Source organism: Cupriavidus sp. Agwp_2 (assembly GCF_040784895.1).
GTDB lineage: Bacteria > Pseudomonadota > Gammaproteobacteria > Burkholderiales > Burkholderiaceae > Cupriavidus.
On the sequence record NZ_CP088083.1, the window covers coordinates 1,863,498 to 1,919,436 of the forward strand.

At 67.5% G+C, this 55,939-nt stretch carries 55 protein-coding genes (1 of these 55 running past the window's edge); 31 read left to right on the top strand and 24 right to left on the bottom strand.

Annotated elements, in window-relative coordinates; translation table 11 throughout:
• The 6 genes from LPA45_RS08595 to LPA45_RS08620 all read left to right on the top strand — a co-directional run.
• Positions 1-219 carry the 3' end of a thiolase family protein gene (locus LPA45_RS08595; RefSeq protein WP_116320724.1) on the top strand. It extends 960 nt beyond the left edge of the window, so 219 of the gene's 1,179 nt are visible here — the last part of the coding sequence; its start codon lies off the left edge, out of view; it ends in the stop codon at positions 217-219.
• 72 nt (positions 220-291) lie between these two features.
• On the top strand, positions 292-1,056 hold the full coding sequence (locus LPA45_RS08600; protein WP_116320723.1) for an SDR family NAD(P)-dependent oxidoreductase: 765 nt from the start codon (positions 292-294) through the stop codon (positions 1,054-1,056).
• A 57-nt stretch (positions 1,057-1,113) separates the two neighbouring features.
• On the top strand, positions 1,114-1,878 hold the full coding sequence (locus LPA45_RS08605) for a crotonase/enoyl-CoA hydratase family protein (protein WP_317920926.1): 765 nt from the start codon (positions 1,114-1,116) through the stop codon (positions 1,876-1,878).
• Positions 1,879-1,973: 95 nt separating this feature from the next.
• Positions 1,974-2,990 (top strand): tripartite tricarboxylate transporter substrate binding protein, encoded by a 1,017-nt coding sequence (locus LPA45_RS08610; protein ID WP_317920925.1) that lies wholly within the window; start codon positions 1,974-1,976, stop codon positions 2,988-2,990.
• A gap of 175 nt (positions 2,991-3,165) precedes the next feature.
• Positions 3,166-4,410 (top strand): MFS transporter, encoded by a 1,245-nt coding sequence (locus tag LPA45_RS08615; RefSeq protein WP_116320720.1) that lies wholly within the window; start codon positions 3,166-3,168, stop codon positions 4,408-4,410.
• 70 nt (positions 4,411-4,480) lie between these two features.
• Positions 4,481-4,813, top strand: coding sequence for a YnfA family protein (locus tag LPA45_RS08620; protein ID WP_317920924.1), 333 nt, complete (start codon positions 4,481-4,483; stop codon positions 4,811-4,813).
• A 10-nt stretch (positions 4,814-4,823) separates the two neighbouring features.
• On the opposite strand, the gene LPA45_RS08625 is transcribed toward LPA45_RS08620, so the two are convergent.
• Complete coding sequence (locus tag LPA45_RS08625) at positions 4,824-5,846, bottom strand: BamA/TamA family outer membrane protein (protein WP_317920923.1); 1,023 nt, start codon at positions 5,844-5,846, stop codon at positions 4,824-4,826.
• A gap of 55 nt (positions 5,847-5,901) precedes the next feature.
• On the opposite strand from LPA45_RS08625, the gene LPA45_RS08630 reads away from it, so the two are divergent.
• Entirely contained in the window at positions 5,902-6,132 is a 231-nt protein-coding gene (locus LPA45_RS08630; RefSeq protein ID WP_147316219.1) for a hypothetical protein, read from the top strand.
• A gap of 142 nt (positions 6,133-6,274) precedes the next feature.
• On the opposite strand, the gene LPA45_RS08635 is transcribed toward LPA45_RS08630, so the two are convergent.
• Entirely contained in the window at positions 6,275-7,255 is a 981-nt protein-coding gene (locus tag LPA45_RS08635; protein ID WP_317920920.1) for an SDR family oxidoreductase, read from the bottom strand.
• Between the two features lie 158 nt (positions 7,256-7,413).
• On the opposite strand from LPA45_RS08635, the gene LPA45_RS08640 reads away from it, so the two are divergent.
• A complete protein-coding gene (locus LPA45_RS08640; RefSeq protein ID WP_317920918.1) occupies positions 7,414-7,893 on the top strand; it encodes a hypothetical protein in 480 nt (159 codons plus the stop codon).
• 72 nt (positions 7,894-7,965) lie between these two features.
• Entirely contained in the window at positions 7,966-9,171 is a 1,206-nt protein-coding gene (gene purT, locus LPA45_RS08645; RefSeq protein WP_116320716.1) for a formate-dependent phosphoribosylglycinamide formyltransferase, read from the top strand.
• Positions 9,172-9,192: 21 nt separating this feature from the next.
• On the opposite strand, the gene LPA45_RS08650 is transcribed toward purT, so the two are convergent.
• Together LPA45_RS08650 and LPA45_RS08655 are read right to left on the bottom strand one after the other, a co-directional pair.
• Entirely contained in the window at positions 9,193-10,518 is a 1,326-nt protein-coding gene (locus LPA45_RS08650; RefSeq protein WP_116320715.1) for a mechanosensitive ion channel family protein, read from the bottom strand.
• Positions 10,519-10,625: 107 nt separating this feature from the next.
• Positions 10,626-10,943: a multidrug efflux SMR transporter gene (locus LPA45_RS08655; protein ID WP_029045934.1), complete on the bottom strand. Its 318-nt coding sequence runs from the start codon at positions 10,941-10,943 to the stop codon at positions 10,626-10,628.
• A 115-nt stretch (positions 10,944-11,058) separates the two neighbouring features.
• Here LPA45_RS08655 and LPA45_RS08660 point away from each other — a divergent pair, with 115 nt between their 5' ends.
• On the top strand, positions 11,059-11,976 hold the full coding sequence (locus tag LPA45_RS08660; protein WP_317920916.1) for a LysR family transcriptional regulator: 918 nt from the start codon (positions 11,059-11,061) through the stop codon (positions 11,974-11,976).
• Here the strand turns inward: LPA45_RS08660 and LPA45_RS08665 are convergent.
• Positions 11,971-13,194, bottom strand: a complete 1,224-nt coding sequence (locus LPA45_RS08665) for an HD-GYP domain-containing protein (protein WP_317920914.1) — start codon at positions 13,192-13,194, stop codon at positions 11,971-11,973. The genes LPA45_RS08660 and LPA45_RS08665 overlap by 6 nt on opposite strands.
• Before the next feature lie 225 nt (positions 13,195-13,419).
• Here LPA45_RS08665 and LPA45_RS08670 point away from each other — a divergent pair, with 225 nt between their 5' ends.
• Both LPA45_RS08670 and LPA45_RS08675 read left to right on the top strand, forming a co-directional pair.
• Positions 13,420-13,713, top strand: coding sequence for a putative quinol monooxygenase (locus LPA45_RS08670; RefSeq protein ID WP_029045932.1), 294 nt, complete (start codon positions 13,420-13,422; stop codon positions 13,711-13,713).
• Between the two features lie 188 nt (positions 13,714-13,901).
• Positions 13,902-14,903, top strand: a complete 1,002-nt coding sequence (locus LPA45_RS08675) for a cysteine synthase A (protein WP_317920910.1) — start codon at positions 13,902-13,904, stop codon at positions 14,901-14,903.
• A 13-nt stretch (positions 14,904-14,916) separates the two neighbouring features.
• On the opposite strand, the gene prpR is transcribed toward LPA45_RS08675, so the two are convergent.
• Positions 14,917-16,902 carry a propionate catabolism operon regulatory protein PrpR gene (gene prpR / locus LPA45_RS08680; RefSeq protein ID WP_317920908.1) on the bottom strand — a complete coding sequence of 662 codons (1,986 nt, stop codon included), beginning with the start codon at positions 16,900-16,902 and terminating at the stop codon, positions 14,917-14,919.
• Between the two features lie 291 nt (positions 16,903-17,193).
• Between prpR and prpB the strand changes: the two genes are divergently transcribed.
• From prpB to LPA45_RS08705, 5 genes are all read left to right on the top strand, one after another.
• Entirely contained in the window at positions 17,194-18,102 is a 909-nt protein-coding gene (gene prpB / locus LPA45_RS08685; RefSeq protein WP_317920907.1) for a methylisocitrate lyase, read from the top strand.
• Between the two features lie 101 nt (positions 18,103-18,203).
• Positions 18,204-19,361: a 2-methylcitrate synthase gene (gene prpC / locus LPA45_RS08690; protein ID WP_116320709.1), complete on the top strand. Its 1,158-nt coding sequence runs from the start codon at positions 18,204-18,206 to the stop codon at positions 19,359-19,361.
• A 119-nt stretch (positions 19,362-19,480) separates the two neighbouring features.
• Entirely contained in the window at positions 19,481-22,093 is a 2,613-nt protein-coding gene (gene acnD, locus LPA45_RS08695) for a Fe/S-dependent 2-methylisocitrate dehydratase AcnD (RefSeq protein WP_317920906.1), read from the top strand.
• Positions 22,094-22,219: 126 nt separating this feature from the next.
• Positions 22,220-23,410: a 2-methylaconitate cis-trans isomerase PrpF gene (prpF, locus tag LPA45_RS08700; RefSeq protein ID WP_116320707.1), complete on the top strand. Its 1,191-nt coding sequence runs from the start codon at positions 22,220-22,222 to the stop codon at positions 23,408-23,410.
• Positions 23,411-23,695: 285 nt separating this feature from the next.
• On the top strand, positions 23,696-24,829 hold the full coding sequence (locus LPA45_RS08705) for an asparaginase (protein WP_116320706.1): 1,134 nt from the start codon (positions 23,696-23,698) through the stop codon (positions 24,827-24,829).
• A gap of 22 nt (positions 24,830-24,851) precedes the next feature.
• Here LPA45_RS08705 and LPA45_RS08710 read toward each other — a convergent pair whose 3' ends face one another.
• Positions 24,852-25,826: an AraC family transcriptional regulator gene (locus LPA45_RS08710; protein ID WP_317920905.1), complete on the bottom strand. Its 975-nt coding sequence runs from the start codon at positions 25,824-25,826 to the stop codon at positions 24,852-24,854.
• A 127-nt stretch (positions 25,827-25,953) separates the two neighbouring features.
• On the opposite strand from LPA45_RS08710, the gene LPA45_RS08715 reads away from it, so the two are divergent.
• Positions 25,954-26,499: a carboxymuconolactone decarboxylase family protein gene (locus LPA45_RS08715; protein WP_116320704.1), complete on the top strand. Its 546-nt coding sequence runs from the start codon at positions 25,954-25,956 to the stop codon at positions 26,497-26,499.
• 6 nt (positions 26,500-26,505) lie between these two features.
• Here LPA45_RS08715 and LPA45_RS08720 read toward each other — a convergent pair whose 3' ends face one another.
• The gene (locus LPA45_RS08720) at positions 26,506-26,802 is read right to left on the bottom strand and encodes a hypothetical protein (RefSeq protein WP_317920904.1); all 297 of its coding nucleotides are present in this window, start codon (positions 26,800-26,802) and stop codon (positions 26,506-26,508) included.
• 147 nt (positions 26,803-26,949) lie between these two features.
• Between LPA45_RS08720 and LPA45_RS08725 the strand changes: the two genes are divergently transcribed.
• Positions 26,950-27,876: a transcriptional regulator GcvA gene (locus tag LPA45_RS08725; RefSeq protein ID WP_116320703.1), complete on the top strand. Its 927-nt coding sequence runs from the start codon at positions 26,950-26,952 to the stop codon at positions 27,874-27,876.
• Between the two features lie 69 nt (positions 27,877-27,945).
• On the opposite strand, the gene LPA45_RS08730 is transcribed toward LPA45_RS08725, so the two are convergent.
• The 5 genes from LPA45_RS08730 to LPA45_RS08750 all read right to left on the bottom strand — a co-directional run bounded on the left by LPA45_RS08730 (position 27,946) and on the right by LPA45_RS08750 (position 32,483).
• Positions 27,946-28,356: a thioesterase family protein gene (locus tag LPA45_RS08730; protein WP_317920903.1), complete on the bottom strand. Its 411-nt coding sequence runs from the start codon at positions 28,354-28,356 to the stop codon at positions 27,946-27,948.
• Positions 28,357-28,442: 86 nt separating this feature from the next.
• Positions 28,443-29,369: an amidohydrolase gene (locus tag LPA45_RS08735; protein ID WP_317920902.1), complete on the bottom strand. Its 927-nt coding sequence runs from the start codon at positions 29,367-29,369 to the stop codon at positions 28,443-28,445.
• Between the two features lie 4 nt (positions 29,370-29,373).
• Positions 29,374-30,354 (bottom strand): tripartite tricarboxylate transporter substrate binding protein, encoded by a 981-nt coding sequence (locus LPA45_RS08740; protein ID WP_317920901.1) that lies wholly within the window; start codon positions 30,352-30,354, stop codon positions 29,374-29,376.
• Positions 30,355-30,400: 46 nt separating this feature from the next.
• Positions 30,401-31,633 (bottom strand): CaiB/BaiF CoA-transferase family protein, encoded by a 1,233-nt coding sequence (locus LPA45_RS08745; RefSeq protein WP_317920900.1) that lies wholly within the window; start codon positions 31,631-31,633, stop codon positions 30,401-30,403.
• Positions 31,634-31,703: 70 nt separating this feature from the next.
• The gene (locus tag LPA45_RS08750) at positions 31,704-32,483 is read right to left on the bottom strand and encodes an enoyl-CoA hydratase-related protein (RefSeq protein WP_317920899.1); all 780 of its coding nucleotides are present in this window, start codon (positions 32,481-32,483) and stop codon (positions 31,704-31,706) included.
• A gap of 279 nt (positions 32,484-32,762) precedes the next feature.
• On the opposite strand from LPA45_RS08750, the gene LPA45_RS08755 reads away from it, so the two are divergent.
• The 10 genes from LPA45_RS08755 to LPA45_RS08800 all read left to right on the top strand — a co-directional run bounded on the left by LPA45_RS08755 (position 32,763) and on the right by LPA45_RS08800 (position 42,161).
• Positions 32,763-33,902 carry an iron-containing alcohol dehydrogenase gene (locus LPA45_RS08755; RefSeq protein WP_116320698.1) on the top strand — a complete coding sequence of 380 codons (1,140 nt, stop codon included), beginning with the start codon at positions 32,763-32,765 and terminating at the stop codon, positions 33,900-33,902.
• A 45-nt stretch (positions 33,903-33,947) separates the two neighbouring features.
• The gene (locus LPA45_RS08760) at positions 33,948-34,913 is read left to right on the top strand and encodes a tripartite tricarboxylate transporter substrate binding protein (protein WP_317920897.1); all 966 of its coding nucleotides are present in this window, start codon (positions 33,948-33,950) and stop codon (positions 34,911-34,913) included.
• Between the two features lies 1 nt (position 34,914).
• Entirely contained in the window at positions 34,915-36,105 is a 1,191-nt protein-coding gene (locus LPA45_RS08765; protein ID WP_367394998.1) for a fumarylacetoacetate hydrolase family protein, read from the top strand.
• Between the two features lie 87 nt (positions 36,106-36,192).
• Complete coding sequence (locus tag LPA45_RS08770; RefSeq protein ID WP_317925128.1) at positions 36,193-37,185, top strand: DctP family TRAP transporter solute-binding subunit; 993 nt, start codon at positions 36,193-36,195, stop codon at positions 37,183-37,185.
• A gap of 11 nt (positions 37,186-37,196) precedes the next feature.
• On the top strand, positions 37,197-38,138 hold the full coding sequence (locus tag LPA45_RS08775) for an amidohydrolase (RefSeq protein WP_317925127.1): 942 nt from the start codon (positions 37,197-37,199) through the stop codon (positions 38,136-38,138).
• A gap of 27 nt (positions 38,139-38,165) precedes the next feature.
• Positions 38,166-38,666: a TRAP transporter small permease gene (locus LPA45_RS08780; RefSeq protein WP_367394999.1), complete on the top strand. Its 501-nt coding sequence runs from the start codon at positions 38,166-38,168 to the stop codon at positions 38,664-38,666.
• 16 nt (positions 38,667-38,682) lie between these two features.
• Positions 38,683-39,960, top strand: a complete 1,278-nt coding sequence (locus tag LPA45_RS08785) for a TRAP transporter large permease subunit (RefSeq protein ID WP_317924661.1) — start codon at positions 38,683-38,685, stop codon at positions 39,958-39,960.
• 40 nt (positions 39,961-40,000) lie between these two features.
• A complete protein-coding gene (locus LPA45_RS08790; protein ID WP_376790643.1) occupies positions 40,001-41,158 on the top strand; it encodes an L-lactate dehydrogenase in 1,158 nt (385 codons plus the stop codon).
• A gap of 55 nt (positions 41,159-41,213) precedes the next feature.
• Complete coding sequence (locus LPA45_RS08795; protein ID WP_317924665.1) at positions 41,214-41,822, top strand: PPC domain-containing DNA-binding protein; 609 nt, start codon at positions 41,214-41,216, stop codon at positions 41,820-41,822.
• A gap of 87 nt (positions 41,823-41,909) precedes the next feature.
• A complete protein-coding gene (locus LPA45_RS08800) occupies positions 41,910-42,161 on the top strand; it encodes a DUF1289 domain-containing protein (protein WP_317924667.1) in 252 nt (83 codons plus the stop codon).
• A 35-nt stretch (positions 42,162-42,196) separates the two neighbouring features.
• Here LPA45_RS08800 and LPA45_RS08805 read toward each other — a convergent pair whose 3' ends face one another.
• From LPA45_RS08805 to LPA45_RS08820, 4 genes are all read right to left on the bottom strand, one after another.
• Positions 42,197-42,925, bottom strand: coding sequence for an MOSC domain-containing protein (locus LPA45_RS08805; RefSeq protein ID WP_317924669.1), 729 nt, complete (start codon positions 42,923-42,925; stop codon positions 42,197-42,199).
• The gene (locus LPA45_RS08810) at positions 42,922-43,629 is read right to left on the bottom strand and encodes a glutamine amidotransferase (protein ID WP_317924671.1); all 708 of its coding nucleotides are present in this window, start codon (positions 43,627-43,629) and stop codon (positions 42,922-42,924) included. The genes LPA45_RS08805 and LPA45_RS08810 overlap by 4 nt, the downstream gene beginning before the upstream one ends.
• Positions 43,630-43,751: 122 nt before the next feature.
• The gene (locus tag LPA45_RS08815) at positions 43,752-46,199 is read right to left on the bottom strand and encodes a penicillin acylase family protein (RefSeq protein ID WP_317924673.1); all 2,448 of its coding nucleotides are present in this window, start codon (positions 46,197-46,199) and stop codon (positions 43,752-43,754) included.
• A gap of 137 nt (positions 46,200-46,336) precedes the next feature.
• Positions 46,337-47,767 carry an aldehyde dehydrogenase family protein gene (locus LPA45_RS08820; protein ID WP_317924675.1) on the bottom strand — a complete coding sequence of 477 codons (1,431 nt, stop codon included), beginning with the start codon at positions 47,765-47,767 and terminating at the stop codon, positions 46,337-46,339.
• A 213-nt stretch (positions 47,768-47,980) separates the two neighbouring features.
• On the opposite strand from LPA45_RS08820, the gene LPA45_RS08825 reads away from it, so the two are divergent.
• Positions 47,981-48,601, top strand: a complete 621-nt coding sequence (locus LPA45_RS08825) for a hypothetical protein (RefSeq protein WP_317924677.1) — start codon at positions 47,981-47,983, stop codon at positions 48,599-48,601.
• 72 nt (positions 48,602-48,673) lie between these two features.
• Here the strand turns inward: LPA45_RS08825 and LPA45_RS08830 are convergent, their stop codons facing one another.
• From LPA45_RS08830 to LPA45_RS08855, 6 genes are all read right to left on the bottom strand, one after another.
• Positions 48,674-50,296: an ABC-F family ATPase gene (locus LPA45_RS08830; RefSeq protein ID WP_367394497.1), complete on the bottom strand. Its 1,623-nt coding sequence runs from the start codon at positions 50,294-50,296 to the stop codon at positions 48,674-48,676.
• Between the two features lie 292 nt (positions 50,297-50,588).
• Entirely contained in the window at positions 50,589-51,548 is a 960-nt protein-coding gene (ldcA, locus tag LPA45_RS08835; protein WP_317919634.1) for a muramoyltetrapeptide carboxypeptidase, read from the bottom strand.
• A complete protein-coding gene (tadA, locus tag LPA45_RS08840) occupies positions 51,545-52,159 on the bottom strand; it encodes a tRNA adenosine(34) deaminase TadA (protein ID WP_317919632.1) in 615 nt (204 codons plus the stop codon). Before tadA ends, ldcA begins: the two co-directional genes overlap by 4 nt.
• A gap of 8 nt (positions 52,160-52,167) precedes the next feature.
• On the bottom strand, positions 52,168-52,644 hold the full coding sequence (locus LPA45_RS08845) for a 6-carboxytetrahydropterin synthase (protein WP_010809539.1): 477 nt from the start codon (positions 52,642-52,644) through the stop codon (positions 52,168-52,170).
• Positions 52,645-52,769: 125 nt separating this feature from the next.
• Positions 52,770-53,417, bottom strand: coding sequence for a 7-carboxy-7-deazaguanine synthase (queE, locus tag LPA45_RS08850; protein WP_317919627.1), 648 nt, complete (start codon positions 53,415-53,417; stop codon positions 52,770-52,772).
• A 386-nt stretch (positions 53,418-53,803) separates the two neighbouring features.
• A complete protein-coding gene (locus LPA45_RS08855; RefSeq protein WP_116320679.1) occupies positions 53,804-54,310 on the bottom strand; it encodes a DUF1993 family protein in 507 nt (168 codons plus the stop codon).
• A 240-nt stretch (positions 54,311-54,550) separates the two neighbouring features.
• Between LPA45_RS08855 and LPA45_RS08860 the strand changes: the two genes are divergently transcribed.
• A complete protein-coding gene (locus LPA45_RS08860) occupies positions 54,551-54,952 on the top strand; it encodes a hypothetical protein (RefSeq protein WP_317919625.1) in 402 nt (133 codons plus the stop codon).
• Between the two features lie 14 nt (positions 54,953-54,966).
• On the opposite strand, the gene LPA45_RS08865 is transcribed toward LPA45_RS08860, so the two are convergent.
• Positions 54,967-55,878, bottom strand: a complete 912-nt coding sequence (locus LPA45_RS08865; RefSeq protein WP_317919623.1) for a LysR family transcriptional regulator — start codon at positions 55,876-55,878, stop codon at positions 54,967-54,969.
• Between the last annotated feature and the right edge of the window lie 61 nt (positions 55,879-55,939).

Sequence of the window (55,939 nt, forward strand, 5' to 3'; positions counted from 1 at the left end):
TGCGTGCCGCTGGCCTGGCAGAAGGCGCTGGGCGCCGATCCGGCGCGCCTGAACCCGCGGGGCGGCGCGATCGCGCTGGGCCACCCGCTGGGTGCGTCGGGCGTGCGCCTGATGACCACCATGCTGCATGCGCTGGAAGACAGCGGCCAGCGCTACGGCCTGCAGTCGATGTGCGAGGCCGGCGGCATGGCCAACGCCACCATCATCGAGCGCCTGTAAGACGCCTGCAAACAACCCTGCCGTTCCCGCCAACGCGGGAACGCAGCGAATCTTTTCTTCTAGGAGACACCCATGAAACTCGAAAACATGTCCGCCGTCGTCACCGGCGGTGCTTCCGGCCTGGGCCTGGCCTGCACGCGCCGCCTGGTGGAGCGCGGCGTCGGCGTGGTCATCGCCGACCTGAATGAAGAACGCGGCAACGCCGTGGTGGACGAGTTCGGCGGCAAGGTCCGCTTCGTCAAGGCCGACGTCACCGACACCGACCAGATGAACGCCGTCTACGACGCCGCCGAGGCCATCGCCCCGCTGCGCGCGCTGATCCACTGCGCCGGGCTGGGCGCGCCGGTGCGCGTGGTCGAGAAGGACGGCTCGCCGGGCTCGCTGGAGAAGTACGAGTCGGTGGTGCGCATCAACCTGATCGGCACCTTCAACGCGCTGCGCCTGGGTGCCGCGCGCATGGCAAAGAATGAAATGGTCGACGGCGAGCGCGGCGCCTGCGTGCTGACCGCCTCGGTGGCCGCCTACGAAGGCCAGATCGGCCAGATCCCGTACAGCTCGGCCAAGGCCGGCATCGTCGGCATGACGCTGGTGGCCGCGCGCGACCTGGCGCAGCGCGCCATCCGCGTGTGCACCATCGCCCCGGGCCTGTTCGACACGCCGCTGCTGGCCAGGCTGCCGGAGAACGTGCGCACCTCGCTGGGCGCCATGGTGCCGCACCCGGCCCGCCTGGGCGCGCCGGACGAGTACGCCTCGACTGCGCTGCACATCCTGGAGAACCCGATGCTCAACGGCGAGACCATCCGCCTGGACGGCGCCATCCGCATGGCCCCGCGCTGAGCCGCCCTCGATCAACCTCCAGCACTCCCCAATGGCCTTCTTTACCAGGACATCTGCATGAGCGACACGCTGCAACTAGAGACCCGCGGCAATACGCTGCTGATCACCATGAACCGGCCCCAGGCGCGCAACGCCATGGACTTCGAGACCGCGACCGCGCTGGCCGCGGCCATCGACCAGCTGGAGAGCCGTGACGACCTCGCGGTCGCCATCCTGACCGGCGCCGGTGGCACCTTCTGCTCCGGCATGGACCTGAAGGGCTTCCTGGAGGGCAAGCGCCCCAGTCTGCCCGGCCGTGGCTTCGGCGGGCTGACCGAGAAGCTGCCGCGCAAGGTGCTGATCGCCGCGGTGGAAGGCTATGCGCTGGCAGGCGGCTTCGAACTGGCGCTGGCCTGCGACCTGATCGTCTCGTCGAAGGCGGCCAGGTTCGGCCTGCCCGAAGTCAAGCGCGGGCTGGTCGCCGGTGCCGGCGGCCTGATGCGCCTGCCGCGCCGCGTGCCGTACCACATCGCCATGGAATACGCGCTGACCGGCAATATGCTGGGTGCCGAGCAGGCCCATGCCTACGGCCTGATCAACCGCCTGACCGAACCGGGCGAAGCGCTGCAGGGCGCGCTGGCGCTGGCCGGGGAAATCGGCGCCAACGGCCCACTGGCGGTGGCGGTGAGCAAGCAGATCGTGGCCGAATCGGCGGACTGGAGCAACGAGGAGATGTTCGAGCGTCAGCGACCGTTGCTGGCGCCGGTGTTCACCTCGGCCGATGCGCGCGAAGGCGCCGCGGCATTTGCGGAGAAGCGCAAGCCCGTGTGGACCGGCAAGTAATGCCGTAGTCGCGCTTTTTTGCCTGGACGGCCGGCCGCAAGCCGGCCGTTTGCACATGGCACCGCAGCACAGACATCACAACATGGAGGAGACCCATGAACACCACGCTGCCGCAATCGCTGTGCCCTTCGCCTTCCCGATCGTATTCCCGTTGCGCCAGCCTGCTGGCCGTCACCGCCATCACCACGCTGCCGACGTTCGCACACGCCGCGCCCGCATGGCCCGACAAGCCGATCACCATCATCGTCCCCGGCGCGCCCGGCGGCACCACCGACATCCCCACCCGCCTGGTCGCGCAGAAGCTGTCGGCCATTCTCGGCCAGCCCGTGGTGGTCGACAACAAGCCCGGCAGCGGCGGCATCATCGGCACGCAGGCCCTGCTGCGCGCCGCGCCTGACGGCTACACGCTGGTGGTCGGCAACACCGGCTCGCATGCCATCAACTACAGCGCCTACAGGCAGCTGGCCTACCATCCGCAGGACTTCATGCCGCTGACCGACATGATTTCCTTTCCCAACGTGCTGGTGGTCAACGCACAGGCACCCGTGCGCAACGTGGCCGAGTTGGTGGCCCAGCTCAAGCAATCGCCGGGCAAGTATTCGTATGCCTCGGCAGGCATCGGCCAGACCACGCACCTGACCACCGAGCTGTTCCGGCTGCGCACCGCCACCGAGGTGCTGCACGTGCCGTACAAGGGCTCGACGCCGGCCACCACCTCGGTGCTGGCCGGTGAAACCAGCTTCATGTTCGACAACCTGACGCAGGCGCTGCCACATATCCGCGCAGGCAAGCTGCGCGCGCTCGCCGTGACCAGTGCCGAGCGTCTGCCGTCATTGCCGGACGTGCCGACCATGGAGCAGGCTGGCGTGAAGGATTTCGTTGTGATGGGCTGGCTCGGGGTGTTCGCGCCCGCGAAAACACCGCCCGCAGTCGCCGCCATCCTGCAGGATGCGCTGTCCCGGGCCATGCGCGATCCCGACGTGGCGGCGAAATTCCGCGACATGGGCGGCATCCCCGGCGGCGAACCGCAGCCCCGCTTCGCCGCGCTGGTCAACGGCGACATCAAGCGCTGGGGCGAGACGATCCGAGCGTCCAGGGTCAGCCTGGACTAGCGCCGCGCCGGCCCGCCTTCGGCAAAGCGGAAGGCGGGCCGGCCCAAAGCCAAATTGACACGGTGCCGGCTGCGGCTTAGGCTCGGCCTACCCTGCGGTATATTCAGCGCATGCTTAACACGCCAGGCGCCGCCGCGGGCACATAACGACAACGACATCCCGCGAGACGAACACCGTGCCTACCCCCAACGCGCCTTCCCGCCTGGAAAGCCTGCGCCCCGCCCTGCCGATCCTGCTCGGTGCCTCGCTGATGCTCAGTCTCGCCATGGGCCTGCGCCAGAGCCTGGGCATCTTCATGCCGCCGCTGACGCGTGACATCGGCATCTCGGTTTCCGATTTCACCGTGGCCATCGCCGTGCAGAACCTAGTCTGGGGCCTGCTGCAGCCGCTTGCGGGCGCGTGGGCAACGCGGATCGGCTTCCGGCCGCTGATGCTGGCTGGGTCGCTGTCGTATGTGGCCGGGCTGGTGCTGCTGGCGACCGCGCAAGGGATGATCGGCGTCACACTCGGCGCAGGCGTGGCGATCGGCGCTTCCATGGCCTGCACCGGCAGCGCGCTGGCCATGGCGGTGGCGGCACGGCCAGTGCCTGCAGCGCTGCGCAGTACGGTGCTTGGGCTGGTGTCGGGGGCCGGCTCGCTCGGGGCGCTGCTGGCGGCGCCGATCGGGCAGATGGTGACGCAGACCTATGGCTGGCGCGCCGGGCTGGCCGCGTTCGTGCTGCTGGCGCTGGTGATGCTGCCGGCGGCGTGGATGGCCGGGCGCGTGGACAAGCTGCCGCTGCCTACGTTCTCCGGCGCCGACCAGAACAATGCGCGGCAGGCGCTGGGCACGGCGCTGCGGCACGCGCCGTTCATCGTCATGGCGCTGGCGTATTTCGTCTGCGGCATGCAACTGGTCTTCCTGACCACGCACCTGCCGTCGTACCTGGATATCTGCGGCATGGACCCGATGCTCAGCGCGCAGGCGCTGGGCGTGATCGGCGGCTTCAATGTGCTTGGCAGCATCTTCTTCGGCTGGGCCGGCGGGCGCTTCAACAAGCTGATGCTGCTCGGCGGCATCTATACCGTGCGCTCGCTGGCGCTGACCTGGTATTTCTCGTCGGCGCCCACGCCGGGCAGCACGCTGGTGTTCGCTGCGGTGATGGGCTTCCTGTGGCTGGGCGTGGCGCCGCTGGTCTCGGGCTGGATCGCCGAAACCTTCGGCCTGCGCTGGCAGGCCATGCTGGGCGGCGTGGCCTTCTTCAGCCACCAGATCGGCAGCTTTACCGGTGCCTTTGGCGGCGGCGTGGTCTATGACGCGCTGGGGTCGTACACCGTCGCCTGGCAGGCCGGCGTGGCAATGGGGCTGGCGGCTGGACTCGCGCAGATCGCGTTCGCGGTGGCGACGCAGCGCCGGCCGCCGCTGATGGCGACGTCCTGACGGCATCGCGCCGTGTCAGAATCCGGGGTTCCTTCCGGGAACCCCTTTTTCATTTCCGCTGCTGCCAACCTTGGATCTCTTCCGCATCGCCCTGCTGTTTGCCGTGACCGCGCTGGCCGAAATCGTCGGCTGCTACCTTCCCTGGCTGGTGCTGCGCCAGGGCAAGAGCGCGCTGTTGCTGCTGCCCGCCGCCGTCTCGCTGGGCCTGTTCGCCTGGCTGCTGACGCTGCATCCCGCCGCCGCCGGGCGCACCTACGCCGCTTACGGCGGCATGTACATCGCCGTGGCGCTGCTGTGGCTGCGCTTCGTCGATGGCCTGGCGCTGACGCGCTGGGATGTGGCCGGCGCTGCCATCGCACTGGCCGGCATGGCCGTGATCGCACTGCAGCCTGCGGCGCAATGATGCCGCGCCTTCAGTGCCAGGCGCTGCCGACCTGGATGTAGAACGCGTTCTGTCCCTTGCTGTGGGCCACGTCGATGCCCATCGACAGGCCCAGCTTGCGCGCGATCATGTAGCGGAAGCCGGCTCCCACGCTGTACACGTTGGCCGCGTCGGAGAAGTCATGCCAGCGCCCATATGCCTTGCCCGCGCCGGTGAAGCCCAGCACTGCCCAGCGCGGCGTGACGTCCCAGCGTAGCTCCACCTCCGCCATGACCGCGTTGCGGTCCTGGTAGCGCCCTTTCTGCACGCCGCGCAGGTCGATGTAGGGCTGGGCGTAGAACGGCACGTCGCCGCTGGAAAAGCGCGTATCGCCCCGCAGCCCCAGGATCAGCGTGCGCGCCAGCGGCAGCCAGGTGAACGCGCGCGCGTTGTACATGTTGAAGGACTGCGTACTGCCAAAGCCGCTGCGCGCGAACTGCGCTTCCAGCTCGGCGTAGATGCCGCGGTTCGGGTAGAAGATGTTGTCGCGCGAGTCGTAGTCGATTACCAGCCCGGCCTTGCCGATGCGCTGGTCGCTCTCCGCGCTGCCCAGCTCGGCGGCATTGCCGAATCTGAAGCTGGTTTGAGAATCGAAATACATGTAGCGCGGGCCGATGTACCAGCGCGTGTCGGCAAGCCGGACCAGCAACTGCTGCACCAGGAAAAAGCCCTGCAGCTGGTAGGCGCGCGGCTGGTTCTGCAGCCCGTAGTAATCCAGATTGGCATTGACCTTGGCCACCGCGCCCAGGTAGCGGTAGCGATCGCCGTCCCAGGTGTGGAAATGCGCCAGCCCAGCGCCCCAGGTGCCGTTCTCCGTGTAGACGCCACCGACGCCGGTGATATTGGGCGGCGCCGGCCCCTTGCCGCTGGCGCGCGCGCTGGCCGCGGCTTCGGGCATCGGCTCCGACAGGAACAGCAACCCCAGGCCCGCGCCGTAGCCCACTGCCGGCTCGGTGATGATGGTCGGCACGCCGGGCACCATGGCAGAACCATCGCGGCGATGACGCCGGCGCATGCCGTGCGTGTGCTGGGCCCTGCCATCAGTGCGGCGTAGCGACGGCGAACGAGACGTGAACTTGCATGGCTTCGGTCATTGTGTTCCATGGATACAGGCCCGCTGCCTGGCCGTTCTGGCTGAATTTAGCGGCATCGGAGCATCCATGGCGCATGGCCGCGCCATGAAGATTTTTTGGTGGCGTATTAAGCAGATTGGCGGCTGGCGTATCGAGGCGGGATCACGTACCAATGCGGTCTTCACCCCGAACGGGGGATGTGCTGGCAATGCCGGCCAATTAGGATAAATACCGAGCGGTCCTCTAGCGGATCCTCAGGCCTTTGCGGCCCGCGTTCGCGCGGGCCTTTTTCTTGCGGCCGGCAGCCGCGCGCGGCGCGGGCAGGTAAGAATCGCCCGCTGTTGTAAATCTGCCCCGGCGCTACTAGCCCTCAGCGCACATGACGGCGCCAATGCCAGAGCGCCAGGCCGACCAGCCCCGCCGCCACTGCCGCACCGGCAATCTGGATCTGTCGCATCCGTTCCGGCGAACTCCAGCCACCCTCGACCTCCATATGCCCCAGCGAGGCATGGAACAGGTTGCCATCGGAGACCGGTATCTCGTGGGCGCCGCTGAAATGCCGATGCAGGATACGTCCGTACGCCTGCTGCAACAGGCCTGGCGCCAGCAGGTTGGCCACGCGCGCCAGCCTTGCGACGACGCCTACCGTCACCGCTTGCGAGGTTGGCGCCGCCACCGCGCGCAGCACGGCACGCGCGACCGCGCTGGCATCGACCAGCGGCCGCGGCGGACGCAGTACCTTCCCGGTGTAGTTGGCACTGTGACGCATGCCCGGCGTGTCGGCGGTGGCCGGGAAGATGTCGCAGATGCGGATCTGCGGATAGTCGACCAGCTCGGCGCGCAACGCCTCCGAAAAGCCGCGCAGCCCGAACTTGCTTGCTGTATACGACACGCCATAAGGCGACGGTGCCCACGCCCCCAGCGACACGATGTTGACCAGCACGCCCTTTCGCGCCGCCTTGAAGAAGGGCAGCACCGCATGCGCGCCGTGCAGGTAGCCCAGCAGGTTGATGCGGACTACCTGCTCGTGCGCGGCCACCGGCGTCTCGTCGAACAGGCCCACCGCGCCGACACCGGCATTGTTGACCCAGACATCGATGCCGCCATCGCCGAACTCCGCCGCGCGCTCGGCCAGCCGGTGCATCGCCGCCGGCTGCGTGACATCGCCCGGCACGGCCAGCGCCCGTGCGCCCAGCTCGCGGCAGGCCGCGGCGGCGCGTGCCAGCGGCGCCTCGCCGCGCGCGCACAGCACCACGCGCGCCTGGGCGCGCGCGAAGGCCAGCGCGGTGGCCAGCCCGATGCCGCTCGAAGCGCCGGTGATGACAACGGTAAGGGGTCGGGTCGGGGGCATGGCGGACCTCTTCTGGAGTTAACGGCGTATTCCCCGCGGAGCAGCAGGTTCCGTTCCAGCGCCGGGTAGCTGGAATGCAACTTGCCTGTCAGGCAGGCAAACGGCCGGCACAGCGGTATGCCGCACCGGTCCCCTGGAACCTGCACAAGGAGCCCGCCATGACCTCGACCGAACAGGAAATCCTGGTGTGCGGCCCGGAAAACGGCCGCTGGCACCTGGAAATGCGCATAGGCAACGGTGCACCGGAGCGGCTCGACGGCGAATTCGATTCGCCCGACATGGCCATCGCCGGCGCCCAGCAGGTCTATCCGTCGATCCCGCTCCTCGTGACCGATATCTCCGGCGCGCCGGTACCCTCGGCCCCCGCGCATGAAGGATCGCTGACCGACTACCACTATGGCGGCCACAGCGTGACCCAGGACGAAAAGCTGACTGGGCGCGCGCATCCGTCCAGCGACACCTCGCAGCCGCCGCCGGGCCCGCATCCCTACCAGGCCACCGATCTTGGCAACCTGCCGGCGGGCACGCCGCGCCACGGCATGTATGGGGTCGCGTCCACACCGGAGGAGGCCGAGGCGGCCGACCGCAAGGACGAGGCGGCGCGGCGCCACACCGGCTCGCGCGACGCCGAAGACTAGGCCGGGCGGCGCCACGGCGGGCGGCAGCACGTACAATCCCGGTTTTACCCTTCGCCCCGCCGCCTTGCTGCCATGACCACCCTCGGAACGCCCCTTTCCCCCTCTGCTACCAAAGTGATGCTGCTCGGCTCCGGCGAGTTGGGCAAGGAAGTGCTGATCGCGCTGCAGCGCCTGGGCGTTGAGACCATCGCCGTCGACCGCTATGACAACGCGCCGGGCCAGCAGGTGGCTCACCACGCGCGCACCATCGCCATGAGCGACCCTGAACAGCTCAAGGCACTGATCGAGGCCGAGAAGCCCCACCTGGTGGTGCCAGAGATCGAAGCCATCGCCACTCCCATGCTGGAAACCCTGGAAGCCGCCGGCACCGTGCGCGTGATTCCCACCGCCCGCGCCGCGCGCCTGACCATGGACCGCGAAGGCATCCGCCGCCTGGCCGCCGAGTCGCTCGGCCTGCCCACCAGCCCGTACAAGTTCTGCGACTCCCTCGACGAACTGCAGGCCGCCATCGACGGCGGCATCGGCTATCCGTGCGTGGTCAAGCCGGTGATGAGCAGCTCTGGCAAGGGCCAGAGCAAGATCGACGGCCCCGAAGGCGTGCAGGCCGCCTGGGACTACGCCATGGCCGGCGGCCGCGTCAGCCACGGCCGCATCATCGTGGAAGGCTTTATCGACTTCGACTACGAGATCACGCTGCTGACCGTGCGCGCCATGGGCGCCAGCGGCCAGGTCGAGACGCAGTTCTGCGCGCCGATCGGCCACGTGCAGGTGAGCGGCGACTATGTCGAAAGCTGGCAGCCGCAGCCGATGCACCCGGCCGCGCTGCAGCAGGCCCAGCAGATCGCGCAGGCCGTCACCGCCGACCTGGGCGGCATGGGCCTCTTCGGCGTGGAACTGTTCGTCAAGGGCGAGCAGGTCTGGTTCAGCGAAGTCAGCCCGCGCCCGCACGACACTGGCATGGTGACCATGGCCACGCAGCACCAGAACGAATTCGAGCTGCATGCGCGCGCCATCCTCGGCCTGCCGGTCGACACCTCGCTGCGCAGCCCCGGCGCCAGCGCGGTGATCTACGGCGGCGTGGACGCGCAGGGCGTGGTGTTCGACGGTGTCGACCAGGCGCTGAGCGTGCCGCAGACCGAGGTGCGGCTGTTCGGCAAGCCCGAGAGCTTCACCAAGCGCCGCATGGGCGTGGCGCTGGCCTATGCGGAGGACGTCGACACCGCCCGCACCCGCGCCAAGGAAGCCGCCAGCCGCGTGCGTCCGCGCGCGGTGGGCTGATACCGGAAGGAGCGGAAGGCCTCAGAGTACGTGGCTGCCCGCCGTGGCGTGGCCGGGCGGGTGCGGTGCGGCAACCTGCGCGGCGGCCTGCGCAGCGGCCAGCACCGGCGCCATGCGCACGCCGCTGAGGTCGGCTCCGGACGGGGCCTGGTACAGCCGCAGGCCCAGTTCGGGCAGGATCGCCAGCAGGTGGTCGAACACATCGCCCTGGATGCGCTCGTAGTCCATCCACGCGGTCAGCGCGGTAAAGCAATAGATCTCCACCGGGATGCCCTGCGAATCGGGCTCCATCATGCGCACGTTGAGCAGCAGGTCGTGGTGGATCTCGGGATGCGCCTTCAGGTAGGCAATGCCATACGCGCGGAAGGTGCCGATATTGGTCAGCCGCCGCCGGTTCACCGGATCATTGCCCGCGGCGATCAGCAGCCGGTTGGCCTCGTCGACCTTGGCCTGCTTCTCCGCCAGGTAGTTGTGCAGCAACTGGTAGCGCATCAGCGCATGCACCTCGTCGTCTTCCAGGAAGCGCACGCTGCTGGCGTCGATGCGCAACGTGCGCTTGATCCGCCGCGCGCCTGACTCGAACATCTGCCGGTAATTGCGGTAGCTCTCCGAGAACAGCTTGTAGGTCGGCACCGTGGTCACGGTGTTATCCCAGTTCTGCACCTTGACCGTATGCAGCGCGATGTCCTTGACGTAGCCATCGGCATTGCATTGCGGCATCTCGATCCAGTCGCCGATGCGCAGCATGTCGTTCGAGGTCAGCTGCGTGCTGGCCACCAGCGACAGCAGCGTGTCCTTGAACACCAGCAGCAGCACCGCCGACAACGCGCCCAGGCCCGACAGCATCCACAGCGGCGAGCGGTTGATCAGGATCGACAGCACCAGCACCGCGCACACCAGCCCCAGCCCGAGCCGCCCCACCTGGATATAGCCCTTGATCGAGCGCGTCTGCGCGCGCCGGCTGCTGGCATAAACATCCTGCCACGCGCCCAGCACCCCGCCCAGCATCAGGAAGAAGCAGATCCACAGGCTGGAATGGGCCAGGCGCTCCACCAGCAGCGCGTAGCGGCCCATGTGCGGCACCTCGCCGATGCCGGCGGTGATCACGGCGAAGCCCACCGCGTAGCCGAAGCGCCGGTACGCGCGATGGCGCGTCAGCGCCTTGCTCCAGGGCGCCTTGCCCCAGACCGTCAGCACGCGATGGGCGATGCGCGACATCACATGGCCGAACAGCCATTGCGCGAGCGCGGCGATCAGCACCAGCACCACCACGTACAGCGTGATCTGCGCCCAGGGATGGGCCGGAATACGTTGCTGGAACAGCTCCAGCAGGGCATCGAAACTCATAAGGGGGCGACGTCAAGCCAGTGATTCGGCCAGATAGTGTACAAAACGTGCACGCCCCTCTCGTAAAACTGCGATCTCTGACTCGTGTGTGTTGGCCCTTCCCTCGCTCAGGCAGGCAGCAGCTTCAGCCCTCCGATCCCGACAAAAATCAGCGCGATCAGCGCCAGCCGCATCGGTGCCGCGCTCTCCCCAAGGAACAGGATCCCGATCACGGTGACGCCGATCGCCCCGATCCCGGTCCATACCGCGTACGCCGTCCCGACTGGCAGGTGCCGCAAGGCCGCACTGAGCAGGAAGATGCTGGCCAATGCGGCCCCGATCCCCAGCACCGTCGGCCCCGGCCGCGTCCAGCCATCCGTGTATTTCAGCGCAAGCGCCATCACGATCTCGATCAGCCCCGCCAGCACCAGCAGCATCCACGCCATTGCTTCTTCCTTTTCTGGTTTGCGCCCCGACCACCATTGCCGGGCTTGCCAGGCCAATGTAGGCTGTGCGAATCAGCACGGAAACTGGCAATTTTTGCAAAGGGGCTATGCAAACATGCAGGACGCAGACTGGGATGACCTGAAGCACTTCCTTGCCGTCAGCCAGTCCGGCTCACTGGCGGGCGCCGCGCGGACGCTGCACGTCAACCACTCCACCGTGCTGCGCCGGCTCGCCCGGCTGGAAGAGGTGCTGGGTACCCTGCTCTTCGAGCGCCATCCGACAGGCTACGCCCTTACGGCAGCGGGCGAAGCGCTGTCACAGCGGCTTGCCGGCGTGGGCGAACAGATCAATACCGCGCAACGGCAGTTGTCTGGCCTGGACAGCCAGCTGAGCGGACCGCTGCGGGTCACCACCACCGACACGCTGCTGACCGGACTGCTGATGCCGCTGTTCGCCGAATTTCGCGCGATGCATCCGCGGATCCAGTTGCAGATTGTGGTCAACAACAGTTTCCTGAGCCTGAGCCGGCGCGAGGCGGATGTGGCGATACGGCCGGCCAGCGCGCCGCCGGAATACCTGGTGGGGCGACTGGTCGGGACGCTGGAAACGGCGCCATACGCATCGCACGATTACCTGGCGCGGACTGGCAAGAACCCGGCCCGTGGAACCACAGCGCCGGCCTGGGCCGACCACGACTGGGTGGTCCCGGACCACGCGCTTGCGCATCTCGCGCAGGCTCGCTGGGTGGCCGAGCACGTGCCGCCGGCGCAACGGCTGGTGAGCGTCGACAGCCTGGTGGCCATGGTCGATGCCGTCAGGCATGGCATGGGTGTCGGCATGCTGTTGTGCCTGCTGGCCGAGCACGACGCCAGGCTGGTCCGGCTCGCCCCGCCCGACCCTGCGCTCGGCACGCCGCTGTGGATCCTGACCCATCCCGATCTTCGCCATAGCGCGCGGGTCCGTGCGTTCAACGATTTTCTTTACGCGCAGCTCGGCGCATCGCCGTGGTTGAAGCCGGCGCCGGCACTATGACGCGTTGGTGGTCGTGTACATCGCCATCAAGTGCTCGTCCGTATAACCCCAGTCGGCGGCATTCTCGAATGCCACCACCGTCTCCTCGCTATGCCGCAGGTCGACCAGCTCCGTCGGCACCGGGCGCGACTGCGGCACGGAATAGAACACCATCACCAGCGGCCGCAACGGGTCCGTTTCGTTCTGCCCGCATACCACCGCCAGGCGGTTGGAACGCAGCCGCAGCACGGTGCCCAGCGGGTAGATGCCGACGGTGCGGGTGAAGGCCTTGAACACCCGCCGGTCAAACAGCGTGTCGACGCGCACGGCCATGTATTCCATGGCGCGCGCCGGCGACCATTGCTGGTGGCCGGGGCGATCTGAAGTCAAGGCATCGTAGGCATCGCAGATCGCCGCAATCCTGGCGTGGATGCTGAGCTCGCGGCCGACCAGGCCGAAGGGGTAGCCGCGCCCGTCCACGCGCTCGTGGTGGTGGACGCAGACATCGAGCGGAATGTTGGAAACCAGCCGCGCCTCGTTGAGGATGCGGTAGCCCGCCGACGGATGGCGGCGGTAGCGTTCTTCTTCGTCGGGCGTGCGCGCGGAGGCCTTGTGCTGCAAGGACTCGGGCAGCGTCAGCTTGCCGATGTCGTGCACCAGGCCGGCGAGGCCGAGTTCCCGCACCTCATCGTCCGGCAGGCTCAGCGTGCGCCCGACGGCGATCATCAGCGCGCAGACGGCAAAGGCATGCAGGTAGTTGTAGTCGTCGCGCGCCTTGAGCCGCGCCAGCGCCAGCAGCGCCTGCCCGTGGCGCGACAGCGAGCGCGAGGCGGCATCGACCAGCGGCAGCGCGCGCTCGACCTCCAGCGCGCGGCCCATGCGGATGTCGGCGAACATCGAACCGATCACGGCCTTGCCGGACTGGAGCAACTCGCGCGCGCGGCCGAGCTCGGCTTCGAGCGAAGCGACTGGCTGCGGGGCCGCAGGCTCCCACGCCTGCGGCGCGGGTTCCTCGACGGGCGCCGGCTGCGCCTCGGCCACGGCTGCTGCCGGCAGGTTGCGGCCCTTGAGGATATCGATCCAGACCTCGCGCACGCCCGCGGACTGGATCTGCCGGACCTGGTCCTCGTGGCTGACCAGAAACTTCGCCCGCCAGAACGGGTGGTTGATCCACGGCCCGCCCAGCCTGGCGACAAACATCCCGACCTGCAATTGTTCCGACCCGATCCGTCTCAGCATGAGATGTCCCCCGGACGTTGGTTTTCTCGTTGTCGAGATGGCTATCGGCATGCTGGCGCCAGACTTGAGGCCTGGTTTTTCCTGCCGGAACCGGGCCGGCCGGCCTTGTCAAGGGGCGGCCAAATGCCCGGACGGCGCCGTCAGGCATTCCAGGCGCGCCCGGTGCCGGCGCTACAATGGCGCGCCCAGTGCTCACAGACGCCAGCCAGTCGCCCCCGTTCAACCATGTCCGGAACGTACACGCTAGTCGGCATCGCCCGTGCCAAGTCCCATCGCCGCGAGGCGCTGGTGTCCCAGCTCACCACCCTGCAAACGCGCGGGCTGAAGGAGCCCGGCTGCCTGGACTACCACGTCGGGCAGGACGCCGAGGATGCGCGGGTCTTTGTGATCTACATGGTCTGGGACTCGAAAGGCGCGCTGGAATCCCACCTGAACCGGCCGTACATGCGCGATTTCCACGCGTCGCGGCAGGAATTCGTCGAGGGCGACTTCAGCTTCCGCTGGCTGAACGCGGCCTGACGCCGCCTCGCCGCCTCCTGCGTCCCAACCGCCTCCTTACGCGCCAAGGGCGCCAGGCGTCAGGCGTCAGGCACGCCACTTCCACGCCGCCCGTCCGGCCGCCTCCCCCGCTTGTCATTCCCGCCGCCCCGGTCTATCAATCAGATTGACCCTCATCTAGGGCCGCCGCGGCCCGGCAGGAGTGCATCATGGACGTCAGGGACGGATTTGCCGGCACCATTGGCCACACCCCGCTGATCCGGCTGGCGGGGCTGAGCGCCGAGACCGGCTGCGATATCTACGGCAAGGCCGAATTCCTGAACCCGGGCGGCTCGGTCAAGGACCGCGCCGCGCTCTACATCATCCGCGACGCCGAGCGCCGCGGGCTGCTGAAGCCCGGCGGCACCGTGATCGAAGGCACGGCAGGCAATACCGGCATCGGGCTGGCGCACCTGTGCGCGGCGCGCGGCTACCGCTGCATCGTGGTGATCCCGGACACGCAGTCGCCGGAGAAGATGGAGCGGCTGCGCATGCTGGGCGCCGAGGTGCGGCCGGTTCCCGCCAAGCCCTATGCGGATCCGGGCAACTACCAGAAGATCGCCGGCAGGCTGGCCGAGGAAACCGACAATGCGATCTGGGCGAACCAGTTCGACAACCTCGCAAACCGGCAGGCCCACTACGAAACCACCGGCCCCGAGATCTGGCACGCCACGGCTGGCCGCATCGATGCCTTCACTTGCTCCACCGGTACCGGCGGGTCGCTGGCGGGGATTGCGCGCTGCCTGAAGGAGCACAAGCCGGCCGTGCGCATCGTGCTGGCCGACCCGCATGGCAGCGGACTGTACCACTACGTGAAGCACCGCGAGGTGAAGGCCGAGGGCAGCTCGATCACCGAGGGCATTGGCTCCAGCCGCGTCACCGCCAACCTGCAGGACACGCCGATCGACGATGCGGTGCGGATCGACGACCAGACCTGCGTCGACATGGTCTACCGGATGCTGCGCGAGGAAGGGCTGTTCCTGGGGGGCTCTTCAGGAATCAATGTCGGCGCCGCCGTCGCGCTGGCGCGCGAGATGGGGCCGGGCCATACCATCGTGACGCTGCTGTGCGATCGCGGCGACCTGTACATGGGCCGGCTGTTCAACGAGGCGTGGCTGGCCGGCAAGGGCTTGCAGCCGATCCCGTTCCGGCGCGTCGGGCCCGGAGTGTAGGCACGACCAGCCCCTACGCCGCCTTCAGCCGCCGCCACAGCGTGGTCGGGCTGATGCCCAGGACATGGCACGCGGCGGTCCGGTCGCCGCCGCATTCGGCCAGCACGCGCCGGATATGCTCGACTTCGCTGGATTGCTTGACGCGCGCCAGCGAATGGCCGGGCTTGCCGGCCTGCGCGTTGCGTGCCGCGGCTGCCGTGGGTTGGGCCGGCGCTTCCGCCATGACCATGGCACCGTCGCCACCGAACAGCTCCGGCACGGCAGCCTGCAGCTCGCGCAGCAGCGCATCGGGTTCCAGCTTGCGGCCGGCCACCAGCACCGCGATGCGCTCGGTGACATTTTCCAGTTCGCGGATATTGCCCGGCCACGCATAGCGCGCCAGCCGCGAGCGCGCCACCGCCGGCAGGCGCTGCGGGCGCTCGGTGCCCAGGCGTTCCTGCGCGCGGCGATACAGCAGTTCGGCGAGTTCGGCCAGGTCTTCGGCGCGCTCGCGCAGCGGCGGCATTTCAATGCGCAGGATATTGAGGCGGTAGTACAAGTCCTGGCGGAAACTGGCGTCGCGCACCATCGCGGTCAGGTCGCGGTGGGTGGCGGCGATCACGCGCACGTTGACTGGCACCGCATCGAGGCCGCCGATCGGCAGTACCTGTTTTTCCTGCAGCACGCGCAGCAGGCGGGTCTGCAGCGTGGGCGGCATGTCACCCACTTCATCGAGGAACAGCGTGCCGTTGTGCGCCGACTCGAACAGGCCGGCCTTGCCGCCGCGGCGCGCGCCGGTGAAGGCACCCTCTTCGTAGCCGAACAGCTCGCTCTCCAGCAACGCTTCCGGAAACGCGGCGCAGTTGACCGCCACGAACGGGAACGCGCGGCGCGGGCTGGCGTCGTGCATGCCCTGCGCCAGGACTTCCTTGCCGGTGCCGCTCTCGCCGCCGATCAGCACGGTGGAATCGACCACGGCGTAGCGCCGCGCCAGCGTGCGCAATTCGGTCATCACCTCGGAGGTGCCGGCCAGGTCGTCGAGGCTGTAGCGCACGCCCGCGGGCCGGGCCCGGCTGCGCGAGCGCAGGTTGCGGTCGACGCGCTGGATCGCGCTGGCGTCCTGGATGGTGAGCACGGCGCCGAGGGTGCCGGCTTCGCTGGCGATCGGGATGCGGTTGACCACGACCATCTTGTCGCCGAGCTTGTGGATCGCTTCCAGTTCCTTGTCGCCGCTTTGCATCACGCCTTCGAGCGACAGGTTGGGCGCCAGCGTCTGCAGCTTGCGGCCCACCGCGGCCGTGACCGAGGTGCCGAGAAATCGCTCCATGGCAGGATTGAACGACTGGATCCGCCCTTCCGCGTCGACGGCGGCCACGCCCTCGTTCAAATGCGCCAGGATGGTGTTGACATAGTCGCGCCGGGTGGATTCAATGCGGCGCAGCCGTGCGGCCTCGATCGCGTCTTCCAGCGCCATGCGCACCGAATTGCCCGAATACAGGAACACGCCGGTCAGCCCGTAGCGGTCGGCCAGGTCCGTGACCAGCCCGGGGCCGACCACGACCTGGATGCCTTCCTGCTTGAGCGCCTTGACCCGGGCCACGGCATCGTCCTCGGTCAGGTAGGTATAGGCCGGGATCGCCAGCGAGAACGCGCGCACGAATTCATCGACCTCGGCATAAGTGGAGGCATGCGTGACCAGCGCCACCTTGGGCGAGATGCGGCGCGCGGTGGCGAGTGCGCTCATGACGTCGAAGCCAGTCACCTTGACCAATACGACCGGCACGTCCACGTGCTGCCGCAGGTAGGCGCCATTGGAGCCGCCGGCGACCACCACGTCGAGCCGGCCTTCGCGCACTTCACGCGATACCGCGCTGGCCGCGGCCTCGAAGCCCTTGCCGACGATGCGGAATTCCGCGCGCGCGGCATAGGACGGAATCAGGTCGGCAAAGGCACGCGCAAGGCGGCTGATACCGATGGCCCAGATGCGCGGACGGGCAGGCGTGGAGGGGGGAGGACTCATGGTGCGGTGCGGCGTGGGGAGCGGGTGAAACCCTGTCGGAACAGGCGTACAGTGCTGGCACATTGTCCGTCATGCCAGGCCCGATTTCAACTTTGAATTCACGCTTTGCGAATGTGAAATGCAAATGTGCTGAAATGATGACATCTGGCCTTGGCGTGAATTACCCTGCTGCCCGCCAGCCCAGTCCTGACAAGGTTTTCCGGGATTTCGTCGACGCTCGCGCAAGGGCTGGCACGGGCCTTGCGCTTATGGCTCCGTCTTGTTCACCTCAACGCAAACGCCGCAAACGCCATGACCTACTCTGCTTCCGACCTCGCGCGCTCCGCTGGCGCCCGTTTCCGCCAGGCGCTTGCCGATGAGCAACCGCTTCAGGTGGTCGGCACCATCAACGCCAACCACGCCCTGCTGGCCAAGCGTGCCGGCTACCGGGCCATCTACCTGTCCGGCGGCGGTGTCGCGGCCGGCTCGCTGGGCCTGCCCGATCTGGGCATCTCCAGCCTGGACGACGTCCTGACCGACGTCCGCCGCATCACCGACGTGTGCGACACGCCGCTGCTGGTGGACGTCGACACCGGCTTCGGCGCTTCGGCGTTCAACGTGGCCCGCACCACCAAGTCGCTGATCAAGTTCGGCGCCGCGGCCATGCATATCGAGGACCAGGTCGGCGCCAAGCGCTGCGGCCACCGTCCCAACAAGGAAATCGTCACCCAGGGTGAAATGGTCGACCGCATCAAGGCCGCCGTCGACGCCCGTACCGACGAGAACTTCGTCATCATGGCCCGCACCGACGCGCTGGCCGTGGAAGGCCTGGACAGCGCCATCGAGCGCGCCGTGGCGTGCGCGGAAGCCGGCGCCGACGCCATCTTCCCGGAAGCCATGACCGACCTCGCCATGTATCGCAAGTTCGTTGACGCGGTGAAGGTGCCGGTGCTGGCCAACATCACCGAGTTCGGCGCCACGCCGCTGTTCACCACCGAAGAACTGGGCGGTGCCGGCGTGTCGATGGTGCTGTACCCGCTGTCGGCCTTCCGCGCCATGAACAAGGCCGCCGAGAATGTCTACGCGGCCATCCGCCGCGACGGCACGCAGAAGAACGTGGTCGATACCATGCAGACCCGCTCGGAGCTCTACGAGAGCATCGGCTACCATGACTTCGAGCAGAAGCTCGATGCCCTGTTCGCACAAGGCAAGGGCAAGTAAGACACCATAGAGGCAGGCGCGGCCGGGCCGGGGCATATCCCCTCCCGGCCGTTCGCCTGACAAAGACAGGCAACACCAGGCATCACACCAAGGAGACCCAGATGTCCGAAGCGCAACCGCTCGTCACTCCCAAGCCCAAGAAATCCGTCGCGCTGTCCGGCGTTGCCGCCGGCAATACCGCCCTGTGCACCGTCGGCCGTACCGGCAACGACCTGCACTACCGCGGCTATGACATTCTCGATATCGCCGAAGCCTGCGAGTTCGAGGAAATCGCCCACCTGCTGGTGCACGGCAAGCTGCCGACCAAATCCGAACTGGCCGCCTACAAGGCCAAGCTGAAGTCGCTGCGCGGCCTGCCCGCCAACGTCAAGGCCGCGCTCGAATGGGTTCCGGCCAGCGCCCACCCGATGGACGTGATGCGCACCGGCGTGTCGGTGCTGGGCACCGTGCTGCCGGAGAAGGAAGACCACAACACCCCGGGCGCGCGCGATATCGCCGACCGCCTGATGGCCAGCCTGGGCTCGATGCTGCTGTACTGGTACCACTACAGCCACAATGGCAAGCGTATCGAGGTGGAAACCGACGATGACTCCATCGGCGGCCACTTCCTGCACCTGCTGCATGGCAAGAAGCCGTCGGCGCTGTGGGAAAGCGCCATGAACACGTCGCTCAACCTGTACGCCGAGCACGAGTTCAACGCGTCGACCTTCACCGCCCGCGTGATCGCCGGCACGGGCTCGGACATGTACTCGTCGATCGCCGGCGCGATCGGCGCGCTGCGCGGCCCGAAGCATGGCGGCGCCAATGAAGTGGCCTTCGAGATCCAGAAGCGCTATGACAACGCCGACGAGGCGCAGGCCGACATCACCCGCCGCGTCGAGAACAAGGAAGTCGTGATCGGCTTTGGCCACCCGGTGTACACCATCAGCGACCCGCGCAACCAGGTGATCAAGGAAGTGGCGAAGAAGCTGTCGAAGGATGCCGGCTCGATGAAGATGTTCGACATCGCCGAGCGCCTGGAAACCGTGATGTGGGACATCAAGAAGATGTTCCCGAACCTGGACTGGTTCAGCGCGGTGAGCTACCACATGATGGGCGTGCCGACCGCGATGTTCACGCCGCTGTTCGTGATCGCGCGTACCTCCGGCTGGGCCGCGCACATCATCGAGCAACGCATCGACAACAAGATCATCCGCCCGAGCGCCAACTACACCGGTCCGGAGAACCTGACGTTCGTGCCGATCAAGGATCGCAAGTAAGACCGGCTGCCGGATTGCCCGTCGGGTTGCATTGATCCGAGCCTGCGGGCAAAGGGGTAGTTGGTCGCTGACACGGGGCCACTACCCCTTTTTCATACTTATATAGATTTCCCTACACCATGAATTCTGCAAACCGCAAACCGCTACCGGGCACCAAGCTGGATTACTTCGACGCGCGCGCCGCCGTTGAGGCCATCCAGCCGGGTGCCTACGACAAGCTGCCGTACACGTCGCGCGTGCTGGCAGAAAACCTGGTGCGCCGCTGCGATCCCGCCACGCTGACGGATTCGCTGAAGCAACTGATCGGGCGCAAGCGCGACCTCGACTTCCCGTGGTTCCCCGCGCGCGTGGTGTGCCACGACATCCTGGGCCAGACCGCGCTGGTGGACCTGGCCGGCCTGCGCGACGCCATTGCCGACCAGGGCGGCGACCCCGCCAAAGTCAACCCGGTGGTGCCGGTGCAGTTGATCGTCGACCACTCGCTGGCGGTGGAATGCGGTGGCTTCGACCCGCAGGCGTTCGAGAAGAACCGCGCCATCGAAGACCGCCGCAACGAAGACCGTTTCCATTTCATCGACTGGACCAAGAAGGCGTTCAAGAACGTCGACGTGATCCCGCCGGGCAACGGCATCATGCACCAGATCAACCTGGAGAAGATGTCGCCGGTGATCCACGCCGACAATGGCGTGGCCTATCCCGATACCTGCGTCGGCACCGACAGCCACACTCCGCACGTCGATGCGCTGGGCGTGATCGCCATCGGCGTGGGCGGCCTGGAAGCCGAGAACGTGATGCTCGGCCGCGCCTCGTGGATGCGCCTGCCGGATATCGTCGGCGTCGAGCTGACCGGCAAGCGCCAGCCCGGCATCACCGCCACCGACATCGTGCTGGCCCTGACCGAATTCCTGCGCAAGGAAAAGGTCGTTGGCGCGTACCTGGAGTTCCGCGGTGAAGGCGCGTCGAGCCTGACGCTCGGCGACCGCGCCACCATCTCCAACATGGCGCCGGAATATGGTGCCACCGCGGCGATGTTCTTCATCGACGAGCAGACCATCGAGTACCTGCGCCTGACCGGCCGCACCGACGAGCAGCTCAAGCTGGTCGAAACGTACGCCAGGGCCGCGGGCCTGTGGGCGGATTCGCTGCAGAACGCTGAGTACGAGCGCGTGCTGAAGTTCGACCTGTCGAGCGTGGTGCGCAACATGGCCGGCCCGTCGAACCCGCACAAGCGCCTGCCGACTTCCGCGCTGGCCGAGCGCGGCATCGCCGTGGACCTGGACAAGGCCCGCGCGCAGGAAGCCGAAGGCCTGATGCCGGATGGCGCGGTGATCATCGCCGCCATCACCAGCTGCACCAACACCAGCAACCCGCGCAACGTGATCGCCGCCGCGCTGCTGGCGCGCAACGCCAATGCGCGCGGCCTGGCGCGCAAGCCGTGGGTCAAGTCGTCGCTGGCGCCCGGCTCCAAGGCGGTCGAACTGTACCTGGAAGAAGCGAACCTGCTGCCTGACCTGGAAAAGCTCGGCTTCGGCATCGTCGCCTTTGCCTGCACCACCTGCAACGGCATGTCCGGCGCGCTCGATCCGAAGATCCAGCAGGAAATCATCGACCGCGACCTGTATGCCACCGCCGTGCTGTCGGGCAACCGCAACTTCGACGGCCGTATCCACCCCTACGCCAAGCAGGCCTTCCTGGCCTCGCCGCCGCTGGTGGTCGCCTATGCCATCGCCGGCACCATCCGCTTCGATATCGAGAAGGACGTGCTGGGCACCGACCAGGATGGCAAGCCGGTCTACCTGAAGGACATCTGGCCGACCGACGAAGAGATCGACGCGATCGTCAAGCAGAGCGTGAAGCCCGAGCAGTTCCGCAAGGTCTATGAGCCGATGTTTGCGCTGACCGCGGAAACCGGCGAAAGCGCAGAGCCGCTGTACGACTGGCGCCCGCAGAGCACCTACATCCGCCGCCCGCCGTACTGGGAAGGCGCGCTGGCCGGCGAGCGTACGCTCCAGGGCCTGCGTCCGCTGGCGGTGCTGGGCGACAACATCACCACCGACCACCTGTCGCCGTCGAACGCGATCATGCTCAACAGCGCCGCGGGTGAATACCTGGCCAAGATGGGGCTGCCGGAAGAGGACTTCAACTCGTACGCAACCCACCGCGGCGACCACCTGACCGCGCAGCGCGCCACCTTCGCCAACCCGACGCTGATCAATGAAATGGCCGTGGTCGACGGCCAGGTCAAGAAGGGTTCGCTGGCGCGCATCGAGCCGGAAGGCAAGGTCGTGCGCATGTGGGAAGCGATCGAGACCTACATGGACCGCAAGCAGCCGCTGATCATCATCGCCGGCGCGGACTATGGCCAGGGCTCGTCGCGCGACTGGGCCGCCAAGGGTGTGCGCCTGGCTGGTGTGGAGGTCATCGTCGCCGAGGGCTTCGAGCGCATCCACCGCACCAACCTGATCGGCATGGGCGTGCTGCCGCTGGAGTTCAAGCCGGGCGTGAACCGCCTGACGCTGGGGCTGGATGGCACCGAGACCTATGACGTGATCGGCGAACGCCAGCCGCGTGCGACGCTGACGCTGGTGGTGCAGCGCAAGAATGGCGAGCGGGTGGAAGTGCCGGTGACGTGCCGTCTCGACAGCGATGAGGAAGTGTCGATCTATGAAGCCGGCGGCGTGCTGCAGCGGTTTGCGCAGGACTTCCTGGAGTCGAGCAAGGCGGCGGCGTAAGCTGATGGTTCGCTCCCCTCTCCCGCAAGCGGGAGAGGGGAGAAAACAAGCGCTACGCTTTGCTTCCCCGCATTCAATTCGCAAGCTGTACAAAGGCCCCCGGCCTAACCAGGACTAAAGACTCCCATGGCCCACGTACCCCAGATCAAGATCCCCGCCACCTACATCCGTGGCGGCACCAGCAAGGGCGTGTTCTTCCGCCTGCAAGACCTGCCCGAGCGCGCGCAGGTCCCCGGCCCGGCCCGCGACGCGCTGCTGATGCGCGTGATCGGCAGCCCCGACCCGTACGGCAAGCAGATCGACGGCATGGGCGGTGCCACCTCCAGCACCAGCAAGACCGTGATCGTGTCGAAGAGCACGCGCCCGGACCACGATGTCGACTACCTGTTCGGCCAGGTCTCGATCGACCAGTCGTTCGTGGACTGGAGCGGCAACTGCGGCAACCTGTCGGCCGCGGTCGGCCCGTTCGCCATCAGCGCCGGCCTGGTCGACCCCAGCCGCGTGCCGCAGAACGGCATCGCTATCGTCCGCATCTGGCAGGCCAATATCGGCAAGACCATCATCGGCCACGTGCCCATCACCAACGGCGAAGTCCAGGAAACCGGTGACTTCGAGCTGGACGGCGTGACCTTCCCCGCCGCCGAAGTGCAGCTCGAATTCATGGACCCGGCCGCCGAGGAAGAAGGCGCCGGCGGCGCGATGTTCCCGACCGGCAACGTGGTCGACGACCTGGAAGTGCCGGGCGTCGGCACGCTCAAGGCGACCATGATCAACGCCGGCATCCCGACCATCTTCGTCAATGCCGAAAGCATCGGCTATACCGGCACCGAGCTGCAGGACGCCATCAACAGCGACACCAAGGCGCTGGCGATGTTCGAGACCATCCGCGCCTATGGCGCGCTGCGCATGGGCCTGATCAAGGATGTGGACGAGGCCGCCAAGCGCCAGCACACGCCCAAGGTTGCCTTCGTGGCCAAGCCGGTGGACTACGTTGCATCGAGCGGCAAGAAGGTGGCCGCTGCCGACGTGGACCTGCTGGTGCGCGCGCTCTCCATGGGCAAGCTGCACCACGCGATGATGGGCACGGCTGCCGTTGCCATCGGCACCGCGGCGGCCATCCCCGGCACGCTGGTCAATCTGGCCGCCGGCGGCGGCGAACGCAACGCGGTGCGTTTCGGGCACCCGTCCGGCACGCTGCGCGTGGGCGCCGAGGCGCAGCAGGTCGATGGCGAATGGGCGGTCAGGAAGGCCATCATGAGCCGCAGCGCGCGCGTGCTGATGGAAGGCTGGGTACGCGTGCCGGGCGACGCGTTCTGATGCCAGCGTCGTTCCATGGGCACGGCTTGAAACCGTGCCCATGGGCGACCGCTCCGGAATGTATGCGCTTTAGGTTAACGCGCCGGCAACTTCATGCCGAATCGGCATAACCCGCCGAGAATCTCCTCACGTATAGTCACTGCCGCTACCCGCCTGCCGCCCCAGCGCGCGCGGCGGCAAGCCGTTGAAGGAAGACGGACCGCACCGCACCACCCACAAGGTCTGCCGTGCCGTTCCAGTCGTTCCTGTACGTGCCTACACGTCCGTATAACACCGAGGAGAACCATGAAGAACTTTGCCCGCGCCACTACGCTGGCCGCTGCCCTGCTTTCCGCCAGCCTGATCACCGCGGCTGCCCACGCACAGACGGCAACGGTCGCGCCGCCTGCCGCAGCGCCCACGGCGCCTGCCGCGGCCCAGGCGGAAGCCCGCAAGGCCAATATCGTCATCATCGGTACCGGCGGCACCATTGCCGGCGCTGGCGCATCGGCCATCAATACCGCGGCCTACCAGTCCGCCGTGGTGCCGGTCGACAAGATCATCGCCTCGGTCCCGGAAGTTTCCAAGGTCGCCAACGTCAAGGGCGAGCAGATCTTCCAGATCGGCTCGGAAAGCTTCAACAACGAACGCCTGCTGAAGCTGGCCAAGCGCGTGTCGGAACTGCTCAAGCAGCCGGACGTCGACGGCATCGTCATCACTCACGGCACCGACACCATCGAGGAAACCTCGTACTTTCTCAACCTGACGCTGAAGAGCGACAAGCCGGTGGTGGTGGTCGGCTCGATGCGCCCGGGTACGGCGCTGGGCGCGGACGGCGCGCTGAACCTGTATGACGCGGTGCTGGTGGCCTCCAATCCGGCATCGAAGGGCAAGGGCACGCTGGTGGTGCTGAACGACGAGATCCACACCGGCCGCGACGTCACCAAGAGCAATACCTTCAAGGCCGAGACCTTCCGCTCGCAGTTCGGCCCGCTGGGCTACGTGGTGGAAGGCCGCTCGCTGTTCTACCGCCTGCCGGCGCGCCCGCACACGCTGCAGACCGAGTGGGATATCGACAAGATCGACAAGCTGCCTGAAGTGGCCGTGGTCTACGCCTATGGCAACGTCAACCCGGCCAGCATCGACGCCGCGGTGAAGAACGGCGCCAAGGCCATCGTCTATGCGGCCACCGGCAACGGCAGTGTCGGCGACTACATGGTCGAGCCGCTCAAGGCAGCGCGCGCCAAGGGTGTTCAGATCGTGCGTGCCTCGCGTACCGGCAGCGGCGTGGTGATCCGCAATGCGGAGCAGCCGGACGACAAGTACGACTGGATCGTCACCGACGACCAGCTGCCGCAGAAGGCGCGCATCCTGATGGCGCTGGCACTGACCAAGACCAACGACCCGAAGGCGCTGCAGCAGATCTTCTGGAAATATTGATGGTGGCATGGGCGCGTCACTGCTAGACGCGCCCGCCCTCCCCGGCCCCTCCCCCGGCCCCTCTCCCGCTCGCGGCAGAGGGGTGCAAACCGGCGGTTGTCTCGACTGACGATGACCGCCCGGCCTGCTCTGCTTCTCTCCCGGCTTCCTCCCGCTCCAGCCATTGCCGCGGCGATTCGCCCAGCCGCGCGCTGAATGCGCGTGACAGTGCCGACGCGTTGGCATATCCCAGTTCCAGCGCCACGGACTTCACCGGCCGCCCAAGCCTGAGCTGCGCCTGCGCCAGCGACAGCCGCCAGTCGGTCAGGTAATCAGCCGGAGGCTGGCCCACGATGCGCCGGAATGCGGCGGCAAACGCGCTGCGCGACATGCCCGCGCGCTCGGCCATGCGCGGCAGGTCCCACGCCGCGCCCGGGTCCTCGTGCAGCGCCACCAGCGCGCGCGCCAGGCGCGGGTCCGACAGCCCGGCGATCAGGCCGGCCTGGATGCCGGCCTCCTGGTGATGGTCGATCAGCCAGCGCAACAACTGGATCAACACGACCTCGAACAGCCGGTCGGCCAGCAAGCGGTGGCCGCAGCGCACCTGCCCAGCCTCGGCGAACAACAGCGCCAGGGCCTGTTCCAGCCCCGCCACGCGCGCCAGCGGCAAGGCGATCAGCGGCGGCAGCGCGCGCACCACCGGATTGCGCGCGCCGCCGTCGAAATCCAGCGCCGCGCAGGTGAAATCCGATCCCTCGTCGGGTGGATTGTGGAACATGTGGTGGATCGGGCGCGGATAGAACAGCAGCGTGGGTTCCTCGAAGCGCAGCGTCCCCGGCAGTCCGGCGCCGGGTGGATGCCGCAGTTCCAGTTCTCCCCGCCGCAGCACATGCAGGAAGCCGCGGCCAGGCTGCGCGGCGAACTGCGTCAGCCCGCACAGCGGACCCTGGTGAAACAGGTGGGCGCGGGCGCGGAAGCGTTCCAGCAGCGCGGACAGGCGGTCGACCGGTGCATTCATGGCAAGCGTGGACGAATTGATATGTATGGAGGACGTTTCGTATCTCATAGTACGCGACGGCCGACCATAATGGGTTTCAAGGCGATCGCAACGCCTGTTCTCTTAAACCCGTACCAAGGAGTCCATCATGTCCCGCGTTCCTCTCGTCACCGCCGCCACCGCCTCGGGCGACGCCAAGACGCTCCTGAGCGAAATCCACGGTGCCTTTGGCGCCACTCCCAGCATGTTCCGCGCCGTTGCCAACTCCCCCGCTGCCCTGCGCAGCATGTGGGGCGCGTTTGGCGCGCTCGGCGGTGGCGTATTGGGGGCGGCCCTCGGGGAAAAGATCGCCGTCGCAGTGGCCGACCGCAACCAGTGCGAGTACTGCCTGGCAGCCCACACCGCGCTCGGCCGCAAGGCCGGCGCGACCGCCCAGGAAATGTCCGAAGCGCAGGCCGGGCGCGCGCAGGACCCGCAGACCGCCGCCGCGCTGTCGTTCGCGCTCAAGCTGGTCAACGACCGCGGCCAGGTCAGCGATGCCGATGTGGCGCAACTGCGCGAAGCCGGTTTCAACGATGAACAGATCGTCGAGATCGTGGCGCACGTGGCGCTGAACCTGTTCACCAATTACGTGAACGTCGCGTTCGCGGTGCCGGTCGATTTCCCGAAGATCAGCCTGCGCGCCGCTGCCTGAGCGGCTTCAGCCTTCGCGGCCTGACACGTCCAACATTGGGCCGCGCGAAACGCCCGTCATCAACCGGGCTTCGATAAAGATCCGGCTGACCTGCGTTTTCGTTGAATGCGGATCGCGCCAGTGTACTGGCGCGCAAGGGTGTGGAGAGATGCTCTTGGCGGTTAATTGCGTTTTTAAGATGGAGCCAGCGCCCCTGCGCTGGTAGCGTCGGCCATTCGCAGCATGGCCCATATCGAGCACGTCTCGTGGCAGCGAGGACCGGGCGGTCACCGCTGCCACGCGGGCCGCAAATGCATCGGCCATGAATTCACCTACACGGGGACAGGCCCCTATTCCCATGCCAGGGCACGAATGCTATCGTGCAGCGGCTTGCCGGTACCAAAGCACCCCACAGCCCCCCACAGCACCCCGCATGCCGGCAAGGCGTCTACAGGATTGCGTACCACCGATATGTCGAGACAGATTCCCCCACTCAACCCGCTCAGGGCGTTCGAAGTGGCTGCCCGGCATCTGAGCTTCACGCGGGCCGCGGAGGAATTGTTCGTCACGCCCTCGGCGGTCAGCCACCAGATCAAGGCACTGGAAGAAAGCCTGGGCGTGCAGCTGTTTATCCGCGAGGCAAAGGCCCTGGTCCTGACACCGGCCGGCACCGCCTACCTGCCCAGCGTGCAATTGGCCTTCAAGCAGCTCGCCGATGCCACGCACCGCCTGCACAGCAAGGACCGCCCCGCGCTGAAGGTCAACATGCCGCCCACCTTCGCGGTCAAATGGCTGATCCCGCGCATGGACCGCTTCATGAAGGCGCACCCGGATATCGACCTGAAAGTGTCCACCTCGAACCATCGCATCGACTTCGAGCGCGACGATTTCGACATGGCGATCCGCTATGGCCGCGGCGATTACCCCGGCCTGCACTGCGAGCTGTGCATGGCGGTCGAAGTCATCCCCGTGTGCAGCCCGGCACTGCTGCAAGGTTCCCTGCCGCTCGAAACGCCGTCCGACCTGAAGCACCATACGCTGCTGCACGACGACAGCACGTATACGGACGTGAGCAACCCCGACTGGGCAATGTGGCTTGAGCACGCCGGCGTGACCGATGTCGACGCCAGCCGCGGGCCGTCGTTCTGGCCGAGCCACCTGGTCATCAACGCCGCGCTCAATGGCCTGGGCGTGGCGCTGGTCAAGAAGAACTGGATCGAGCAGGACCTGGCCGAAGGCCGGCTGGTGCGACTGTTCGAATCGATCCGGCTGCCGGTCGAATTCTCTTACTTCGTGGTGTTCCCGAAGGAGCGGCTGGAGGATCGCCGCATCCGCAGCTTCACTGACTGGATCCGCGCGGAGGTGTCGGCGGACCAGCAGCAGCCGGCCCCCGTCTGAGCGCAGCTTGCGGGGCGCGTCCCGCGAGCTGCCGTGCCTGCCGCACCGGACAGGCAAAATAGCGCGGCTTCAGGCCGCGGCAGGCATCGATGCCGTCTTCTTCTGCACGCGTGCGCGCAAGCGCCCGACATCGACAACGAAGCGGCGATGCGTGCCGCTGCAAACCCGCTCCACCGCATCGTCGGCAGTCACGCTGAACGTGACACTGCGGCCATCTATGACCGTGATCTCGGCGTGGATACGCACCTCGCCGCCCAGCGGCGTGGCACCAGTGTGTTGCACCGAGACCTCCGCCCCCACCGAGCTTTCGCCGTCGTCGAGAAAGCCTTGCAGGAAGTCGAGGCAAGTCTGCTCGATATCGCGTACCAGCTCTGGCGTGGCGTAGATGCGCAGGCTCTCGCCAAGAAAATCGATGGTGCGCTGGCGGTCGACCGTCAGCGTGCGCGCGCAAGTAGCGCCCGGTTGCAATCCGTTTTTCATCAGGGGTTCCTTTCTGGTCTGGGGACGAGGCCGCCCGGCCCGCCACGGCGCGAGCCGGGCAGGTGGCAGATCCTTGCAATGCGTTGCTACAGGCGATAGAAGCGCGCGGCGTTGTCATGCCACAGCGCGCGCTGCTGTTCGGGCGAATAGACGGCGATGGCGGCGCGGAAGCCTGCCACGATGGTGTCGTAGCTCGCCACCAGGCTGTCCACCGGGTAGTTGCTGGCGAACATGCAGCGCTCCGCGCCGAAGATGGCGATGGCGTCGCGGATCACGGGCACGTTGCCGGCCTGCGTCCACGGCTTGCCCGGCAATCCCAGGCCGGAGATCTTCACGGCAACATTGGGTTGCCCGGCCAGCTCGGCCATAGCGGCGCGCCACCCGGCAAGGCCGGCTTCGCTGCGGTCAGCCGGCAGCCCGGTATGGTTCAGGATCAGCTGCGTGCCCGGAAAATCCCGCGCCAGCGCAGCCGCCTGATCCAGGTTCCACCACGGCGCCTGCAGGTCGAAGGACATGCCATGCCGGGCCAGCAAGGCATAGCCTCGCCGCCAGCGCTCATCGTCCATCGAGCCCGGCACGCCGCGCCGCGCGTCCTCGCGCCGCGCCGCGGTGACTGGCTTGTTGCGGATGCCGCGCATCATGGCGTACGCGGCATGGCCTGCCAGCACTTCCTCGACATCGCCGCGGTCAAGCCGGGCATGGCCGACGATCACCGTGGGCCGCCCCGTCCGCGCGGCGAGCTGCGTCAGCCAGGCGGTCTCGTCGACGGGATTGGCGCGCGCCCATTCGGCTTCCACGTGCACCGTCTTCACCGGCACGCAGCCGGCCGTGTCGCGGGCCAGATCCTCGGGAAGATAGTTCCTGCGCAGCGCCGCGTAATCGCCATAGCGGAAGTTCGGCACCGTCTCGTCCTGCAGCCACGGGTATGGGTTGCGCTGCAGGTCCCAGAAATGCTGGTGCGCGTCGATAAAGGGCTCGACGGGCGCCGCGCCCTCCGCGTTTGTATCGCGCATCGACCTACTCCTTGACACTGATGCGGCTGGCGAGCTGCTTGAACTGCGCCGACTCCTTCACCATGGCGGCCTGCAGCGTCACGTCGTCGGCATAGGTATCGGTGCTGAAATGCAGCTTCTCCAGCGTCTGGCGCATCACCGGCTCCTGCACGGATTTCGCAATCGCTGTCTTCAGTACCGCGATCACCTCGGGCGGCGTGCCCTTCGGTGCCGAGATGCCGCGCCAGATCCCCATCGACAGGTCGATATTGCGCTCCTTCAGCGTCGGCACGTTCTCGAAGCCGCTGACCCGCTTGTCGGCCATCACCGCCAGCACCTTGAGCTTGCCCGCCGCGACATGCGTGAAGACCTCCGCCGTACTGACCGTGACCGCATCGATATGCCCGCCGAGCAGCGCGAGCGTGGCGGGAGCGCCGCCGGCATAGGGGATATGGTTGAACTTCGCACCGGTCTTGTCGGCCAGCGCTGCAGCGGCCATATGCCACGCGGAGCCCTGCCCTGCGTTACCCACGCGGATATTGGCGTCCGGCTTGCGCCCATCGGCGACAAACTGCTCGATCGTGCTCCACGGCGCATCAGCCCGTACCGCCACGGCGGCCGGGTCCGCGTTCAGGCGTGCGATGGGGATCAGATCCTGGTAGGTGAACTTGGCCAGCCCGAGGTAGTTCAGGAAGGTCAGCTCGCTGGACGACAGCACCAGCTTGTAACCGTCCGGCTTCGCGTGGACCACTTCACCCAGGCCTACCGCGCCGGTGGCGCCCGGCTTGTTGATCACCACGATCGGCTGCGGCAGGTGTTTGGCAGCCGCGGCGGACAGCGCGCGCGCCACCACGTCCGCCCCGCCGCCCGCCTGCCACGGCACAATCAGTTCGATGCGCCGGCTAGGGTATGTTTCCGCACTCGCCGTGGCCGTACCGCCCAGCAGCCCCAGTACCACGGCCGCCGGCATCGCCCAGCGCCGCATTAGCGAACGTGACATCGTCATGGTTGTCTCCTGTCTTTTATCGGTATAGATGATGATCGCGGTGCGCTCAGGCGGCACCGCGTTCCAGTTCCTCTGCGCGGGCCGGTGCGCCGAACGCCCCCTGCGCACGCAGCCGCGTGACCGTGGCCGCGTCCAGGCCGAACTCGCCCAGCACCTCATCGGTATGCTGGCCCAGCAACGGCGCCGGATAGCGCACCTGCTGCGGCGTTCCGCTCAGCTTGACCGGAAAGCCCAGCGCCTTGACCCGCCCTTCGACCGGGTGATCGATCTCCAGCACCATGTCCCGCGCCACCGCCTGTTCGCTGGCCAGCGCTTCGTCGTAGGTGAAGATCGGGGCCGCCGGCACACCGGCCGCGAGCAGCGCGTCCACCCACTCCGCCGCCGGCTTGCGCGCGAATTCTGCCTCAATTTCAGGGATCAGCGCAGCGCGGTTGCGGATGCGGGCGGCGTTGTCGGTAAAGCGCGGATCGGCCAGCAGGTCGGGCCGCTCGATCACCTCGCACAGCGCGGCCCACAGCTTGGGGTTGGCCGCGCCGATGACAAAGTGCCGGTCGGCGGCCCGCACCGCCTGGTACGGCGCGCTCATGCGGTTGGCGCTGCCGATCGGAACCGGCACGTCGCCGGTGCCCCAGAACTCGGCCGACTCCCATACCGACAGGCCCAGCGCCGTTTCGAACAGCGACGCATCCACGTATTGCCCCTGCCCGGTATGTTCGCGCCCCATCAGCGCGCTGAGGACGCCATACGCGGTGAACAGCCCGGCCCCCAGGTCGGCGATCGGCACGCTGGCCTTGACCGGCGGCGCGTCCGGATGCCCCATGACGCTCATCACGCCCGACATGGCTTGCGCGATCAGGTCCAGCCCCGGGCGCCGCGACCACGGCCCGGTCTGGCCGAAGCCGGAGATACTGGCATAGACGAGGCGCGGGTTGATCTCGCGCAGCACCGCATAGTCGATCTTCAGGCGAGCCGCCACGCCCGGACGGTTGTTTTCCACCAGCACGTCGGCACCGCGCACCAGTTCATAGAAGGCTTCCAGTCCGGCCGGGTTCTTCAGGTCGATCTCGACACTGCGCTTGTTGCGGTTCAGCGCCAGGAAGCCGCCGCTGTCATCGCCCTTGAGCCGGAAGCCCATCGACTTGCGGGTCTGGTCGCCGGCACCCGGCGCTTCGACCTTGATGACGTCGGCGCCCATGTCGCCCAGCAGCATGCAACAGAACGGACCCGCCATGATCTGGCTGACGTCCAGGACCTTGATTTTGGATAACGGCAAATTCATGGATACCACCTGAGGTTAGGGCAGCCGACATGTGAGTGGCGGCGCCGCGATGTTTGCAGAGAAGGTGCTTTCAACGGCCTACGAACTGCGGCCGGGTCTTGTCGATAAAGGCGCGGTGGCCGATGCGGAAATCCTCGGTGTCGAAGCAGGCATAGGACTCGGCATGCTCTTCCGGACGCAGCGGCGTGGGATCGAGCAGCCTGCGCACGAACTGCTTGTGCCAGCGCGCCACCAGCGGCGCGCCGGCGGCGATGCGCCGTGCCGCCGCGTAGGCTTCGTCCGGCACGGCCTCGTCCGCCACCACGCGATTGACCAGGCGCTTGTGCAGGGCCTCGTCAGCATCGAACACGCGGCCTTCCAGGACGATCTCCAGCGCGGTCGCCGGCCCCGCCAGCGCCACCAGTCCGCCCAGTTCGCCATACGACATCACCAGCCCGAGCCGGTTGACCGGCACGCCGAACCGGCTCGACTTGCCGCAGATGCGCAGGTCGCACATCGACGCGATCTCCAGCCCGCCGCCGACGCAGGCGCCCTGGATCAGCGCGATGGTGGGGTGCCGGCATTCGGCGATGGCGCGCATGGTGGTGTTGGTGATCTCGCCATACTGCTGCGCCTGCGCGGCATTGGCGCGCATGGTGTCGAACTCGGCGATGTCGGCGCCGGCGGCGAAGGCCTTGTCGCCGGCGCCGCGCAGCACCACGCAGCGCAGCGTGTCGTCGGCCGACAGGCCGTGGATGGCTTCGGTCAGGCCCTGCCACATGAACAGATCCATCGCATTGAGCTTGTCCGGGTTGTTCAGCGTGATGGTGGCGACCTGCGCGTCGCGCTCGATCAGGATCGGTTGTCTCATGGTTGTCATTGGTGTGGAGGAGGCCCGGCAGGTGCGGGCGGTGGTCCGGAATCCGGCTGGTCTGCGCCAGTCTAGGGCCCGCGCCGCGCGCCGCAAAACGAGAAAATCTCAGCGCCGTTTCAAGAAAAACTAGGCGTACGTTGCTGTGAGTTTTTCTTGGGCTGCCTTCAAGTAAATCCACGTTGTGACCTGTGGGCCTTGTTCCTAGACTTCGTCACCAATGCAGCCGGCCCGCCCACCCCGCGGCATCCGGCACACCAAACACAGCATGGAGACAAGATGGCCCTCATCAACTACATCACCCAGATCCAGATCGACTTCGGCGCGATCGGGCTGCTCGCCCAGGAATGCGAACGCATCGGCATCACGCGCCCGCTGGTGGTCACCGACGCAGGCGTCAAGGCCGCCGGCATCGTGCAGCGCGTCCTGGAGCAACTGCGCCCCGGCTGCGAGGCGGTGATCTACGACGGCACGCCATCCAACCCGACCGAAGCCGCCATGCGCGATGCCATGCGCCTCTATGGCGAGTACCGTTGCGACGGCATCATTGCGGTGGGTGGCGGCTCGCCGATCGACCTCGCCAAGGGGGTCGCGGTCTGCGCCACCCACGACGGGCCGCTGCGCCAGTTCGCCGCGATCGAGGGCGGCGTGGCCCGCATCACGGCGGCCACGGCACCGGTGATCGCGATCCCGACTACCGCCGGCACCGGCAGCGAAGTCGGCCGCGGCGCGGTGCTGATCCTCGACGACGGCCGCAAGGTCGGCGTGCTGTCGCCCTACCTGGTGCCACGCGTGGCAATCTGCGATCCGGAGCTGACGCTGGGCCTGCCACCGATGCTGACGGCGGCCACCGGCATGGATGCCATCGCGCATTGCCTGGAAACCTTCATGGCCCCGGCCTTCAACCCGCCCGCCGACGGCATCGCGCTGGATGGCCTGCGCCGCGCCTGGCTGCATATCGAGCGCGCGCGCCGGGATCCGCAGGACCGTGCCGCGCGCCTGGCCATGATGAGCGCATCGATGCAGGGCGCGCTCGCTTTCCAGAAGGGGCTGGGCTGCGTGCACAGCCTGAGCCATGCGCTCGGCGGGCTGATGCCGACCCTGCACCACGGCACCCTGAACGCCGTGCTCCTGCCTGCGGTGATCCGCTTCAACGCCGACGCGCCGTCGATGCGCGCCGACGACAAGCTGGCCCGCATCGCGCAGGCCATGGGACTGTCCGATGCCGGCGCCGTCGGCCCGGCCATCACCGACATGAACCGGCGCCTGGGCCTGCCCTCGGGCCTGCGCGAAATGGGCGTCGATCCGGCCCTGTTCCCGCGCGTCATCGACTACGCGCTGGCCGACCACTGCCACAAGACCAACCCGCGCGAAGCCAGCGCGCAGGACTACCTGGCGATGCTGCAGGCCTCCCTGTAAGGCCAACGCCTTCCCTACAGCAACAACAACATCAGGAGACAACGCATGCAACGTCGCACATTCCTGTGCGCGGGCGCGGCCGCATTGGCCACGCCGCTGGCAGCCTGGTCCCAGGCACTGCCGGCCGGCCCGATCCGCATCATCGTAGGGTTCCCGCCCGGCGGCGGCACCGATGTGATGGCGCGCGTGATCGCGCAGCAGCTCTCGGCGCTATGGCGGGTGTCGGTTATCGTCGAGAACCGGCCTGGCGCCGCCGGCGTGGTCGCCGCCGAGTACACCGCGCGCCAGGCGCCGGACGGCACCACGCTGCTGATGACCAATATCAGCAACCATGCCATCGCCCCCAGCCTGTACCCGAAGCTGGGCTACTCGGTGGAAAAGGACTTCACGCCGGTCATGCTGGTCGGCGTCACGCCCAACCTGCTGATCTGCCATACCGGCGGGCGGGCGCGCTCGGTGGCCGACGTGGTCGCGCTGTGCCGCAGCCAGCCGGGCAAGGTCACCTTCGGCTCGTCCGGCGCCGGCGCGGCGCAGCACCTGGCGCTGGAGATGTTCAAGCTGCGGGCCGGCGTGGATGCGCTGCACGTGCCGTATCGCGGCTCGGCGCCCATGCTGACCGACCTGATCGGGGGCCAGATCGACTTCAGCTTCGAGACCATGACCTCCGCCACGCCGCAGATCCAGGGCGGCAAGGTGGTGGCGATCGCGCAAACGCGCCCGCGCCGCGCGGCCAGCTATCCAAACGTGCCGACGCTGGCCGAATCGGGCTTTCCCGGCTTCGATGCCGGCACCTGGTACGGGCTGGTCGGCCCCGCCGGGCTGCCCACGCCCATGGTCCAGCGCATGAACGCGGACCTGAACAAGGTGCTGGCGATGCCCGACGTGGCGGGCAAGCTAGCCGGCTTCGGTGCCGAGGACGGCGGCGGCACCGCGGCGCGCTTCGCGCAGTTCATCGCCACGGAGCGCGCCAAGTGGGCGCGCGTGGTCAAGGACGCCAACGTCAAGGTGTGACATGACACGACGCATCCCGGTTGAGGAAACCCTGCCGCGCGACGCGGACCGCGCCTTGCTGGTGGGACGCGCGTGGCTGCCCGGCCCGCACGGCGGCCCCGTGACGGTGGTTGTGCGCGGCGCGGAACTGTTCGATATCACGGCCACCGCGCCCACCATTGCCGGCCTGCTTGCGCTCCCTGACTGCGCCGAACGCGTGCGGCAGGCCGGCGGGCCTTCGCTGGGCGCGCTGCAGGACTGGCTTGACGCGACCTGCGCGCATGGCCCGGACCCGGAACAGCGCCACCTGCTGGCGCCGAACGACCTGCAGGTGGTCAAGGCCGCCGGCGTGACCTTTGCCGCCAGCCTGGTCGAGCGCGTGATCGAGGAGCGGGCGCGCGGCGACGCTGCCAGCGCCGCCGCGGTGCGCGACAGCGTCAGCGCCATCGTCGGGACGGGCTTTGCCTCCATCCGCCCGGGCTCGCCCGAAGCCATGCGCATCAAGGATGTGCTGGTCGCGCAGGGGTTGTGGTCGCAATACCTGGAAGTCGGCATCGGACCGGACGCGGAGATCTTCACCAAGGCCGCGCCGCTATCGTCGGTCGGCACCGGCGTGGATGTCGGCCTGCATCCGGCATCGACCTGGAACAACCCCGAGCCGGAGGTGGTGCTGGCGGTATCGCCGCGCGGCCAGATCGTCGGCGCGGCGCTGGGCAACGATGTCAATTTGCGCGACTTCGAAGGGCGCAGCGCGCTGTTGCTGGGCAAGGCCAAGGACAACAACGCGTCCTGCGGCATCGGCCCGTGGATCCGGCTGTGCGATGCGCATTTCGGCATCGACGAGATCGCGCGTACCGAGATCGGCCTGACCATCGAGGGCGAGGATGGCTTCGTGCTGCATGGCGCCAGCGCGATGACGCAGATCAGCCGTTCGCCGCAGGAACTGGTGGCGCATGCGATGGGCGCGCACCACCAGTACCCCGACGGCATGATGCTGTTCTGCGGCACGCTGTTCGCGCCGGTGCAGGATCGCGACGCGCCTGGCGCCGGCTTTACCCATCACCCGGGCGACCGCGTCAGCATTTCGGCGGCGCGCCTCGGCGGGCTGGTGAACTGGGTCGGCACCAGCGACGCGTTGCCGCCGTGGACCTTCGGCATCGGCGCGCTGATGGACAGCCTGGCCCGGCGTGGCCTGCTGCATCCGCCGCCCTGACCACAGCCGCCCCTGTTCCGCCCCTGCATGGGGCAACCAGAGTCCGGCGCACAACGACCGGGCCGCATGACAAACCCAGGAGACACCATGAAACACGTTATCCCGCATATCGTGCTGGCAGCGCTATTGTCCGTTGCCGGCGTGGCACAGGCACAAGCACAGACACCGGCACCGGTAAAGCTGCGCTTTGCCCATACCGTTCCGGAAAGCGATTCGCAGCACCTGGCCGCGCTCGCCTTCAGCAAGAAGGTCAAGGAGCGCACCCAGGGCGGCGTCGAGATCCAGGTCTTTGCCAACAGCCAGCTCGGCAACGACACCACGCTGGTCACCGGCGTGCGCAGTGGCACCATCGATATCGGCGCCACCGGCAATCCCTTCGTCACGGGCCTGGCGCCACGCCTGAACGTGCTCGACCTGCCCTACCAGTTCGAGGACGGGCCGTCTGCCTACAAGGTGCTGGACGGCCCGGTCGGCCGCTCGCTGCTGGAGGAGCTGGGCGCCCACCGCATCAAGGGCCTGGCCTTCTGGGAGATCGGCTTCCGCAGCCTTGGCAACAACAAGCGCCCGGTCAACAAGGCCGAGGACATCCGCGGCCTGAAGATCCGCACCACGCCCAACCCGTCGCATATCAAGGCCTTCCAGTTGCTGGGCGCGAGCCCGCAGCCGATGCCGTTCGCCGAGGTCTTCGGCGCGCTGGAATCCGGCGCGGTCGACGGCCAGGAGAATCCGCCCACGCTGATGGTCTCGGCCAAGATGTACGAGGTGCAAAAGTACGTATCGATGACGCGCCACGCCTATACCGCGCTGGTGGTGTTGATGAACAAGGCGAAGTTCGACGCGCTCAGGCCCGAGTACCAGAAGGTGCTGCTGGAAGAGGCCGCTGCCGCCGCCACCTACCAGCGCAAGCTCAATGCCGACAACGAGGCCGCGGCGATCGCCACGCTGCGCGCCAGGGGCGTGCAGGTCAACGAGCATCCCGACAATGCCGGCATCCGCAAGGTGGTGCGCGAGGAGACGCGCCAGCTGTTCGTGCAGAAGAACGGCGACGCGGTGCTGCGCGCCATGGACGCCCAGCGTTAGGAGAGCCCGCGATGCCTGCCATGCCCGCTGCCATCGTCGATGCCCACCACCACCTGTGGCGGCTCGGCTCCGCGCGTCATCCCTGGCTGCAGGGAGGGTACGACCCTGCCGCCTTCTTCCTCGGCGATTACGCCACGCTGCGGCAGGACTTCGATCCGGCCGACTACCTGCGCCAATGGGACGGCCTGCCCCTCATCGCCAGCGTCCACGTGGAAGCCGAGCGGCATGCCGAAGAGTCGGTGGCCGAGACCGCGTGGCTGCATCAGGTCCACGCGCGCCACGGCTTTCCCAATGCGGTGGTGGCGCATGCCGACTTCAACAGCGACACGCTGGCGGCACAGCTGCGCGCGCACCAGGCCTTCCCGCTGGTGCGGGGCGTGCGGTGCAAGCCGCGCACCAGCCGGACGGCGGATGGGGCGGATGGCAGCGTGCGTGGCCAGCCCGGCACGCTGCAGGACGCGCGCTGGCTGTCCGGGCTGCAGCGGCTGGCCGGGCATGGCCTGGCGTGGGACCTGCGGGTGCCGTGGTGGCACCTGGAGGAAGCCGCCGAGGCGATCGCGGCGGTGCCCGGCCTTGCCGTGGTGGTGGAACACACCGGCCTGCCGTGGGACCGCACCGAGGCTGGCCTGTCCGGCTGGCGCCGCGGGCTGGCGGCCCTGGCCAGCCTGCCCGGGGTGCACCTGAAGCTGTCCGAGTTCGGCTTGCCGGGCGCGGCATGGGATCGCGCCGGCAACGTCGGCGTCATCCGCCAGGCGCTGGAGATCTTCGGCTGGCAGCGCTGCATGTTCGCCAGCAACCTGCCCGTGTCGGGGCTGCGCGCATCGCTGCATGAAATCGTCAATACCGTCGCCGCCGCGCTGGAAGGCCTGCCCTACACCGCCGCGCAGGCAGTGTGGCACGACAACGCCATGCGCTTTTACCGGATCGGGGCGCCTGTGGCGAGCCTGCGCTGAGTCCCGTCCACCCAGGAGTCCTCAATCATGAACCGTATTACGCTGCGCCTGATCCAGGGCGCGATGGTGGCCATGATGGCCACCATGATCGTGCTGGTCTTTGGCAACGTGGTCCTGCGCTACGTCTTCAATTCCGGCATTGCCTTCTCCGAGGAAGCCTCGCGCTTCGTCTTCATGTGGCTGACGCTGACCGGCGCCCTGCTGGTGATGCATGACAAGGCCCACCTTGGGATGTCCACCGTGGTATCGCGGCTGGGCGAGAACGGGCAGCGTGCCTGCCGCCTGCTCGCCGATGCGGGCGCCCTGGGCTGTTGCCTGCTGCTGGCCCACGGCGCCTGGCAACTGGTGGCGATCGGCATGGACGACCGCGCTCCCGTCACCGGCGTGCCGCTGGGCGTGGTCTATGCCTGCCTGCTGGTATGCAGCGTCGGCATGGCGGCGATGCTGCTGCACGGGCTGTGGCGCCTGGTCAGCGGCCGCATGGCGCAGCATGAACTGGTGCCGCAGTCCGGCGCCTCCGGCGAATAAGCGCAAGGAGCCTGTCATGACCATCTTTGTCTTTGTCGGCTCGCTGCTGGGCGCGATGTCGCTCGGCATGCCCATCGCCTTTGCGCTGCTGGCGTCCGGAGTCGCGCTGATGCTGCACCTGGGCAACTTCGATACGCAGATCCTCGCGCAGAACATGCTGGAGGGCGTCAACAACTATCCGCTGATGGCGGTGCCGTTCTTCATGCTGGCGGGCGAGCTGATGAACGCCGGCGGCCTGTCGCAGCGCATCGTGCGCGTCGCCGACGCAGCGGTCGGACACGTCCGCGGCGGGCTGGGCTACGTGGCGATCATCGCGGCGACTGTGGTGGCCAGCATCTCCGGCTCCGCCGTGGCCGATACCGCCGCGGTCGCCGCGCTGCTGATCCCGATGATGCGCAATGCCGGCTACAACGTGCCGCGCGCGGCGGGACTGATCGCGGCGGGCGGCATCATCGCGCCGGTGATCCCGCCGTCGATCGCCATCGTGGTGTTCGGCGTGGTCGCGCAGGTGTCGATCACCAAGCTGTTCCTCGCCGGCATCGCGCCCGGCGCGATGATGGCGCTGACGCTCGCCGTCACCTGGCACTTCTGCGCACGCAAGGAAAAGCTCGCGCCCACCGAACCCTTCGATGCGCGCCGCCTGGCCAGGGCCGCGCTAGACGGCATCTGGGCTCTGGTGCTGCCGGTGGTGATCATCGGCGGCATGAAGATCGGCGCATTCACGCCGACCGAGGCGGCGGTGGTGGCCGTGGTCTACGCCATGGTGGTCGGCCGCTTCGTCTACGGCGAACTGAAGCTGCGCGCGCTGCCGGAACTGATCGTCAGCGCGGCCAAGACCTCCAGCACGGTGCTGTTCCTGGTGGCCTGCGCGCTGGTGTCGGCATGGCTGATCACCATTGCCAATATCCCGGCGCAGGTGACTGACCTGCTCGAACCCTTCATCGACAACAAGATCCTGCTGATGTTCATCATCATGATCCTGGTGATCGCGGTGGGCACCGCGCTCGACCTGATGCCGACGGTGCTGATCATGACGCCGATCCTGATGCCGGTGATCACCAAGGCGGGCATCGACCCGGTGTATTTCGGCGTGATGTTCGTGCTCAACAATGCCATCGGCCTGCTGACGCCGCCGGTGGGCACGGTGCTCAACGTCGTCGCGGGCACTTCGCGCTGCAGCCTGGACAGCGTGATCGGCGGCGTCTGGCCGTTCCTGCTGAGCCTGACCGCGCTGATGTTCCTGTTCGTGCTGTTCCCGCAGCTGATCCTGGTGCCGGCCGCATGGCTGCATTGAGGCCGCCCGCGTTCCGTCTTTCTTCCTTGCAGGACACATGATGTCATCCATCAACGAGATCGAGGACCTGCGCCGCCTCGCCCGGCAGCGGGTGCCGCGCATGTTCTATGAATACGCCGACTCCGGTTCGTGGACCGAGTCCACGTACCGCGCCAACCAGCGCGAGTTCGGCCATATCCTGCTGCGCCAGCGCGTGGCCGTGGATATCGGCGAGCGCCGCGTCGCCACGCGGATGCTGGACCAGGACGTCGCCATGCCGGTGGCGATCGCCCCGACCGGGCTGGCCGGCATGCAGCACGCCGACGGCGAGATCCTGGCCGCCCGCGCCGCGCGCGATTTCGGCATACCGTTCACGCTGTCCACGGTCAGCATCTGTTCGATCGAGGACGTGGCCGAGGCCACCGGCGGGCATCCGTTCTGGTTCCAGCTCTATGTGATGCGTGACCGCGCCTTCGTCGAACGCCTGATGGACCGCGCCCGCGCCGCGGGCTGCCCCGCGCTGGTACTGACGCTGGACCTGCCAGTCAGTGCGCAACGCCACAAGGACCTGCGCAACGGCCTGTCGGCGCCGCCGCGCCTGACGCCGTGGAACCTGCTCAACATGATGGGCAAGCCGCGCTGGTGCCTGGGCATGCTGGGCACGCGCCGCCGCACCTTCGGCAACATCATCGGCCATGTGCAGGGGGTCGACGACATGACCTCGCTGGCCGACTGGTCGAGCCGCCAGTACGACCCGACGCTGGACTGGGACGACGTGGCGTGGATCCGCCGCCGCTGGCCCGGCAAGCTGGTGCTCAAGGGTATCCAGGATGTCGAGGATGCGCGGCTGGCCTGCCAGTCGGGCGCGGACGCGCTGATCGTGTCCAACCACGGCGGCCGCCAGCTCGACGGCGCGCCGGCATCGATCCGCGCCCTGCCCGCCATCGCCGAAGCCGTGGGCGACCGCATCGAAGTCCATATGGACGGCGGCATCCGCTCCGGGCAGGACGTGCTGAAGGCGGTCGCACTTGGCGCCCGGGGCGTCTATATCGGCCGCCCGATGCTGTACGGACTTGGCGCCATGGGACAGGCCGGCGTGACGCGCGCGCTGGAGATCATCCGCAAGGAACTCGACCTGACCATGGCCTTCTGCGGCCATACCGACATCCGCGCGGTCGGCAGGGACATCCTGCTGCCGCCGCATCCGTCCGCTTCGTAATGTTTTTGCCGTAGCCATAAACCCAACCGCAAACAAACCAGTCAGGAGACCACAGATGATCCTTCGCAAATCCCTGCGCGCCCGCCAGGCGCTCGCCACCCTCGCAGCGGCCACCGCCGTCGGCGCCGTCGCCTTGATTCCCGCGCCAGCCACGGCGCAGCCGGCTCCCTCCGCCGAATGCAAGGCTGCACTGGACGCCCGTGCCCAGAACCCGAACTACCCGCGCGACAGCGTGCCGCGCTACATCAAGACACCCACCGGCTACCTGCTGGTGCTGCGCATGGGCGACAACGTCTTCGAGCAGATCGAGGCCTTTGCCATCTGCGAGAAGGTGCCCAGCGCGAGCCTGTCCGCGATCGGCTTCGCCAACGTCACGTTCGGCTTCTGGGATGCCGGGAAGAAGCAGTTCAACCCGCGCACCTTCCGCAATGTGGAGATGGCCAGCATCGTCGGCAGCCTGGCGTGGAAGGAAGGCAAGCCGTCGATCCATGCGCACGGGGTGGCCGGCGACAGCAGTTTCGACACGTACGGCGGCCATATCCTGTCGATGGAAGTCGGCACCGGATCGCTGGAAGTGACGGTGACGGCCTATCCGCAGCAACTGGAACGCGGCATCGACCCGAAGATCGGCGCGAACGTGCTGGGACTGCGCGATAGCCACTGACAGGCCGCGGGATTGGGCGGTGGGACCGATGGCGGCCGGTCCCACCCCGTATAATGTGCCCCCGTTTCACCGCAACCACTCGTCAACATGCCGCAGTCTCCCGAATCCGCCCCGTTCCGCCCCCAACCGGACACCGGCGCCACGGATTCCACGTTGTCCGATCGTCCGGACAGCCCGTGCATCGGCATCTGCTCCACGCTGTTCGACGAAATCTGCCAGGGCTGCGGGCGCACCGCGGCCGAAGTGAGCAACTGGGTGTTCTTCAGCGACGGGGAAAAGCAGGTGGTGTGGGAGCGCATCACGCGCGAGGGCACGGCCCGCCGCTTCCGCCAGGGCTGAAACGCGCCTTCCCGCATTTTCCCCCGGGAGGCCGCTCAGCCGCCCGCCAGGCGCCGCTCCATGTCTTCGACTTCGTGCCGCTCCAGGCGCTGCCGTGCGAGCTTGCGCCAGCTTTCCGCCAGCGGGGCCAGCCCGGCCATATCGCTGAGCGCGGCATAGTCGAGCCTGTCGACATACAGCACGTGCAGCAGCCGCTGCAGCGGCCATTGCGGGAACGGACGCGCCACCAGCGCCAGCGTATCGCCCGCTTCTACTTCGCCGTCTTCCAGCACGCGGTAGTACCAACCGGTGCGCAGGCTCTGCTGCACCGCGCGTGACATGCCGGGGTAGCCAAAGCGGTGATTGAGCTTGAAGCACGGCTGGCGTGCCTGCGAGACCTCGACCAGCGCCGTGCCGAGCCGGAAACGGTCGCCGATGCAGATATCGGCCTCGGTCAGCCCCTGCGTGCTCAGGTTCTCGCCGAATGCACCGGGTGCATCCAGCACGCCAATGCCGGCCGCGCCCTGTTCCGCCAGTTCGGCACGCCACTCGGGGTAGTGGTCGCGCGGATAGTGATGCAGGGCTTTTTCCGGGCCGCCATGATGGCGCGGATCGCCTTGCTGGTCGCCCTCCAGCCCGAGCGTACCGATGCGCACACGCCCGCTGGCCGCTGATTTGGCGATGCCGCTGGGTACGCCCCTGGGTCCGAACGGCCGCACCCCGCCGACGAGAACGGCATCGATCACGGCCCGTACGGGCGGCACCGGCAATGCCGACGTGCTCATAGTCCTGCCTGCTCCAGCCAGCGGGCAAACATGCGTTCACCTGCCGCCGCCACGCCTGCGCCGACTTCGGCCGTGCGCGCACGGATGGTGCGCGGGTCGATGCCGGCCTTGCCGAGTTCGACGGTATGGCCGATCAGCCAGACTTCGATGTCGCCGGGCAGCACTTCGGGGTGGAATTGCAGCGCCAGTACCTGGTTGCCGATGGCATACGCCTGGTTTGTCACCGCCGTCGTGGATGCCAGCAGTTCGGCACCGGGCGGCAGGTCGAAGGTATCGCCATGCCAGTGCAGCACCTCCCAGTTGGCTGCGGCGAGTTCGCCAAGCGCCGAATCCCGTCCGGCCGGCGTCGGCACGATCGGCGCCCAGCCGATCTCGCGCGTGCCGGGATACACGCGCGCACCGGTGGCACGCGCGATCAGCTGTGCGCCCAGGCAAACCCCGATGATCTTGCCACCGGCGGCCAGCCGCTGGCGGATCAGTGCGATCTCGCCTTCCAGCCATGGGTAGGCATCGGTTTCATAAACCCCGATCGGGCCGCCCAGGATCAGCAGCAGGTCGGCCGGATCATCAACGATGGGCCGCAGGTCGTCGACACCTGCCTGGAATACCCGCAGCGCATGCCCGCGTGCGCGCAGCGCATCGCCGATCACGCCCGCATGCTCGAATGCGAGGTGCTGGATCACATGGGTGGTGCGTGTGGCCATGGGCGACTCCTGCCGGTCAAGAAGGGTACCCATGGTAGCGCCAATGGCGACGCCGCGCGAAAACCACGGCAGGATATCGCCTGTTGGAGCGGTATCCCGGCACGGCATGCCGCCGCGGTGCGCTATTTTGTCGCAGCCGGGACCAGGATCAGGGCTTCGGCCTGCGCGGGTGCCAGCGGCATGGTCACGTATTCCACCGCCGCCCACTTGCCGGTCCATTCCCGATAGCGCGGCAACAACGCGTTGCCGGACTGGCCCGTCGAATCCATGAAGCGCGCGCCCTGCAGGTCCGCCAGGTCGTACAGCGCCCGCACGCTGGCGGCATGGGTATTTTCGAACGGCGCCTTCTCGTCGCGCAGGTTGTGGCGGCCGACGTTGACCGTGTACGTGTCGCCACCGGTCGGCACGCGCAGGTTGAACAGGGGCGACAGGTACGCGACCTTGCCGAACGGCTTGTGCTCGGAGCGGGCCGTATGCGCTTCGCCCCAGCGCCAGCGTTTCGGGTCGTCGCCATAGCGGCGCGACAGGTCGGCGATCGCCTGCGCCCAGGCATCGGCGATCGCGTCGTTGCAGCTTTCCGCGGGGCGCGTATGCGGGCGGTCGCACCAGAACGCGCCGAGCTTGCCGGGATCGCGCAGGATGTTCAGCATCGGCTGCTGCACGTTGCGCTGGTCCCACAGGCGGACAAAGATTGCCTCGCCGACCTTCTCCTCGAACAGCCGCCGCGACAGCTCGCGCAGCCAGGCGGTGACCACCAGCGGCTCGGCCCGATCGGCAGCCATGGTGCCGTCCCACTTGCGCAGCGCATCGAGCAGCGCGCGCTCGCGCTCCGGCCGTGCGGCATCGCCGCTGACCGGTGCGGCCAGCAGCAGCGGCAGGGCATCGCGCACGGCTAGCGACAGCACGTCCTTCTGGATCCCTGCGAAGCTGTCCAGGGTGTGCTTTGGCGTCGCCGCCAGCAAGGCCTGGATGCGGTCATGGCGGTACGGCACCGTCCATTCGCTGGTGATGAAGTACGGATAGTCCGGCGGCACGATGCGCTGGTTGGCCGTCACGATCGCGCCTTCGGGCGGGTTGTAGCGCTGCGGCAGAGCCTCGAACGGGATAAAGCCGGTCCAGTCGTAGCGGGCATCCCATCCCGGCGCGGGCGCCAGGCCCTTGAGGTCATTGTCGGCGCGGCGCAGCGGCACCCGGCCCGGCGCGAAGAAGCCGATATTGCCGTCGACATCGGCGTACACGATGTTCTGCTGGGGCGAATGGAAGTCGCGCAGCGCGGCGGTGAAACTGGCCCAGTCGCGCGCGTCGTTCATCTTCAGGCCGGCCTGGAAGGTGCGGTCGTCCGGACGCAGCGCGGTCCACTGGAACGCGACGACGTAGCGCGCGCCGAGCGGGCCTGCCGCGGCGGCCAGGGGCTCGGCCACGTCGGAGATCACCGGCCCGTGACGCGTGCTGCGGACCTGCAGCGTCACGTCGGGCGCGCCCTTGACGCGGAATGTCTCGGTGCGGGTCTCGAAGGTGGCCCAGCCGTCCGGGGTCTGGTACTGGGTCTCGCTGCCGGGACGCAGCCGTTCGATAAACAGGTCCTGCACGTCCGGCGCGGTATTGGTCAGCCCCCAGGCGATGCGGTCGTTGTGCCCGAGCACCACCACCGGGATGCCGGGCAGCGTGGCGCCGGCCACGTCCAGTCCCGGCGCGGTCATGCGGGCGAAGTACCACAGCGCCGGCGCCTGCAAACCCAGGTGCGGGTCGTTGGCCAGCATTGGCTTGCCCGATTGCGTGCGCGCGCCGGAGACCACCCAGTTGTTCGAGCCCATGCCCTCGACATAGCCCGGCGGCGCCTTGTCGCTGACGCTCGCCATGGCGTTAGCCAGCGGCGCCAACTGCTTGTACAGGTGGCCGTAATCCATGGTGCGCACGGGCTGCTCGCCCGGATATGGCGCCAGCAGTTCGCTGATGCGCTCCACCGGCAGCACTTGCGCCAGGCGCATGCGCAGCGTTTCCTGGTTCCAGTTGCCGCCCAGGTCCCAGGCCATCATGGTCTGCCAGCCCAGCGTATCGGCCGGCTCCCAGCGCTCCGGCTGCGTGCGCAGGATCAGGAATTCAGGCGGCAGCGGTCCCTGGCGATGGTCGATCCACGCATTGACGCCGTCGGCGTATGCCTGCAGCGCAGCCCGCGTCTGCGGCGAAGACTGCGCCAGGATCGCTTCGGCGTTGCGCCGCACGCCCAGCGTGCGCAGGAACTTGTCGGTATCGAGCGCGGACGGGCCCAGGACCTCGGCGAGCCGGCCGGCCACCACGCGCTTGTTCATCTGCATCTGCCAGAGCCGGTCCTGCGCGTGGACATAGCCGAGCGCAAACCAGGCGTCGGCCTTGCTGGCGGCACGGATCTGCGGCACGCCATTGCCATCGCGCACGATGGTGACCTGGCCGTGCAGGCCCGGGAGCGCAACGGTGCCCGATGCGGGCGGCTGCGCCGCCTGCCGATACCAGATCAGGGCCCCTGCCGTGCCGGCTACCGCCAGTACCAGCAGCCATCCCACAAGCTTGGCCAGACGACCGAACCAGCGCATTGTTGCTCCCCTCTTGTCTTTGTCTTTGTCTTTGTCTTTGTCTTTGTCGTTGTGTGGTCCCGGTGACTGCCGCCGCTTCGTTGGCGGCGATGCAAAATGCCCGGACCAGCCGGGCATTTTCACATGTCGCGCAGGCCTCAGGCCGGCTTCTTCAACTGCAGGGCCTTGTATTCGAGGAATTCCTCCAGCCCGTACTTGCCGGCCTCGCGCCCGTTGCCGGACTGCTTGTAGCCGCCGAACGGCGCCTGCATGTTGAACGGCCCGCCGTTGATGTCCACCTGGCCGGTACGGATGCGCCGCGCCACGCGGATCGCGCGGGCCTCGTCGCCCGACCACACGCCGCCGCCGAGTCCGTAGATGCTGTCGTTGGCGATGCGCACCGCCTCTTCCTCGGTGTCATAGCAGATGATCGACAGCACCGGCCCGAAGATCTCCTCCTGGGCCACAGTGGCGCGCGGCTCGACGTTGCCGAGCACGGTCGGCTTGACGAAGAAGCCCTGGTCCAGCCCTTCGGGCACTTCGGGGCCACCGGCCACCAGTTCGGCGCCTTCTTCCAGCCCGCGACGGATATAGCCGGTGACGCGCTCCTTCTGCACGGCGGAAATCAGCGGGCCGAGCCGGGTGGTTTCCTGCAGCGGATCGCCCACGGTAAAGCCGGCCACCACCTTCTGCGCGATCGCCTTGATCTCGTCATAGCGGGCACGCGGCACCAGCATGCGGGTATGCGCCGAACAGGTCTGGCCGGAATTCAGGAAGCAGGCGCTGATGGTGCCCTTGACCGCCGCCGGCAGGTCGGCATCGTCCAGGATCACCGAGGCGGACTTGCCGCCCAGCTCCAGCGCCACGCGCTTGACCGTCTGCGAGGCCAGTTCGGACACGCGCTTGCCGGCGCGGGTGGAACCGGTGAACGACACCATGTCGACCTCCCGATGGCTGGCCAGCACCTCGCCCACCACCGGGCCAAAGCCGGTCACCAGGTTGAACACGCCCGGCGGCAGGCCCGCGGCCTCGATCACCTCGGCCAGCACGAAGGCATTCAGCGGCGCCACTTCCGACGGCTTGAGCACGACAGTGCAGCCCGCGGCCAGTGCCGGCGCAACCTTCAGCGTGATCTGGTTGAGCGGGTAGTTCCACGGCGTGATCGCCGCCACCACGCCAACCGGTTCGCGCACCACCAGCGAATTGCCGACTTCTTCCTCGAAGTGGAAGGTATCCAGCAGCTTGGCGGCCTGTCCCCAGTTGTAGACCGGGCCGCCCACCTGGATCGCGCGCGCCAGCTTGATCGGCATGCCGACTTCGCCGGCGATCAACTGGGCCAGTTCTTCGCTGCGCGCCTTCAGTCCTTCGGCGATCTTGGCGATATAGCCGGCCCGCACCGACGCGGGCGTGGCCGCCCAGCCGTCAAACGCGGCGCGCGCGGCCTGGATGGCGTCTTCAGCGTCGCGCGGCGAGCCTTCCGGGATCGTGCCCATTACCGCTTCGGTGCTGGAATGGATGACGTCGATGGTGCCGGTACCGTGGGGCGCGACCCACTTGCCGTTGATAAACAGTTTGTCTCGTTGTTGCATGGCCACAGTTCTCGGTTGGTGCGGAGTTTGACGGATGGGCAACTGGTTTTTTTTTGTTACTTTTATGGTGCACGCACATTGTAGAGCGGTTTGGAGGCTATGTTTCCAGCCCTGGCAACCCCCGCGCCAGCCGCTCTTTTCAAATGGCGATAATCGGCCGCACCCGCAAACGGGATGCTCGCACGGACGGCCGGCATAACAAGGGAGCGAGACATGGTCGATCCGATCTACCGCAAGACCGACGCGGGACATGACGAGATCAGGACACGCGCGCGCAAGCTGGACCACAAGCTGCGCGCGTTGCTGTTGATGGTCAATGGCGAGCGCCGCGGGCAAGACCTGCTGGCGCAGGTGGCAGGCATGGGCGTGGGACCCGAGGCCATGGACATGTTGGCCGCCGAAGGGCTGGTCGAGCCAGTGCCTGAGGCGGCACCGGCAGCGGCCGCTGTCGCTCCGGAAGCCCCGGCACGCACTTCGGCAACCACGGCGGATACCAACCTGTTTTCGGTGTACGCCATGCGACACGCGCCGGCAGCCGAGCCAGCGGCGATCCCTGACTCGGCGACGCCGACGCAGCCGACGCACTCCGCCGCCGAGATCGACGCCTTCCAGCGCCTGTATCACTTCTACACCGAGGTCATCGGCCAGCACCTGGGCCTGCGCGGCTATATGTTGCAGGTCAAGGTGGAAAAGGCGCAGGACCTTCCAGCGCTGCTGGCCCTGCGAGAGTCACTGCATGCGGCGCTGCTCAGGGCCAAGGGCGAAATCACGGCGCATGCGATCTTGCGTGAACTGGAGACGATCGCACAAGACATCCCCGCGGCAGCCGGCTGAGCGTAAGCCGGCGCGCCAGACAGCAAAAAGGCCGCCTCGGAAGGCGGCCTTTTCCATGGGCATGCGTCAGACTCAGCCGACGATCCCCTGCGACTGCAGGTACTCGTCATACGTACCCAGGTAGTCGGTCAGCGTGCCGTCGGTGCGCACTTCAATGACGCGCGTGGCCAGCCCGTTGATTAGCTCGCGGTCGTGCGAAACGAAGACCAGCGTGCCCGAGAACTTGTCCAGCGCGATCTGCAGCGATTCGATCGACTCCATGTCCATGTGGTTGGTCGGCTCGTCCAGCGCCAGCACGTTGTGGCGGCCCAGCATCAGCTTGCCCCAGATCATGCGGCCCTTCTCGCCACCGGACAGCACCTTGACGTTCTTCTTGATGTCGTCCGCCGAGAACAGCAGCCGGCCCAGCGTGCCGCGCAGCGAGGTCTCGTCGTCGCCGGCCTGCGTCCACTGGCTCATCCAGTCCATCACGTCGCGGTCAGCAGGGAATTCCTCGTAGGTGTCCTGCGGCATGTAGCCGACGTTAGCGTTCTCGGCCCACTTGACCTGGCCGCGGTCGACTTCCACGCCGCGCTGCACGCCGGTCTGCACCGCGCCGCTCAACAGGCTGCGCAGCAGCGTGGTCTTGCCCGCGCCGTTTTCGCCGATGATGGCGACGCGTTCGCCGGCCTGGATCGCCATCGACAGGCTGTTGATGATCTTGCGGTCGTAGCTCTTGGTGACGTTCTCCACCTCGACCGCCAGGTTGTGCAGCTTCTTCTCGAACTCGAAACGGATGAACGGGTTCTGGCGCGACGACGGCTTGATGTCCTCGACCTTGATCTTCTCGATCTGCTTGGCGCGCGAGGTGGCCTGGCGTGCCTTGGACTTGTTGGCCGAGAAGCGGCGCACGAAGTCCTGCAGTTCGCTGATGCGCTCCTTGGCGCGCGCGTTGGCGGCCATCTGGCGCTCGCGGGCCTGCATCGACGCTTCCATGTAGTCGTCGTAGTTGCCCGGGTAGACCTTGAGCGTGCCGTAGTCCATGTCGGCCATGTGCGTGCAGACCGAGTTCAGGAAGTGGCGATCGTGGGAAATGATGATCATGGTGGAGTTGCGCTCGTTGAGCACGGTTTCCAGCCAGCGGATCGTGTTGATGTCCAGGTTGTTGGTCGGTTCGTCCAGCAGCAGCACGTCCGGGTTCGAGAACAGTGCCTGCGCCAGCAGCACGCGCAGCTTCCAGCCCGGCGCGACGTCGCTCATCGGGCCCTGGTGCTGCGCGGTGGGGATGCCCACGCCCAGCAGCAGTTCGCCGGCGCGCGCCTCGGCGGTGTAGCCGTCGTACTCGGCGTACTTGGCCTCCAGCTCGGCGGCCTTCATGTAGTCTTCGTCGGTCGCTTCCGGGTTGGCGTAGATGGCATCGCGCTCCTGCGCGGCGCCCCACATCTCGGTGTGGCCCATCATCACCACGTCCAGCACGCGCATGTCTTCATAGGCGAACTGGTCCTGGCGCAGCTTGCCCAGGCGGATGCCCGGCTCCAGCATGACGTTGCCCGCCGACGACTCGAGGTCGCCGCCCAGGATCTTCATGAAGGTGGACTTGCCGCAGCCGTTCGCGCCGATCAGGCCGTAGCGGTTGCCCTCGCCGAACTTGACCGAGATATTCTCGAACAACGGCTTGGGGCCGAACTGCATGGTGATGTTTGCGGTAGAAAGCACGTCTGGAACCTTGTCTGGAGAATGTAGCGCCGCGGCACCGGCCGCGTTGCGCAGGTTGTTGCACCGGGGTGCACTTCATGCCGTTCAGGGGCCGGCCTTGCCAGGGAGGCATCGCGCCGGCCGGAGCATTCCGGGGCCATGGCTGGCGATGCGGCAGGGGCCGCGCCCGGTTCTTGCGAGAACCCGGCAGGAAGTCAGGAAATAACCGCATAGTCTACCATCCAGATGCATTCCTTGCACCCGGATGCGGCTTGATGTGCGGTGTGGGGCGGTCGCGCCTGGCGTGCGGGGCTCAGGCCGCCGGCGGCAGCACCGGATAGCCGGAAAACGCCATCGAGAACCCATCGGCACGTGCGGCCAGCCGCACCTGTGCGCCCACCGGCAGCGTCAGCTTGCGCGCGCAGTGGCCGAACGGCAGGCCGGTCAGCACCGGCACTGGCAGCTGGTCGCGCAGGTAGGCCACCACGGCTTCCATGTCATAGCCGTTGTCGTAGTCGGTGACGCGATAGTTGGAAAAGTCACCCAGCACGATGGCGCGCTGCGCGTCCAGCACGCCGGCCTGCTGCAGCTGGACGAGCATGCGCTCGACCCGGTACGGCGGCTCGTTGATGTCTTCCAGGAACAGCACCCCGCCCTCGACCCGCGGCATGAAAGGCGTGCCCAGCAGGCTGCACAGCATCGCCAGGTTGCCGCCCCACAGCGTGCCGGCCACCTCGCCGCTGAACGGCTGGCCACCGGACTGGGGCGCCGCCACATCGATCTGGTAGGCCGGATCGCGCAGGATGCCCTCGAAGTGCTCCCACATATACGGATCGACGCTGTCCGCGCCAAAGTCCGCCAGCAGCATCGGTCCGGAAAAGGTGATGCCGCCGGTCGCAGCCAGGTAAGCGAGCTGGAAGGCAGTGAAGTCACTGTGGCCGACGATGGGCGTGGCGCTGGCACGCGCCTGTTCGGCAATGCGGGCAAAGTCCACTTGCGCCAGCAGCCGCGCAATACCGTAGCCGCCACGCACTGCCAGCGTCAGCTCATGCGGCACGCCGGTGCCGATGGCATGCAGGTCGGCCAGCCGCTCCGTGTCGGTGCCGCCGAAGCGCAGGTAGCGCCGGGCCAGCACGTCCGGGTTGGTGGTGTGATAGCCGTGCTGCTTGAGCCAGGCAACGCCGCGCGCCGCGACGGCGACGTCGTGCGGATAGCCGGACGAGGCGATCAGTCGGACTTCGGTATGCGGCGGCCTGTTGTTCGGCGTACTCATGTGTCGGTGGTGTCGGTGGCGTTGTTCTGACCGGGAGGGGTTGGGCAGGTGCAGCCCGGTTCAGTTCCGCCAGCGTCGCGCGCGGCCTTCTGCGCGCGTCGGCGGGCACCGAAGAAATCCTTCAGCATCTGGCCGCAGGTATCGGCCAGCACCCCGCCGGCGATGGTGGTCTGGTGGTTGAGCTGCGCATGCTCGAACAGGTTGAGCACGCTGCCGGCGGCGCCAGTCTTGGGATCGGTGGCGCCGAACACCACGTGGCGCAGCCGCGCATGCAGGATCGCACCGCTGCACATCGCGCAAGGTTCCAGCGTCACGTACAGCTCGCACTCGGGCATGCGGTAGTTGCCGATCACCTGCGCGGCGGCGCGCAGCGCCTGCATTTCGGCATGCGCGGAGGGATCGACCGAGCGGATCGGCAGGTTGTGGCCGCGCGCGATGATGGTGTCGTTCCAGACCACCACGGCGCCGACCGGCACTTCGCCGGCAGCCTCGGCCAGGCGCGCTTCGTCCAGCGCGGCGCGCATATAGTGCGCATCGCGCGCGGCGGCCTCGGCCGGATCGTCGGGCAGCGCGCGCGGGGCGCGCAGCGGCAGCGGCGGCGTCTCTGGCATCGGCTGGCTCAGTCTTGCGCCGGCAGCACCGCCGGGGCGCTGACTTCGGCCCAGCAATTGGGGGTCTCGAACAGCACCAGCCTGGTCAGTTGCAGGTGGTGGCCGAAACAGTCCTTGAACACCGGCGCCAGGATGTCGAAGGCGACCTGGGCCAGGTTCTCGACGGTGGGGATCGCATCCAGCACCACGGTCTTGTGCCCTTCCATCGATTGCAGGAAGTTCAGCAGCGCGGTGTCGCCACGGTAGATCAGGAAGGCGTGGTCCCACTTGTTGACCAGGTGCTCGTTGGCGAGCGCCTTGATGTCGCCGAAGTCCAGGATCATGCCGTCATCCGAGGCACCTTCGCGATGCAGCACCTCGCCCGACAGCGTCAGGTCAAGGCGATAGCGGTGGCCATGGATGTTGCGGCACTGGCCGCAGTGGTTCGGGATGCGGTGGCCGGAGTCGAACTCCAGCCGGCGGGTAATGGAAACTTGTTTGCTCATGTGTAGCGGCGCCGTGCCGGCCGCCTGCGTTGGACGGGCGCCGCGCGTGCGCCCGAAGCCTCTATTGTGTACGTTTGCCGCGGGTTGGGCAAAACCCGGGACAACACCCAGGGCAAAAGCCGCGCTCAGCGGATGCCCAGCAGCTTATGGGTCTGCAGCGACAGCCGCCAGCGCGGATGGCGCTGGCAGAAGTCCACCGCGGCGGCGGTATTTTCACGCTGCAGCGGGCCGTCCATGGGCTGCACCAGGAAATGCTGGAAATCAAGCTGCTCGTATGCGACAAAATCCTGGTCCGCTTGCGGGATCACGACCTTGAGCTCGTCCCCGCGCCTGACCACCAGTTCGGAACCCATCTTGGGGCTCACGCAAACCCAGTCAATGCCGGGCGGCACGGCGATGGTGCCGTTGGTCTCGATGGCGATCTCGAAGCCCTGCGCATGCAGCGCATCGATCAGCGGTGCATCAAGCTGCAGCAGCGGCTCGCCACCGGTGCACACCACCAGCGGCTTGCCCAGCGGCTTGCCACCAGCGCCCTGCGGCCATTCCGAGGCGACCACCGCGGCCAGTTCCTCGGCAGTACGGTACTTGCCGCCGCGCGTGCCATCGGTGCCGACGAAGTCCGTGTCGCAGAACTGGCACACGGCGCTGGCCCGGTCCTCTTCGCGGCCGCTCCACAGGTTGCAGCCGGCAAAGCGGCAGAACACCGCGGCGCGGCCGGCGTTGGCGCCCTCGCCCTGCAGCGTATAGAAGATTTCCTTGACGGCGTATGTCATGCGTGGGGTCTCTCTGGGACCGTAAACGGATTTTCGGCAGCCTTCGGGCTGGCCGGGTGTCTTGGTATGGTTGGGCAAGGCCAGGGGCCAGTCATGGCGGATCGCTCGGATGCATTCGGCGGGACCGATGCCACCCCAGGCGGCGCACGATCGTGGCCATCGCTGGCAGCGCGGGCGGGGAGCACCGGGTTTCCCGTGCCGGGCTCCGGGCACTGCCGGAGGATCCGCCCTGTGGCCTGTCGCAGGCTGCGTCCGGCCGCTCCGGACGCGGTTCGGACAACGGACAAGTATACCAGAGGGCTAAGGGTTTTCGATTAGTGCCGGCATGGCGGCCGGCGTGAGGACCGGCGTGACGCGTGCGCCGCCCGCCGGCTTGCCGCGTCGCCTTACCTGAGCCCCAGGTAGTCGCGCTTGCCGATCTGCACGCCCTTGTGGCGCAGGATGTCGTAGGCCGTGGTCACGTGGAAATAGAAGTTGGGCAACGCAAACCCGAGCAGGTACGACTTGCCGTCGAACGTCACCGGCCCCTGCCGCAGTTTCAGCTCGATCACGCGCTTTTCGCTGCCCTCGAGCTGCGCCGGCGTGACCTGCTCCAGGAACACGATGGTGCGCGCGATCCGGTCCTGCAGTTCGGCGAAGGTGGTTTCGGTGTCGGCGAACGACGGCACCTCGATCCCCGCCAGCCGCGCCGCGCACCCCTTGGCCGCGTCGCTGGCGCGCTGGATCTGCGCCGACAATGGATCCATGTCGGCGATCAGCCGGGTCTGGATCAGGTCGGCCGGGTCCATGCCCTGCGCCTGCGCGTGCGCCGCGCCCTTGTCGAGGACCGCGGCAAGGTTGCCGAGCGCGCGGATAAACGGCGGGATCGATACGTCGTACATCGAGAGTGCCATGGAGTCTCCTGGTGAGGCTTGTGTTGTCGTGGTCGTTGAGGGTCGGCCTGGGCAGCCTGCCGCGAGCATAGAACGGATCGGCCTTTGCCGCAGAAAGCCTCCGCATTCTTGCAGCCAGTGCCGGCGTCCCTTGCCGCATCCGAGGGCAACACAACAGTGTCAGCGCCGCGGGCCGGCAACCTGATTTAACATATCCGGCCATCGCCCCGGATTCCGCCGGGGCCACCGCCGCGCCCCCACATGAATGCGCCGTTCCCCCTTCGCGAGGAGTGCCCGCCAGGCGCCTGCATCTGCGGGCGCGAAGCGCTTATGAGTGACCCCAACGCCGACCTGCGCGTGCTACGGCTCACCCGCCAGGAAGAAAAGCGCCTGGTCGAACGGCTCGAGAACCTCACCAGCCTGGCCGAGCTACGCCGCATGGAGGGCCTGATGCAGGCCCAGCTTGGCATCGTGCTGACCATCACCCCCAGCGCGCGTGGCGTGAAGACGGTGCGCGGCATCAATATCCAGGTGCAGGAACAGCCGGGCCTGTGCCGCAAGATCCGCCAGTCCATTCCCGCGGCGATCCGGCGCAGCATGGAACAGCACCCCGAGATCGCCTATGCGATCGTCGACGCGCACGACCTGCTGGGCGGGATCTGAAGGATCGCGACGCCCTACTCGTCAAACGGCCGCCTGCCCAGCGCCTCGACCACATGGTCGACAAAGCAGGTGATGCGCGAAGCGAGCGTAGTGTTCCGGTAGTAAACCGCGTTGATCGGCTGGCGCATATCCAGCGACTGCGCGCCGAACAGCGGCACCAGCCGCCCGCTGCGCCGATCGTCTCGCGTCATGAAATCCGACAGGCATACGATGCCGAGCCCCGCCAGCGCCAGATGGCGCAGGGTTTCGCCGCTGGACGAGGCGATCGTCGGCTTGATATGCACCGCATCGCCGCGCTCGCCACGCTCGTCGCGCAGCGGCCAGTCGTTAAGCGACTCAGGCTGGGTGAAGCCGAGCAGCGCGTGCCCGGCCAGGTCGCCCGGCGTTGCCGGCGTGCCATGCCGCTGCACGTAAGCCGGGCTGGCCAGCACGCGCACGCGGCTGCTGCCGATCGGACGCGCATGCAGCGTCGAGTCCTTCAGCGCGCCAATGCGGAAGGCCACGTCGGTCCGCTTCTCGATCAGGTCGATGATGCCCTCGTTCGAATTCAGCTCCAGTTCCACCTGCGGATAGCGGGCACGGAAGCCATCCACCAGCGGCACGATCACATGCAGCATGAACGGCGTGGCGGCATCGACACGCAGACGCCCCACGGGCTGCATCCGGCGCGCCGCCATCTGCTCTTCCGCGGCGTCCACCGAGGCAAGGATGGCGCGGGCCTGCTCCAGGAACGCAGCGCCTTCCTCCGTCAGCTCCAGCCGGCGTGTGGTGCGCCTTAGCAGCGTGGTCTGCAGCTTTTCCTCCAGCCGGCCCAGGGTACGGCTGGCCGCCGAGATGGTCAGCCCGAGGTGGTCGGCTGCCGCCGTGATCGAGCCGGTGTCGACGACCGCGACGAACGCCTGCATTTCATCGAGGGTGGTCTTCATTGTTGATTTCAAATCAAATGTATTTGGCTTATACACGGCTTTTTCTGCAAATGTAAAGCCG

Coding starts and splice junctions, on each gene's coding strand:
- LPA45_RS08600 (WP_116320723.1), top strand. CDS start 292: ATGAAACTCGAAAACATGTCCGCCGTCGTCACCGGCGGTGCTTCCGGC.
- LPA45_RS08605 (WP_317920926.1), top strand. CDS start 1,114: ATGAGCGACACGCTGCAACTAGAGACCCGCGGCAATACGCTGCTGATC.
- LPA45_RS08610 (WP_317920925.1), top strand. CDS start 1,974: ATGAACACCACGCTGCCGCAATCGCTGTGCCCTTCGCCTTCCCGATCG.
- LPA45_RS08625 (WP_317920923.1), bottom strand. CDS start 5,846: ATGCGCCGGCGTCATCGCCGCGATGGTTCTGCCATGGTGCCCGGCGTG.
- LPA45_RS08635 (WP_317920920.1), bottom strand. CDS start 7,255: ATGCCCCCGACCCGACCCCTTACCGTTGTCATCACCGGCGCTTCGAGC.
- LPA45_RS08640 (WP_317920918.1), top strand. CDS start 7,414: ATGACCTCGACCGAACAGGAAATCCTGGTGTGCGGCCCGGAAAACGGC.
- purT (WP_116320716.1), top strand. CDS start 7,966: ATGACCACCCTCGGAACGCCCCTTTCCCCCTCTGCTACCAAAGTGATG.
- LPA45_RS08650 (WP_116320715.1), bottom strand. CDS start 10,518: ATGAGTTTCGATGCCCTGCTGGAGCTGTTCCAGCAACGTATTCCGGCC.
- LPA45_RS08655 (WP_029045934.1), bottom strand. CDS start 10,943: ATGGCGTGGATGCTGCTGGTGCTGGCGGGGCTGATCGAGATCGTGATG.
- LPA45_RS08660 (WP_317920916.1), top strand. CDS start 11,059: ATGCAGGACGCAGACTGGGATGACCTGAAGCACTTCCTTGCCGTCAGC.
- LPA45_RS08665 (WP_317920914.1), bottom strand. CDS start 13,194: ATGCTGAGACGGATCGGGTCGGAACAATTGCAGGTCGGGATGTTTGTC.
- LPA45_RS08670 (WP_029045932.1), top strand. CDS start 13,420: ATGTCCGGAACGTACACGCTAGTCGGCATCGCCCGTGCCAAGTCCCAT.
- LPA45_RS08675 (WP_317920910.1), top strand. CDS start 13,902: ATGGACGTCAGGGACGGATTTGCCGGCACCATTGGCCACACCCCGCTG.
- prpR (WP_317920908.1), bottom strand. CDS start 16,902: ATGAGTCCTCCCCCCTCCACGCCTGCCCGTCCGCGCATCTGGGCCATC.
- prpB (WP_317920907.1), top strand. CDS start 17,194: ATGACCTACTCTGCTTCCGACCTCGCGCGCTCCGCTGGCGCCCGTTTC.
- prpC (WP_116320709.1), top strand. CDS start 18,204: ATGTCCGAAGCGCAACCGCTCGTCACTCCCAAGCCCAAGAAATCCGTC.
- acnD (WP_317920906.1), top strand. CDS start 19,481: ATGAATTCTGCAAACCGCAAACCGCTACCGGGCACCAAGCTGGATTAC.
- prpF (WP_116320707.1), top strand. CDS start 22,220: ATGGCCCACGTACCCCAGATCAAGATCCCCGCCACCTACATCCGTGGC.
- LPA45_RS08705 (WP_116320706.1), top strand. CDS start 23,696: ATGAAGAACTTTGCCCGCGCCACTACGCTGGCCGCTGCCCTGCTTTCC.
- LPA45_RS08710 (WP_317920905.1), bottom strand. CDS start 25,826: ATGAATGCACCGGTCGACCGCCTGTCCGCGCTGCTGGAACGCTTCCGC.
- LPA45_RS08715 (WP_116320704.1), top strand. CDS start 25,954: ATGTCCCGCGTTCCTCTCGTCACCGCCGCCACCGCCTCGGGCGACGCC.
- LPA45_RS08720 (WP_317920904.1), bottom strand. CDS start 26,802: ATGGCCGATGCATTTGCGGCCCGCGTGGCAGCGGTGACCGCCCGGTCC.
- LPA45_RS08725 (WP_116320703.1), top strand. CDS start 26,950: ATGTCGAGACAGATTCCCCCACTCAACCCGCTCAGGGCGTTCGAAGTG.
- LPA45_RS08730 (WP_317920903.1), bottom strand. CDS start 28,356: ATGAAAAACGGATTGCAACCGGGCGCTACTTGCGCGCGCACGCTGACG.
- LPA45_RS08735 (WP_317920902.1), bottom strand. CDS start 29,369: ATGCGCGATACAAACGCGGAGGGCGCGGCGCCCGTCGAGCCCTTTATC.
- LPA45_RS08740 (WP_317920901.1), bottom strand. CDS start 30,354: ATGACGATGTCACGTTCGCTAATGCGGCGCTGGGCGATGCCGGCGGCC.
- LPA45_RS08745 (WP_317920900.1), bottom strand. CDS start 31,633: ATGAATTTGCCGTTATCCAAAATCAAGGTCCTGGACGTCAGCCAGATC.
- LPA45_RS08750 (WP_317920899.1), bottom strand. CDS start 32,483: ATGAGACAACCGATCCTGATCGAGCGCGACGCGCAGGTCGCCACCATC.
- LPA45_RS08755 (WP_116320698.1), top strand. CDS start 32,763: ATGGCCCTCATCAACTACATCACCCAGATCCAGATCGACTTCGGCGCG.
- LPA45_RS08760 (WP_317920897.1), top strand. CDS start 33,948: ATGCAACGTCGCACATTCCTGTGCGCGGGCGCGGCCGCATTGGCCACG.
- LPA45_RS08765 (WP_367394998.1), top strand. CDS start 34,915: ATGACACGACGCATCCCGGTTGAGGAAACCCTGCCGCGCGACGCGGAC.
- LPA45_RS08770 (WP_317925128.1), top strand. CDS start 36,193: ATGAAACACGTTATCCCGCATATCGTGCTGGCAGCGCTATTGTCCGTT.
- LPA45_RS08775 (WP_317925127.1), top strand. CDS start 37,197: ATGCCTGCCATGCCCGCTGCCATCGTCGATGCCCACCACCACCTGTGG.
- LPA45_RS08780 (WP_367394999.1), top strand. CDS start 38,166: ATGAACCGTATTACGCTGCGCCTGATCCAGGGCGCGATGGTGGCCATG.
- LPA45_RS08785 (WP_317924661.1), top strand. CDS start 38,683: ATGACCATCTTTGTCTTTGTCGGCTCGCTGCTGGGCGCGATGTCGCTC.
- LPA45_RS08790 (WP_376790643.1), top strand. CDS start 40,001: ATGTCATCCATCAACGAGATCGAGGACCTGCGCCGCCTCGCCCGGCAG.
- LPA45_RS08795 (WP_317924665.1), top strand. CDS start 41,214: ATGATCCTTCGCAAATCCCTGCGCGCCCGCCAGGCGCTCGCCACCCTC.
- LPA45_RS08800 (WP_317924667.1), top strand. CDS start 41,910: ATGCCGCAGTCTCCCGAATCCGCCCCGTTCCGCCCCCAACCGGACACC.
- LPA45_RS08805 (WP_317924669.1), bottom strand. CDS start 42,925: ATGAGCACGTCGGCATTGCCGGTGCCGCCCGTACGGGCCGTGATCGAT.
- LPA45_RS08810 (WP_317924671.1), bottom strand. CDS start 43,629: ATGGCCACACGCACCACCCATGTGATCCAGCACCTCGCATTCGAGCAT.
- LPA45_RS08815 (WP_317924673.1), bottom strand. CDS start 46,199: ATGCGCTGGTTCGGTCGTCTGGCCAAGCTTGTGGGATGGCTGCTGGTA.
- LPA45_RS08820 (WP_317924675.1), bottom strand. CDS start 47,767: ATGCAACAACGAGACAAACTGTTTATCAACGGCAAGTGGGTCGCGCCC.
- LPA45_RS08825 (WP_317924677.1), top strand. CDS start 47,981: ATGGTCGATCCGATCTACCGCAAGACCGACGCGGGACATGACGAGATC.
- ldcA (WP_317919634.1), bottom strand. CDS start 51,548: ATGAGTACGCCGAACAACAGGCCGCCGCATACCGAAGTCCGACTGATC.
- tadA (WP_317919632.1), bottom strand. CDS start 52,159: ATGCCAGAGACGCCGCCGCTGCCGCTGCGCGCCCCGCGCGCGCTGCCC.
- LPA45_RS08845 (WP_010809539.1), bottom strand. CDS start 52,644: ATGAGCAAACAAGTTTCCATTACCCGCCGGCTGGAGTTCGACTCCGGC.
- queE (WP_317919627.1), bottom strand. CDS start 53,417: ATGACATACGCCGTCAAGGAAATCTTCTATACGCTGCAGGGCGAGGGC.
- LPA45_RS08855 (WP_116320679.1), bottom strand. CDS start 54,310: ATGGCACTCTCGATGTACGACGTATCGATCCCGCCGTTTATCCGCGCG.
- LPA45_RS08860 (WP_317919625.1), top strand. CDS start 54,551: ATGAATGCGCCGTTCCCCCTTCGCGAGGAGTGCCCGCCAGGCGCCTGC.
- LPA45_RS08865 (WP_317919623.1), bottom strand. CDS start 55,878: ATGAAGACCACCCTCGATGAAATGCAGGCGTTCGTCGCGGTCGTCGAC.